This is a genomic window from Billgrantia aerodenitrificans (assembly GCF_021404405.1).
Lineage (GTDB): Bacteria > Pseudomonadota > Gammaproteobacteria > Pseudomonadales > Halomonadaceae > Halomonas > Halomonas aerodenitrificans.
The window spans coordinates 398,334-454,101 of record NZ_JABFTV010000004.1 but is presented as its reverse complement, the minus strand read 5'-3'; the positions used below and the strand labels follow the sequence as shown (position 1 = coordinate 454,101).

The window sequence follows — 55,768 nt, the reverse complement described above, 5'->3', positions numbered from 1 at the left end:
AATCACCAAATAGCATAACGTCAAAAGCGCCTTCCGACCATGAGAGCGACGCGGCTTGCCACTAGCGTCAGGGGCCGCTGGTCGGCTTTCCGAAATAGTCGCTGACCGGCTTGTCCACCGGCTTGTCGAGTCGCTCGGCGAACGCCTTGAGGCCATCCACCAGCGGCGCCACCGCACGCCACAGCTCATCGTCGTTGAGCATGCGGTAAACGCCACTGACACCGGGAGCATCGCCCCCCTCCTGCACCGGTCGATGCTGGCCGATACATTCGAGCGCCTCCTTGACGGCGAAGGTCACCCGATAGAAACGCTCCGGTGGAACCTCCGACAGCATCATGCCGAGAATCGCCAGGTTCTGAATGGCGTTGAGAGTGGACTCCTTACCCAGCCCATCCACCACCACGCTGGCGATGCTGGTGTTGGCACCGACCACGTCATTGGCCAGGCGCAACACGCCATGCTCGTGGAGCGTCTGCAGCAGCTGTGCCAGCTCTTCATGGGCATCGGGGCCGATTTTGGGCGGCGTCACGTCGTGCGAAATTCGTTCGGCCATCACATTTTCCTCGGGTTGGACTGCTGGGCGGGCGGCGGCGTGTAGTCTCCCCGCATCCACTTCACTTCGACCTCGACGCCCTGCTTCGGCGTAGGCCGGCCATAGCGGTAGTTGTGAGCAGGCAAAGGCGGAGCGCCGCGCTTGTCGAGCACCTCGAGCTTCACTGCGGTTTCCTTGTAGGCCGGGGTCTGCACGTCTGGGTCATTGTGCTCACCGGTGAGCAGATTGACCCCCGTCTTGCCGAAATGAATCGGCATGAACAACGTTTTGCCGCGCACCCGGTCGGTGATGACCGCGGGGAACTCGATGCTGTCGCGGCGCGAAGTTATCCGTACCCAGGTGCCCTCCTCGATGCCGCGCTCGGCGGCAAGCTCCGGGCTGACCTCGACGAAACCGTGCGGAAGCTGCTGCCGGATCCCTTCGCTGCGCCCCGTCTGATTGGTGCCCTGGAACTGCTCGCGCAGCCGGCCGTTGTCCAGCAGCAGGTCGTACTCGTCGTCGGGCGCCTCTTCGGGCGGCTGCCACTCCAGCGGGTGCAGATTGGCCTTGCCGTCCTCGTTGGCGAAGCCGTCGGTGTAGAGCAGCGGCGAGTCGGTGCCGTCCGCCGCAACCGGCCATAGCTGGGACTTCCAGCCCTCGAGCCGCGCATAGCTGACCCCGGCGAACATCGGCGCGATGCGGGCGCACTCCGCCATGATCTCGGAGGGATGGGTGTAGCCCCAGTCGTGTCCCATGCGAGCAGCGAGATCGGTCAGGATACGCCAGTCGGGACGGCTGTCGCCCAGCGGTTCCAGCACCTGGTAGGAGCGCTGGATGCGACGCTCGGTGTTGACGTAGGTGCCCTCCTGCTCGACGCTGGGACAGGCAGGCAGCACCACATCGGCGTACTCAGCGGTACGGCTGAGAAATACGTCCTGCACCACCATGAACTCGAGCTTCTCGAAGCCGGAGAGCACGTTGTGGGTATTGGAGTCGGAAAAGGCCGTCTCCTCGCCGACGATATACATCGCCTTGATCTCGCCCTCGTCGGCTGCCTGTACCATCAGGAAATTGCCATAGCCGGCTTCAGCTGAAAGCTCTTCCGGCGAGATGCCCCACCCTTCGGCCCAGCGCTTTCTCGCTTCTTCGTCCTCTACGTGCTCGTAGCCAGGATAGCGGTCACGCAGGCAGCCGAAGTCGCTCGCCCCCTGCACGTTGTTGTGGCCGCGCATGGGGTAGCCGCCGGTACCCGGCTTGCCGTAGTTGCCGGTGACCAGCAGCAGGTTGGAGAGTGCCGTGCTGGCGTCCGATCCACGGCTGTGCTGGGTGATGCCCATGGCCCACAGCAGACAGACGCTCTGCGCCCGGCCGATGGTCTCGGCGGCCTCGGCCAGATCCTGACGCGCGATGCCCGTCTCGGCCTCGGCGAACTCCAGGGTGAAAGGCGCGAGGGACTGGCGATACTCCTCTACGCCGTTGACCCAGCGTGCGAGGAACTCGCGATCGGCCAGATCGTGATCGAACATGTAGCGCGACAGCGCCGAGGCCCAGATCAGATCGGTGCCGGAGTTCGGCCGCAGGAACAGGTCCGCCCGTTCGGCCATCTCGTGCTTGCGCGGGTCGATCACGATCAGCTTCTGCCCGCGCAGCTTCTGTGCCGCCTTGATGCGGGCGGCGATCACCGGATGGTTCTCGGCGGTATTGCTGCCGACGATCACCACCACCTCGGCCTGCTCAATGTCCTCGATGGTGCCGGCATCACCGCCGTAGCCGACGGTACGGAACAGCCCCTTGGTGGCCGGGTTCTGGCAGTAGCGCGAGGAGTTGTCGACGTTGTTGGTGCCGATGATGCGACGGGCGATCTTCTGCACCAGGTAGGCCTGCTCGTTGGTGCCCTTGCTCGAGCCGATGAAGCCCAGGCTGTCCGGGCCGTGGGCCTCGCGCACCTCGAGCAGACGGCGCGCCACCAGGTCCAGAGCCTCGTCCCAGCTCGCTTCGCGAAAGCGGCCGTTGTCGCGTATCAGCGGCATGGTCAGGCGCTGCTCGCTGTTGACGAAGTCCCAGGCGAACTTGCCCTTGATGCAGGTGGAGATGCCGTTGGCCGGCGCCTCGGCTACCGGTTGCACCTTGAGGATGTGGCGGTCGCGGGTCCACATCTCGAAGGAGCAGCCGACGCCGCAATAGGTGCACACCGTCTTGGTGCGCTTGATCTCGGGCTGGCGCATGTGCATGTCGATTTCCGAAAGCCCCGAGACCGGCACTGCCCCCGTTGTCGTCTCGAGCTTCTTGATGATCTCGATCATCGGCCGCTTGAGCGACCAAGGCATGGCAGTGAACGGACCCGCCTTGCCGTCCATGCTGTTCTCCATCAGCGCATTGCACGGACAGACGGTGACGCAGTGGCCGCAGTGCACGCAGCTGGAGTCGTTGATCTGCTCGCCGCCATCCCACAGCACACGCGGGTTCTCGCTGGAAAAGTCGATGGAGAGCGTCTCGTTTACCTCGACGTTCTGGCACGCCTCCACGCAGCGGCCGCAGAGGATGCACTGGTCGGGATCGTAGGTATAGAAAGGGCTCGAGGTGTCCTTCTCGTGAGGTTTGCGCTGAAACTCGTAGCGCTGAATGGGGATCTGCATATCCACCATGGTGTTGTGCAGCGTGCAGTCGCCGTTGTTGTTCTCGCACACGGTGCAGTAGAGCTCGTGCTTGGCCAGCAGGCGATCCATGCCCTCTTCCCGGGCGGCCCGGGCCCGCTGGCTGCCGAGGCTCAGCGACAGGCCCTCAGTGCTCTTCAGCGTGCAACCGCGCTTGAGCTCGCCGTCGACCTCGACCCAGCAGGCATCACAGGTTTCCAGAGCACCCAGCGAAGGGTGGTAGCAGACGTGCGGAAGATCGACGCCTCGCTCCTTAAGAAAATCGATAAGCGGCTGATCGGCCCGACCGCTGAGTAACTGCCCATCCAACACGACCGTACAGCGTGTCGTCATGTCCCGGCATCTCCCTGTCGAGGCCCGGCGACGAGCTGCCATTGCTTCACGATGCGACGAGATCGGCCATCCACATGGCGCTCGGAGCCAAGCCATGTCCATATACCTTCTGCTCCGTGCTATGCACGTTAGTCAATGGCACTTGGCTTGTCTAAACTGTCGAAAGATGGCTCAACGAAAAACCGCTTCCCGATCAGATAGCTATCGAACAGGCAGACAACAATCGGCACACAGCGGCAACGAGAGCTCACCAAAACGAGATGTCCCGCAACAACGACCCGCCAGGCTGTGAAGCTGGGTGAGTCAGCGTCAGCGATGGGAGCTCAGGAAGAGCGCTTGCATGGGCATTTGCCAGAGACACGACTGCCCGCTACCATCTGCCGACCGGACGTGCCCAATGCATGTCACCCGATTCGCTCGATGTAGCGCAACGTAACTGGAGAATCACATGGCCAATAACGTCGATGTCACCAATGCCAACTTCGAGCAGGAAGTCCTGAAGGCTGAGCAAACCGTACTGCTGAAGTTCTGGGCCCCCTGGTGCGGCCCGTGCAAGGTCATGGCTCCGGTGATCGACGAGGTTGCCGAAGAGCGAGTCGACAACCTCAAGGTTGTCAGCATCAACGTCGACGACGCCCCGGAGATCGCCGCCGAGCAGGGCGTGCGCGGCGTTCCTACCGTGATGCTGTTCAAGTCGGGCTCCAAGGTCGCCTCGCTGGTCGGCGCTCAGTCCAAGTCTCAGCTGGTGCAGTTCATCGACCAGAACGCCTGATCCCTGTAGGTCTCACCGCTCATCTCGCCCCGGCTCATGCCGGGGCGATTTCGTCATGAGAGAGGGCTGATTCGCCTCGTCCTCGACTCCGGCCCCGCTCAACGCCTCCTCCGATGCGATACGGTCCGTCATGGGCCGCTTGCCTGGACCCAGCATGTAGGCCATCCAGCGGGTCTGGGGATGACTGTCCAGGGCGATCTTGAGCGTCATGGTCAGCACCACCGAGAGCAGCATGCCGACCACCCCCAACATCCAGCCCCACACTACCAGCGAGAGAAAGGCCACGAATGTCGACAGACCCAAGGCACGCCCCATCAACCGCGGCTCGACCAGGTTGCCCAGCACGAAGTTGATGCCCAGGTAGGCCATGGCCAGGCCGAAGGCCTCGGCCAGGCCGCCATCCTGAGACAGCAGCAACAGCAGAACCGGTGGGACCGCGGCTATGGCAGAGCCGATATTGGGGATGTAGTTGAGAGCAAAGGCCAGCACGCCCCACAACAGCGGGAAGTCCACACCGGCCAGCAGGCAGGCCAACCAGGCCATCACTCCCGTGAGCAGACTGACGAAGGTCTTGACCGCCAGATAGCGCTTGAGGGTTTCGCTGAACTCCTGAAAGCGGCGCAAGCTGGCTTCCGGGTCGTCAAGGGCGAAAGCCACCTTGCGGCGAAAATTGAGGGTCTCGAACATCATGAAGACCACCAACAGCGCCACCACCATGCTCTGCATCAGCAGGTTACCGAGCCCACCCAGCAGGAACGACAGCCAGCCCCCCTCATCTTCTCCTTCGACCAGGCCGGCAAGCGTATCCGGATTGATCGCCAGCCCCATGGCCGCGAGGCTGTCGAGCACGTTGAGGTAGTGTTCGTAAAGCCGCCTCTCGATGCCCGGCAGGGCTTCGATGAAAGTGCCGAAAGCGTTGACCACCAGCAGCCCCACCAGCGACAGGAAGCCGCCGATCACCAGCAGCGTGACCAGCACCGCCAGACGCGGACTCAGACCCAGCCGCTGCAGCCAGTTCACCGGCGACGTACAGATCACGGCGATGAACAGACCCAGCAGGATCGGAATGATCAGGTCGGCACCGGCGCGAATGCCGGCAACGATGATCACCAGCGCTGCCAGCGCCAGCGTGAGATTGAGCGGAAGCCCGTAGCGCACATTGTCGTCGCGGTGAAGCATGCCATCTATCCATGTGTGGCGTGTCCTGCTTATCATGACCCGTACCGGTCGGGTGCACAAACTTGCCGGCCTCGGCTCGGCCAACTACTCAACCTGCCCCCCTGATTAGTCATCATTGCCGTATGGAGGCTACTGATGTTCACGATGCGTTTACACTGTCTATTGCTGGGCAGCCTGTTGATGACAGCTCCGCTGATGACCACCGCTGCGCTAGCCGATGAGCCTCGCGGTCGGTTGGTCGCTCAGGCTGAGGCCCAACTCGATGTGGTTCCGGATCGCGCCACGCTCAGCGCCCGGTTGTGGGAGCGCACCCCGGCGGTGGCGCAACATGAGGAAGAGACCGACAGCCATGCACTGCGCGAGGCTCGGGATCGACTGGAGGAGCGAGCAGCAACCTTGATTCGCGCCTTGGAGGAGGCCGGGGTGGAACGTGACGACATCAGCGCCGGCTCGCTTGCGGTGCAACCGGAATATGTTTCTCCCCGACGCAGCGACGGTGATCAGGAGCTGCTGGTACGCACTCGTCTCGAACGCCCTTTCCAGGTTCGGGTCGATGACCTGGAGCGACTGCCGCGACTGCTTGATGCGCTGACCGAGGCTGGCGTCAATGCCATGGATGGCATCACCTATGACCTCACCGATCGCGACGCCGCGACCGATGAAGCGCTGGTGATGGCGCTGGAAAAGGCAAGTCGCAAGGCCGAGCTGATGGCTCGCACCATGAACGTGACGCTAGGCTCGGTGGTAAATATCAGCGAGACGCGCTCACCGATCTATGTGCCACGCATGATGGCAATGAGCGCCGACGCCCGTGAGAGCGCCGGACAGGTCGACTACAGCCCGGGGACTATCGTCATCGAGGCGGGTGTCAGCGTCAGCTGGGAGATCGAGAATTGAGGGTGGCAAGTCCGTCCAGATAGGGGCGCAGCGCCTCGGGCACGGTGATGGAGCCATCGGCGTTCTGATGGTTCTCCATCACCGCAATGAGGCAGCGTCCCACCGCCAGGCCCGAGCCGTTGAGGGTGTGCAGCAACTGCGGCTTCTTCTGCTCGGGATGACGGAAACGCGCCTGCATGCGCCGCGCCTGGAAATCCTCGCAGTTGGAGACCGAAGATATCTCGCGGTAGGTCTGCTGGCTCGGCAGCCACACTTCCAGGTCGTAGGTCTTGGCCGCACCGAAGCCCATGTCACCTGTACACAGCGTGACGACCCGGTAGGGCAGCTCGAGCGCCTGCAGGATCGCCTCGGCGTGACCGCGCATCTCTTCGAGCGCCGCGTAGCTCGTCTCCGGTTCCACCAGCTGCACCATCTCGACCTTGTCGAACTGATGCTGGCGAATCATGCCGCGGGTGTCGCGGCCATGGGAGCCCGCCTCGCTGCGAAAGCACGGCGTATGGGCGGTGAGCTTGAGCGGCAGCACCTTGTGGTCGAGGATCTCGTCGCGCGCGAAGTTGGTCAGCGGCACCTCGGCAGTGGGAATCAGGTGATAGCTGCGCTCGTCGTCCAGCCGGAACAGATCCTCGCCGAACTTCGGCAGCTGCCCGGTGCCGAACAGCGAGGCTTCGTTGACCATGTAGGGAACGTAGCACTCCTCGTAGCCGTGCTCGAGGGTCTGCTTGTCGAGCATGAACTGGGTCAGCGCGCGGTGCAGGCGAGCGATCTGCCCACGCATCACGGCGAAGCGTGAGCCGGTCAGCTTGACCGCCAGCTCGAAGTCCAGCTCGCCCTTGAGCCCGCCCAGGTCGACGTGATCGCGGACTTCGAAGTCGAACTCACGCGGCGTGCCCCAGCGGTGCAGCTCCACGTTGTCTTCCTCGCTCTCGCCTGCCGGCACGCTTTCGTGGGGCAGGTTGGGAATGCCGCTGACCAGGGCATCCCACTCCTCCTGAACTTCCGCCAGCTGTCGCTTGGCGGCATCGAGGCGGTCGCCGAGATCGCTCACCTCGTCGAGCAGCGGCTGGATGTCCTCGCCGGATGCCTTGGCCTTGCCGATCGCCTTGGAGCGGGTGTTGCGCTCGTTCTGCAGGGACTCGGTCTCGGTCTGCAAATCGCGACGCCGGGACTCCAGCGCCTCGAGCCGCTCGGTATCGAGGGTAAAGCCACGTTTGGCCAGTCGTTGAGCAACCGTATCGAGGTCGCTGCGCAGCAGTTTGGGATCGAGCATGGAATCCGGTCCGTAACAGTCGGTGAATCGGAAAATCGAGCCGTCCATTGTAGGCAAAAGGCCGGGAGGGCGCCACGCGCCCGCCTTCCCCGTACGTCCGGATGGCCCTATCATCCTCTCCATGTCGCTTATCCATTCCCTTCGCCTAGCCGTCGCGCCTTACCCCCTGCCACTGCCGGGGTGGTCGGCGTGACCCCGCGCACCTGGCGCCTCGCCCTGCTGATGGGCTGCGGGCTGCTGGTGGCCGCCGGGCTCTGGGCGATATGGCAGTGGCAATATGCCCAGGCGGCGCGTGAGGCCGAGCGCCACGCCCAGACACGCCTGGCGCTCTATACCACCACCCTGCAAGGGGCTCTGGAGAGCTTCGCCTACCTGCCGGGACTGTTGGTTCGCCAGCCCCAGGTGCAAGCGGTGCTGCTCGACGAAGCGGGGATTTTCGATGCGCAGGTCAACGCTCACCTGGCCGAGGTGGCCGAGCGCTCCGGCGCCGAGGCGATCTTCCTGATGGATGCCGAGGGAGTGACCGTGGCGGCCAGCAACCACGCCAGCGCGGACAGCTTCCTCGGCCACCGCTACCCGTTCCGCCCCTACTTCCGCGACGCCATGGCAGCGGGCCAGGGCGAATTCTTCGCGATCGGCAGCACCACCAGCCGGCCGGGCTACTTCGTCTCCGCCGCCGTGACAGGAGGGACCGAGGGCGCCCCTTTGGGTGTGCTCGCCCTCAAGGTCTCTCTGGAGTCGCTGCAGGAGAGTTGGCGGCGCGCCGGCGAGAAGGTGTTGCTCTCCGACGCCAACGGCGTGGTGATCCTCTCCAGCCGCCCGGAGTGGCGCTACCGCCGCCTCGGCGAACTCTCGCCCGATGCATTGACGGAAATCCGCGACCAGCGCCAGTTCCTCGACGAGCCGCTGCTTCCCCTGGGCGAGCGACTGGCCGACGGCTCCCTGCGTATCGGCGGCGACGACCTGGGTGAGCGCTTCCTCGATCTGAGCCTGCCCCAGGCCACTCTGGGCTGGACCATGCACTATCTGGCGCCGGTGCGCCCTCTCTACGCCAGTGCCCGCAACGCCCTGCTGGCCGCCGCCGGCGCCACTTTCGCCCTGCTGCTGCTAGGGCTCTGGCTGCGAGAACGGCAGAGGCGTCAACGCCTGCGCGACCGTGAGGCCAACATCATCCGCGAGGCCAACGAGCGCCTGGAGATCCGTGTGGCCGAGCGCACCCGGGAACTGGAAGCGACCCAGGCCGAACTGGTGCAGGCCGGCAAGCTGGCCGCCCTGGGCACCATGGCCGCCGGCATCGCCCACGAACTCAACCAGCCGCTGTCGGGCATCCGCACCTTCGCCGCCAACGGCGAGCGGCTACTCGCCCGTGGCCGCCCGGAGGCCGCCGAATCCAACTTCCTGCGCATTCAGGCGCTGTGCGAACGCCAGGACGCGCTGATTCGCCAGCTCAAACTGTTCGCGCGTCGCGGCGACCGCCAGGAGCCGGTGGATCTGGCCGAGCGGCTCGACTTCGTGCTGGAGCTGCTCGACGAACGCCTCACCGAGCAGGAAGTGAGCCTGGCACGCCCCGAGCCTCTGCGGCCACCGCTGCGGATAATGGGCGACCCGCTGCGCCTCGAGCAGTTGCTCACCAACCTGCTGCGCAATGCTCTCGACGCCCTGCGCGGCGTCACCGCACCGCGCCTGGAAATCAGCCTGCAGCGTGAAGGCGGGCAGGTGGTGCTCGGCGTGGCCGACAACGGACCGGGAATCGAGGAGGACGCCCTGTCGCGCCTCTTCGATCCCTTCTTCACCACCAAGGCGGTGGGCGACGGCCTGGGTCTGGGGCTGTTCATCTGCTTCGGCATCGTCCAGGACCTGGGCGGGAGCATCGCCGCCGCCAACCGACCCGAAGGCGGCGCCCTTTTCCGGGTGGCCCTGCCTGCCGCCCCCGCTGTCTCAGGAGAGCCCCATGGCGAGCGTTGACGAACTGCCGATCTGGCTGGTGGATGACGACCCCGATGTACGCGAGTCGCTCGGCCAGTGGCTCGAAGTATCGGACCTGGCGGTGCGCCCCTTCGCCGAAGCCACAGCAGCCCTGGCGGCGCTGGCCGCCGGCGACGCCTGTGGCGTGCTGGTCAGCGACGTGAAGATGCCTGGCATGGATGGCCTGGCACTGCTGGATGCAGTGCAGGGCCTCGAAGAACCGCCACCAGTCGTGCTGATCACCGGCCATGGCGATGTGCCCATGGCGGTAACTGCTATGCAGGCCGGCGCCTGGGACTTCGTCGAGAAGCCCTACTCCCCGGAGCGCCTCGAGGAGTGCGTGCGCCGCGCGCTCGAACGGCGCCGTCTGGCCCTGGAGAATCGTCGTCTGCGCCATGCCCTGCGAGAGGGCGATCTGGCCGGCCGCCTGCTGGGGCGGGCGCCGGCCATGCTGCGCCTGCGCGACCAGCTCGCCAACCTGGCCCCGGTGCGTGCCAACGTGCTGGTGCACGGCGAGACCGGCAGCGGCAAGGAGGTGGTGGCGCGCTGCCTTCACGACCTCGGTCCCGGCCCCGATGCCCCTTTCGTGGCCCTCAACTGCGGCGCCCTGGCCCCGGAGCTGATCGAGTCGGAGCTCTTCGGCCATGAGAAAGGCGCTTTCACCGGCGCCCAGGAACGGCGCATCGGCAAACTGGAGCATGCCAGCGGTGGTACGCTGTTCCTCGACGAGGTGGAATCGCTGCCGCTAGCGGCCCAGGTCAAGCTGCTGCGCGCCCTGCAGGAGGGCGAGATCACCCGCCTGGGTAGCAACGCCGTGCAGCGGATCGACCTGCGGGTGGTGGCGGCCAGCAAAGTGGACCTGCTGGCTCTGGCCGCCGAGGGCGGCTTTCGCGAGGACCTCTACTACCGGCTTGCCATCGCCGAGCTGGCTCTGCCGCCGCTGCGCGAGCGCCGCGAGGACATCGCCCTGCTCTTCCGCCACTTCTGCCATCAGGCCGCCGAGGTCCACGACCGCCCACTGCGCGAGCCCGACGCCGCTCTGTTCCAGGCCCTCGAACATCATACCTGGCCGGGCAATCTACGCGAGCTGCGCAACGCCGCCACCCGTTTCATTCTCGGCCTGGAGATCCCCTGCCTGGGCACGGCCGCTGCCGCGGACGAGGACTCCCTGGCCGCCCAGGTGGCCGCCTTCGAAGCAGCCCTGCTGCGTGCCGCCCTGGGCCGCCATGGCGGCAACATCCAGGCGGTGATGGAGGAGCTGGAGCTGCCGCGCCGCACCCTCAACCAGAAGATGCAGAAGCACGGCTTGCGCCGCGAGGCCTTCCTCGACGGCGGCGACGACAGCTGAGCCTGCCCCGCCCTGTCGGCAATATCTTGCCGACAGGGCGCTACCACGTCGGCAAATAATTGCCGACAGCACCCGCCCAGGCCCACTCCGCGTTACGGCTTCTCATCTCAACACATTGAAATACATAGGGTGTCATCGAAGCTGGCAGGCTTGTCGCTATGTCAAGGCGTCTCATAACCACAACGCTCGATATACGGAGACCCGCCATGCACAAGCGCCAGTTCCTCAAGTCCGCCCTCTGTCTTGCCACCGCCACCGCTCTTGGCCTCGGTGCCGCAACCGCGACCGCCAGCCCCGACAACGGCAGCGAAGGGGGTCAGTACATCATGGGCACCGCCACCACCGGCGGCACCTTCTACCCGGTGGGCGTCGCCCTCTCCACCCTGGTCCGCGTCAAGCTGGAGCCGACCCATGACATCTCAGTATCGGCCATCAGCTCCGCCGGCTCCGCCGAGAACCTGCGTCTGATGGACGACAATGAGGCCCAGTTCGGCATCCTCCAGGCCCTCTACGGCGCCTGGGCCTGGCACGGCGAGGGCCCGGTACCCAAGGCCTACGACAACGTGCGCTCCATCTCCATGCTGTGGCAGAACGTCGAGCACTTCGTGATGCGCAGTAACCGGGTGGAGAGCGGTACCATCGACGACCTGTCCAACCTCTACGGCCGCGGCTTCTCCATCGGCGCCCGCAACTCGGGCACCGAAGGCTCCGGTCGGCAGATTCTTGCCGGTCTCGAGATCGACCCCGAGCAGATGAACCTCGCCTACCTGGGCTACGGCCCCAGCGCCGACTCCATGCAGAACGGCAACATCGACGGCATGAACATTCCCGCCGGGGTGCCCGCCTCCGCGGTGACCAGCGCCTTCGCCAACATGGACAGCAACATCTCCATCCTGAATGTGACGGAAGAACAGCTCGAGCGCATCAACGCCGACTACCCGGTGTGGACGCCCTACGAGATTCCCGCCGGCACCTACCCGAGCCAGGACGAACCGGTTCACACCATCGCCCAGCCCAACATTCTGGTGGTCAACGCCGACGTCCCGGAAGAGCACGTCTACCAGATCACCAAGGCGATGTTCGAGAACCTGCCCTTCCTCAACAACATCCACCCGGCGACCCGCGACATGGCCCTCGAGAAGGCCCTGGACGGCCTGCCCATGCCGCTGCACCCCGGCGCCGCCCGCTACTTCCAGGAGCAGGGGCTGGTCATCCCCGCGCATCTGCTGGAGGGCTAAGGAAACCCTGATTTACTGCTGCGCTCGATAGCCTGGCCGCCGGCGGTGCTCACAATCCTCATTGAGCAGCCAGTCAACTCCGGTTGCTGCGCGCCGGCGGCGACCAGCCTCTCTTCGCTCGCGACGTAAATCAGCGCTCCCTTGTGATTTTTTGCTCCAGATGGACTGAGCCTGCGAAGGGGCGCCGGGGACAGGCCAAAGAGGAGGTCTTTTTCCAGGGAAGGAAAAAGTGCGCCCAGGGACGGGGTCACAGCGCCTCCTCGCCGGCCCGTCGCCGAAAAGCCCCGAGCCTGACCACCGATAACGCCTTCTCATCCACGCCAGCTCCGCGAGAACGCCCATGAACGCAACGCCCACTCCCGAGGTGCGCGACGAAACCGCCAGCGAAGCCCCCGAGCGCCTCGAGCATCCCTGGCTCGGCCGGGTGCTGTTCGCCCTGGCCATCGTCGTGGCCCTGTCACATCTCTACTTCAACACCCTCGGCACCCTCTCCGAAGTGTGGGTCAGCGCCCTGCACTTCGGTATGTTCGGCCTGCTCTGTGCCCTCTCGGTGCCCATGCTCAAGGCCCGCTCCGTCGGCGGTGCCCGCCTGGTGCTGGCGGTGGACATCCTGCTCGGCCTGGCGGCGCTGGGCTGCGCCTTCTACCTGATCGGCTTCGAAGACGCCCTCTACGCCCGCGGGGTACGCTTCTCCACCGCCGACTGGGTCGTCTCCATCGTCGCCCTCGGCCTGGTGCTGGAGTTCGCTCGCCGCACCACCGGCTGGTTCATCCCCCTGCTCTGCCTGGTGGCACTCACCTACGTAGCCTGGTGGGGACGCCATGTAGGCGGGGTGTTCGGCTTTCCCGGCCTCTCCTGGGAGACGGTGCTGTTCCGCAGCTACCTGGGCGGTGACGGCATGCTGGGCTCCATCGCCCGCATCTCCTGGTCCTACGTCTTCATGTTCATTTTGTTCGGCGCCTTCCTGGTACGCTCCGGCGCCGGCGACTTCATCATCGAGCTGGCCCGCTGTGCCGCCGGGCGCTTCATTGGCGGCCCCGGCTTCGTCGCGGTCTTCTCCTCCGGGCTGATGGGCTCGGTGTCCGGCTCCAGCGTCGCCAACACCGTCTCTACCGGGGTGATCACCATCCCGCTGATGCGCAAGGCCGGTTTTCCGCCGCGCTTCGCCGCCGGGGTCGAGGCAGCGGCCTCCACCGGCGGCCAGCTGATGCCTCCGGTGATGGGCGCCGGCGCCTTCATCATGGCCTCCTATACCCAGGTTTCCTACCTCACCATCATCGGCGTGGCGGCCCTGCCGGCGCTGCTCTACTTCCTCTCGGTGGCGATGTTCGTGCGTATCGAGGCCAAGCGTAGCGGCGCCCAGCACGTCGAGACCGAAGAGGCGCCGCGCTTCCTCGAGGTGCTCAAGGGCGGCTGGCACTTCCTGCTGCCGCTGGTAGTGCTGGTGGCCGCATTGATCTACGGCTTCACCCCCACCTATGCCGCCGGCATCGCCATCCTCTCGGTGGTGGTGGCCTCCTGGCTGTCGCGCAACCCCATGACCCCGACGGTGGTGATGGAAGCCCTGGTGCTCGGCACCCGCAACATGATCACCACGGCGATCCTGCTGCTCACAGTGGGGCTGATCGTCAACGTGGTCTCCACTACCGGCATCGGCAACACCTTCTCGCTGATGATCACCGACTGGGCCGGTGGCAGCCTGCTGATCACCATCGTGCTGATCGCCATCGCCTCCCTGGTACTGGGCATGGGCCTGCCGGTCACCGCCGCCTACATCGTGTTGGGCACCCTCTCGGCGCCGGCCCTCTACGGCCTGATGGCCCATGGCCAACTGATGGAGCTGCTGATGGCCGGCCAGTTGCCCGAGCAGGCCAAGGCGATCTTCATGCTCACCGCCCCGGAGAGCCTGGTGGCCCTGAGCGCCCCCATGGACGCGGCCAGCGCCCGCGAGCTGCTCGCCCTGGTGCCCGACGACTTCCGCCGCCAGCTCTACGAGCAGGCGCTCTCGCCCCACACCCTGACCCTGCTGCTGGTGGCGGCCCACATGGTGATCTTCTGGCTCTCCCAGGACTCCAACGTCACCCCGCCGGTGTGCCTCACGGCGTTTGCCGCCGCGGCCATCGCCAGGACACCGCCGATGCGCACCGGCTTCACCGCCTGGAAGATCGCCAAGGGGCTCTACATCATCCCGCTGCTGTTCGTCTGGTCGCCGCTGATCACCGGCTCCCCCGCCGAGATGCTCACGGTGTTCGCCTTCGCCCTGTTCGGCATTTATGCCATCATCGCCGGCCTCGAGGGCTTCCTGGAGCATGAACTGCCCTGGTGGCTGCGCCTGGCGATGTTCCCCATGGGTGCCCTGATGCTCTGGCCCCACGGCCAGCTGGCACTGGACTTCCTGGGTCTGGTGCTGTTCCTCGCCACCCTGGCGTGGAGCGCCCGGGCCGGCCGCACCTCGGCCACTGCCCTGCCCGCTCCCGGCCACGCCTGAGTCCACGCCTGTCGGCATTCCGCCGCGGCTCCTGGCCGTGGCGGGATGCGCCCCTCGCCCTCTCGCGGTAAAGTAGCGTCATTCCCTGCCGGCCCGCCCCCGGGTGGCATCAAACGACCGAATACGACTAGCCATGATTGCCAGACTGGATACTGCCGACGCTCCCGTCATCAAGGGCCTGAGCGCGCATTACCTGCGTTTTCTCGAGGCGCTGAAGGCCTCCGGCTTCGAGGGCGAGATCGCCCCGGACTACGCCAGCCGCACCGTGCTGGCTACCGACAACTCGATCTACCAGCGCCTGCCCCAGGCGGCACTGTTCCCGCGCCACACCGAGGACCTCGAACGCATCGCCCGGCTCGCCGCCGAGCCTGAATATCGCCAGGTGGTGCTCACGCCCCGCGGCGGCGGCACCGGCACCAACGGCCAGTCGCTCACCGATGGGCTGGTGGTGGACGTGTCCCGTCATATGAACCGGATACTCGAGATCGACGTGGAGAACCGCCGCGTGCGGGTGCAGGCCGGGGTGGTCAAGGATCAGCTCAACGCGGCGCTGAAGCCTCATGGGCTGTTCTTCGCCCCGGACCTCTCCACCTCCAACCGCGCCACCATCGGCGGCATGATCTCCACCGACGCCAGCGGTCAGGGCAGCTGCGAATACGGCAAGACCCGCGATCACGTGCTCGAACTCGACAGCGTACTGCTCGGCGGCGAGCGGCTGGTCAGCCGCCCGGTGGACGATAGCGAGCTGGAGACGCTGTGCCATCACAGCGGCGCGATCGGCAACGCCTACCGCACCGCGCGGGAAATCATCGACACTCAGCGCGAGCTGATCGCAGCCAAGTTCCCGCCGCTCAACCGCTGCCTGACCGGCTACGACCTGGCGCATCTCAGGGACGCGCAAGGCCGCCTCGACATGAACAGCCTGCTGTGCGGCTCCGAGGGCTCGCTGGGGTTCCTCAACGAGGCGGTGCTCAACGTATTGCCGATTCCCAGGCACTCGACCCTGGTCAACGTGCGCTATGCCGGCTTCATGGATGCCCTGCGCGACGCCAAGGCCTTGATGGGTTCTTCACAAGACCAGCCGCAGGCGCTTGCCGCCAAACCCACTTCCATCGAGACGGTGGACGACAAGGTGCTGCTGCTGGCCATGGAGGACTTCGTCTGGGACAGCGTGGCGGAGTTCTTTCCCAGCGAGGCACCCCAGGGATCTGCCGAGGGCAAAACCGGCGCAGCCGAGGGCGATACCGTCACGGCCGAACGCCAGGCGGCGGCCATTCGCGGCATCAACATGATCGAGTTCAACGACGACGATCCCGAGCGGCTCGCCGAGCGGGTGGCTGCCTTCTGTCGTCACCTGGAAGCGGATGAGAGCGTGCCCCGCCTCGGTTTCACCCTGGCCCAGGGTCGCGCCCAGATTCAGCAGGTCTACGGCATGCGCAAACGCGCCGTGGGTCTGCTGGGCAATGCCAGAGTCGACGAGAAGGGCGAGAAGCGGCCGATCCCCTTCGTCGAGGACACCGCGGTACCGCCGGAGCATCTGGCCGACTTCATCGCCGAGTTCCGCGCCGCGCTGGACGCCCGTGGGCTCAGCTACGGCATGTTCGGCCACGTCGATGCCGGTGTACTCCACGTGCGCCCCGCCATCGACATGAAGGATCCCGAGCAGGAGCGGCTGATCCGCGAAGTCTCCGACGAGGTGGCTGAGCTGACCCACAAGTACGGCGGCCTGCTGTGGGGCGAGCACGGCAAGGGCGTGCGCTCCGAGTACGCGCCCAAGTTCTTCGGCGAGCTCTACCCCAGCCTGCAGCGGGTCAAGGCTGCCTTCGACCCCCACAATCAGTTGAACCCGGGGAAAATTGCCACGCCTGCCGACACCAATGCAGAAGCTCCCGTCAAGCTGGTCGACCCGGGCCTGCTGACCATCGACGGCGTGCCCACCCGCGGCCAGCTCGACCGCCAGATCGACGAGCGCGTGTGGCAGGCCCACGCCGCCACGGTGTACTGCAACGGCAACGGCGCCTGCTACAACTACGACCCCGACGACGCCATGTGCCCCTCGTGGAAGGCGACCCGCGACCGCATCCACTCGCCCAAGGGACGCGCCAGCCTCGTCCGCGAATGGCTGCGCCTGCAGGGCAATGCCGGGATCGACCTGGTCGAAGAAGCTAAAGAGAAGCGCCGCGAGGGGGTATGGGGTTTCATTACCTCCTTTCCGACGCGGGTGCGCAACACCTGGCGTCGCCGCGACGAGGCCGACTTCTCCCATGAGGTCTACGACGCCATGGCGGGCTGCCTGGCCTGCAAGTCCTGCGCCGGTCAGTGCCCAATCAAGGTCAACGTGCCGGACTCGCGCTCGCAGTTCCTCGAGGTCTACCACGGCCGCTACCTGCGCCCGCTGCGGGATTACCTGATCGGCGGCATGGAGTTCTTCGTGCCCTATCTCGCCCATGCCGCGCCGCTGTACAACACCGCGCTGAATCAGCGCCTGGTGGACCGCCTGCTGTCCCAGCACGTCGGCCTGGTCGACAGCCCGCGCCTCTCTCGCGCACGACTGACCAAGCAGCTGCGTGCCTGGGGTGTCGCCGAGGCCACGCCGATCTCGCTGGGCCTGCTCAGCGAGGCGCAGAAGGCCAGAAGCGTGGTGCTCGTGCAGGACGCCTTCACCAGCCACTTCGAGGCAGAATTGGTGATGGACATCGTCGAGCTGCTCTCGCGTCTGGACATCAAGGTGTTCGTCGCCCCCTATACGGCCAACGGCAAGCCGCTGCACGTGCAGGGCTTCCTTGGCGCCTTCGAGCGCACCGCGGAGAAGCAGGCGCGACGGCTGCGCGCCCTGGCCGAGTTCGGCGTACCGCTGGTGGGCATCGACCCGGCCATGACCCTGACCTACCGCCAGGAGTACGTGAAGGCGCTGGGCCCCGCTGCCGTGCCCGAGGTGCTGATGCTGCAGGAGTGGCTGGTAGCTCAGGGCAAGCGCCTGGTACCGCCGGCCCTGGCCCGGGAACTCGAGAAACTCGACGCCCCGAGCTTCCGGCTGCTTTCCCACTGCACCGAGAAAACCAACGCTCCGGGCAGCCCCAAGGCGTGGCAGCAGGTGTTTGCCGCCTTCGGCTTCGAGCTCGAGCTCATCGCCACCGGCTGCTGCGGTATGTCCGGCACCTACGGCCACGAAGCGCGCAACCTGGAAACCTCGAAGACCATCTATTCTCAGTCGTGGCAGCCGGTGGTCGAGGACGCAACCAGCCAGGGCCGCCTGCTGGCCACCGGCTACTCTTGCCGCAGCCAGGCCAGCCGCCTCTCCGGCCAGGCCCTGCCGCACCCGCTGCAGGGAATTCTGACCCACCTGCGCCAGTTGAACTGGTAAGCTTGCAGGCTTGATCACTAGACCTTACATGGACTTATCGACAGGAGATGGATGATGAAGATCAAGCCACTGGTGACTGCCACGGCTCTTGGGCTCGGACTCGGCCTCGGTACTGCAGGCTTGGCAAGTGCCACGCAGGTCACTCACCTGAGTGGTGACATCACCGAAGAACAGGTGCTGGCAGCACAGCAAGCCTGGGGCGACGCCCTGGTTGCCATTTCCAATACCTATGAGGCTGAAGGCATCGACGCCGCCCGCGAACTGGCACAGGAAGTGATAGACAGCGCCTACGGCTACGACATGGGTGCCGTGCTCTTCAAACCCACCCTGGCCGCCGCGCCGCAAACCTTCCGTACGACGCCCGAAGGCGCACTGGCCTACTTCGTCGGCCACAGCGATGAGTACAGTGACGACAGCGGCTTTGCCCTGAAGGGCTGGCAGGAAGTCACCATCGAAAATGCCGCCATCCTGATCAGCGGCGACGTCGCCCTGACCATGGGCAACGTCTCCATCCTCGATGCCGAAGGCAACACCACCACCGTGGACAAGACCTGGGGTTATCACCTGGACGATGAAGGTGAGCTGCGCATCGTGCTGCACCACTCATCTCTGCCCTTCAGCCCAGAGGAGTAAGAAGAGTAAGCGCAAGCCAACCTCAACCGTACCGGCAGCCGCCGGTACGGTTCGTCCTAGGCAAGCGCAAACGGAACGGGAGGCAGGATGTCCCGCACTCTGATCGTCATCGGCCTGTGTATCGTCCTCATCGGCCTGTTCTGGCCATGGCTCTCCAAGCTACCCCTTGGCCAGCTGCCGGGAGATATCGTCATACGACGCGAGAACTTCTCGTTCTACTTTCCTGTGACCACCATGGTCCTGTTGAGTCTGCTCATCAGCGGGTTATTGTGGCTGTTCAACCGCTGAAGCGCTTTCGTCCGGTATGCGCCGAATTGGCAGCCAGAGGGTGAAGGTCGTGCCCTCTCCGGGGCGGCTATCCAGCTCGATGCGCCCCCCGTGTTTCTGCACGATGCCATAGGAGAGCGACAAGCCGAGGCCGGTGCCCTGGCCGACCGGCTTGGTGGTGAAAAAGGGGTCGAAGATACGCGACTGCAGCTCGGCAGGTATCCCCGCCCCGTCATCGGCAAAAGCGAGCCACACCTGATCGCCTTCGCAGCCGGTGCGCAGCGTGATGGTGCCGTGCTCCTCGATTGCCTGAGCCGCATTGACCAGCAGATTGAGGAAGACCTGGTTGAGCTGAGCCGGCACGCACTCGACCGCCGGCAGTTGGCCATACTCCCTTACTATCGTGGCCTTGTACTTGATCTCATTGGTCGCCACGTTGAGCGTGCTCTCCAGGCCCTGATGAAGATCGGCAAGCTGCCAGTCGGTAGCACCGGTACGGGAGAAATCGCGCAGATCCTGAACGATACGCCGTACCCGGGCCGTACCGTCGATCGACTCGGCAATCAGCGCACCGACATCCTCGCGCAGATAGTCCAGTTCGAGCTCCGTCTTGAGCTGGGCGATCCGCTCGGCCGCCTCGCTCGTCAATGACGGCTCGACCGTCTCGTAGAGGTCGACCAGGCGCAGCAGATCGTCGATGTACTGACGCAGAGTGTTGAGGTTGGAGCTGACGAAGCCGATGGGATTGTTGATCTCATGGGCGACACCCGCGGCAAGCTGGCCGATCGAAGCGAGCTTCTCCGACTGAAGCAGCTGATTGTGGGCCTCTTCCAATTTACCGATGAGGACTTGCTGCTCCTCCCTCTCACGCTCCAGCGCCACGAGAGCCTCGCGCCGCTCACGGATCTCCCGTTCCATATCCTCCTGCACCTGCTGCAGGGCACGATTGATCTGCTCGTTCTCGCGCAGCGCCGCTTCCAACTCCTTGGTTCGCGCCCGCACCTGATCCTCCAGCATCACCGCGGTCTGGAAGAGACTGAAACCGGAGCCGCGCACGCTGGTGCTGCGCTCGGCTCGATCCATCAAGGCCTGCACCATCTTCTGCAGCTGCTCGGCTCCAAGCTGTCGCCGCGGCATCGGCTGAGCGGCATCGGATTGCATCACCCGTTCCGTACGGCTGCCTGACAGGCTCCACCCACTCGACGAGCCGCTCGTTTCGCTATGGTCACAAGCGCCAATGGCGATGCCCGTCAGCGTCTGGTTCATGTGCACGCCGCCGTATTGCTCGCCATAGGTGCTGAAGCCGACCGTATTGTGGCGGTCGAAAACCGCCTCCACCGCCATCTTGGTATTCTTCTGCGTGACCTCCAGGTTGCGCAGAATGCAGTCGCAGGCAAGCACCAGCTGCGGCGGGCCCAGTTCCTCGCTCAACTGCCCCATGGTCGCCTCCAGGTCGGAGACCAGATCCATACCTTCGGCCACGCGCAGGACCAGGCCTTCGTCAATGGCGCTGTAGAAGGTCAGGCTGCCATCCGGACCGGCCTTCTGTATCGAGCGTACGTAATCGGTGCCATCGATCAGTACGACCACCGGCGCAGCAGCGAAATGATGAGGCTCGAGCGCCGCCACCGAGACGTCGATCAGCTCGGCATAAGCCTGAGCGGCGGGTATGCCATTGATCTCATAGACGACCCTCTGCTCCGCATCGGCTCGGGTGACGACCAGGCGCTCCTCCAGCGAGAGGAAATGCTGGGCCTTGAACAGACGGAACGGGTAGTCGGTCTGCAATACGGTCAGCACGGCGCTGTCACTGTGGAAAGCCCCGTCATGGAACACCTGGGTTTGGCTGAAACACAGGTCGTCGCCCGCCGAGCCGCCCACCAGTACGATATCGCCTAACGCCGTTTGCAGCGTTCGCGCCACCTGCTCTTCTCGGACGGAGAGGCCATCAATGAGCAGAAACCCGAAGCTGTTTCCGCCGCTCGGTCTTGTCGCCCGCTCACCGAGCTGCTGCAGCAGCGCATCGGTGAACGCCTGGCCACGAGCGATGCTGAACTGCTGAAGGGCATCCAGCCGCCCGGTTACCGCCGTACAGCTGCCGGCCGGGAAACTTACGCCGGTGAGCGTGTGGTCGAGATAGCCCAGAGGGCCGATCTCCCCCGCTGTGGTGCACCCCACCACGGGGATGTCGCCGAACAGACGGTTCATCTCGTCCGCCAGCGCCGCCAGATCGTAGTGGCTGGAACAGAAGAACAGCACCAGCTCGGTATCGGGCTGCACCACCCCCTGATGAAACTCGCAAACGGCAGTGCGAGCATCCTCAGCACGGCTCTGCATGCTACGAATCCGGCTCATGGCGGCTCTCCCCTCGTGGGCCTTTCCTATTGTTATCGGCTGAGGTCGCTGAAGGTTGAGGTTTAGCCATGCTCCTCTCTGCTGACCCCATAGGCACGAAGCGCAGAGCGGATCTGAGATTCTTCGGTGGTCTCTGCGGGATAGAACCTGTAGCTGGGAGCGAGGATAGGCTCAACGGCCGTGGGGCTCACCACGAGAACGCTGTGAATCGGAAAGCGCTCCCCGGACATTTCGAGAAGCGGCTCAGCCAACGAGAGAAGTCCGCAGCTCGTGCTTTCACTTCACGTGCAACACCCGTCACCTTGAACCCTTTTTGCACGAAAATATCGATGAAGCTCAAGCATACCTTCTCATTGACTCGGATATTCCTGGAAGAGGTCGGAGAAGCGATGTTCGCCACCACTACTGTCGTGTCATCCAGGACCGCGAATATCTCCTTGGGGGAAACGTTGGGCTGTCCAGCTTCATCGGAGGTCGCCAGCCAGCAGAGAACGCTGCGCTCTGCCACCTCTCGCACCTCTGTCGTTATCAAATCCGTCACGGCTATTCCTTTTTTATTGAACGGTGCAGCTACAGTCTGGAGTGAGATCTCCCGCTCCTTTTTTTGAATCTCGATAATTGTCACGCCGGCTTGGTAGCAATGATATCGAACCTGTGCCAACGCTTCGGCCCTCGCAGGCTCTTCCCATCCTCATCCAGCTCACGCATAAAGCGTATATCAAGACCATCAAGAAGATCGGCTACTGCTGCCCCCGAATGAAAAGTCATGGCTGGGTTGCTGGACCAATCATCTCTATCGCCAAACAATTGACCAACAAAGACACCTCCCGGTGTCAGGGAAGAGAGAATCATTGTCCAGAGAGATGCAAAGCTCTTCGGATGGCAGAATGGCAAGCTCAGTCCTGCGTGGATCAGCGTCGCATCAGGCAGCTCGGCAAGCTCTTCAAATGCGATCGCTCTCACATCGAGGCGCGAGTGATAATCTTGATCGATAAGTCGATGAACTCGCTCAATGGCTTGTGGCTCCTTGTCCACGGCCAGGACCTGCCAACCGGTTTCGATCAGAAAGCAGGTTTCATGACCGGCCCCACATCCAAGATCGACGGCTTGACGATACATCACCCCTTCGTCGACACAGGTAAGAGCCCGCTTGAGAAGCGGTGATACCGGACGTCCCTCGTGAGACTGATAATACGCAGCCCACATAGGGTTTCTAATTGGCTCAGGCTTGGACATGGCACGCCTCCTCTCGAATGCTTTCCGTTACTCGCTACACTCCTGCTGAACCTGCGCCAGTTCAATAGCCCCTTGGATGGCGGCTCGAGCTTGGGGGCTGTTCTTCCAGCAGGTGGAGCCTGAGATGGCTGCGCCCGCTGAAACGATCTCGTCAAGACTCGCTTCACTTAGCTGTACCAGTGACTGAAAACCCATCTGCTCAAGCCTGGCGACGACGGTCGGCCCAACCCCACGTACCGACAGCAAAGCCGTTCTTTCAGCCTCCGAAAATGGCATCGCCACGTCCCCCTTCAATCATCGACTTTCTTCAGGTTTTCTAGCGGCACCCAGCCCGGTTCCGTATCGTCAGCTTTCTCACACCATAGCCAGCCATTCAGCTCCCTCTTGCCGACCAGCAACTCTCCTTGCTCTACATTGAGCTCTCTCGCCGTATAGTCATCGAGCGCACGCCCGGTCGAGCCATCCAGAAATTCAATGATCTGGCCAGGCACCCAGCCTGGCTCCTGCCCTGGTGCGCTGCAAAAAAACCAGTTCTCCCAGTCCGCCTTTCCCTCGTATTTTTCGCCAACGGTGAGAAAGGCCCCCTTTTTGAAAATAATGGGGGCGGGAAATTCGCTCACATGAGGAGTGACGACAAGATATTTAGAAGTGCTCATATCACCTCCTTGACCCATGGATGGCACTACTATCGGTGCGCTTCGACAGCCAGGCGTGAATCAGGCCGGCCTGGAAGAACTGCACGGGCGGCTCGAAGCCTCCGGCTTCGATGATGGCGGCCACCTTGCTTGGCGGAAGGACGCCGACGTCGTTGGCATAGGCCTTGCGCATGCGCGCTATCCCCTCGGGGGTAATATCCGCCTGCGCCATCATGTTCATCCAGGCGCGCAGCAACACCTCATACTCGGGTGATGCCACATCCGAGGCCAAATCAGAGCTGGCGAGAAGACCACCCGGCTTGAGTCTGCGGGCTATTTGGTGGAAGAAGTCGGAACGCGCCTGCTGGTCGAGAATGAACTGCGACACCAGCAAGCAGGTCGCAGCATCGAATACCTGGGCGCCAGGAAGCGATTCCAGATAGCCCTCGTGAAATTGACAGCGCCCCGAGAAGCCCTCCGTTTCTGCCTGTTCCCGGCAGATATCCAGCATCGCACCAGAGGGCTCTACGGCAGTGAACTTCCAAGTGGGATGGTTATGAGCAAGGTGAGACAGCTCCGCTCCCGTTCCTACCCCGACACAAAGCAAGTGAGCACTTTCGGGTAGCTCGGCAAAGGCCGCATTCAGCAACATGTGCAGGCAACTCCGTATCGGCAACGTCTTCGCCCACTGCGCGTCGTAGCTGGAAGCCTGCTGATCGAACAATGCCTTGATTTCGTCTTGGTTCATCGCTTTCCCTGCTTTTTTCCTTTCTTAAGGAGGCCACACACTGCTACCCAGCGTCAGTTGGCCACTGCGATATACCACTTGGGCTTCATGCGTCCGAAGTCTCTTCGAACATTGGATTTCAAGCTTTTCTTTGAATCAAGCACGATCGCATTGCCCCCAGCCCTGAAAAAAACGACCCAGTGCCAGAATGGCTTTCCCTTCTCCATCCGCCACTTGATCGCCAGAAGCGCCTTGTCTGGAAGCTGCTCCCATGCCTCAAAAGGTATTGTCTTTGGGCCGACTGAAACATTGAGTTCGCGCAGAAGCCTGCGAACATGCTCGGTACTCGACCATAGTGTCGGGTCCTCGGCATATATACCCAGAGAGTTAGCCTTCCTCTTGGCCTCGGCGTATGTGATGCCGGCGATGGCAGCGCTCGCGGCAATACCGCAGCCGGATATCTCTTCTTGTATGATCGGTTTCATGCACTTTTCCATCGCGCTTAGGCTATCTTCCACTGCTGCTATTGCATTCACCTAACATGGGAAGAACAAAAGGAAGGAGACACGGGCTCATGGCACACCGCTTCGATGTTGTGCCCATCCGGACCGATGACGAAGGCAGCATAGTAATTCGCATGATAGTTCGGACGCAGACCAGGAGCACCGTTGTCCTTGCCTCCGGCCTTCAAGGCCGCATGATAGAAGTCATCGACCTGCTGTCGAGTGTCAGCATGGAACGCGATATGAAGAGGGGCAGGCTTCTGTCTTGCCTGGTACAGGCACAGCGAGGCGTCTCCCTTACCGCAGAGTTCGATGCCGTATGACGGCTCACCTTCCGCACCCCCTATTACCCCGAGCGGCTCGAGAGCTTTAAGGAAGAAAGCCTTGCTTGCTACATAGTCGCTGACACCAAACTTGACGTGGTCAAACATGAGGGCTCCTGATGTGCCTGACTGCACATAAACACATTAGAACACTCGTTATTATTCTGCCGACGAAAAAAGGCAGCCAACGCGGCTGCCCTTCTGGTCCCTGATTTCAACCCGCTCAGTAGAACAGTCGCCGCAGCGCTTCACCCGGCTCCTGCTCGCGCATGAAAGCCTCGCCGACCAGGAAACCATGTACGTCGTGCTCGCGCATGCGCAGCACGTCGGCCTGGGTGTGAATGCCGGACTCCGTGACCACCGTGACCCCGGCGGGAATACGCGGCAGCAGCTCCAGGGTGGTTTCCAGGCGGGTCTCGAAGGTGTGCAGGTTGCGGTTGTTGATGCCCACCAGGCCGATGCCCAGTTTGAGCGCGCGCTCGAGCTCCAGGGCGTCGTGCACCTCGACCAGCACGTCCATGCCCAGCGCCGTTGCCTGCTGGTAGAGATCGGCCATTTGGGCATCTTCCAGCGCGGCAACGATCAGCAGGATGCAGTCGGCTCCGATGGCGCGCGCCTCGCTGACCTGATAGCCATGCACGATGAAGTCCTTGCGGATTACTGGCAGCTCGCACGCCTCACGCGCAGCGATGAGGAAGTCCTCATGGCCCTGGAAGAAGTCGGCGTCGGTCAGCACCGAGAGACAGGCAGCACCGCCGGCAGCATAGCTCGCCGCAATCTCGGCCGGCTGGAAGTTCTCACGGATCACGCCCTTGGAGGGCGAGGCCTTCTTGATCTCTGCGATCACTGCCGGATCACCCTCGGCGATGTTCTGATCGAGAGCCGCGATGAAACCGCGGGGAGCGCTCTGCCGCTCGGCCAAGGTCAGCAGCTCGGCTTCGGACACGGCGCGGCTGCGCTCTGCCACTTCCTCGTCCTTGCGGGCCAGGATGCGGGTGAGAATGGTCGGGGCGTCCTTGGTTGGGCTCATGGTGCTGTCTCGGTACGGGCGGCGCTGGCCGCGGTTGAAGCCGGTGAGCGACCCATATTACCTACCTGCGGTTCGACATGGAACGCGAGGCTACCCAAAGTCGGCGTATCGCCCGCCTCTCTCCGGCTCGAAGCGTCAGGATACATGACGCCAGCCAGTGGCCCATGCAAGAATTCGCCCATGGACAGCTCCTCTTCTTTGATCGACCCTTTTGTCGGCCCTTTCACCAGCGACTGGCCCTGGGCCTCGTCCCTTCCGGGTGCTCGCCTGGTGGCGGCACGTTTCGATCCAGACCGCTTCGATGAGCCGAACGTTGGGCCCCTTCCCTTTGAACGGGGTAGCATCGCGCTCCCGCCCCGCTTGCATGGCGCCATTGCCAAACGGCGGGCGGAATACGTTGCCGGGCGGCTGTGCGCACGCCGTGCCCTGCGCCTGCTGGATGGCAGGGACGCAACCCCAAGCATGAACGAGGATCGCTCACCATGCTGGCCCGCAGGCTGTGTGGGCGCCATCACTCACAGCGACGGCTGGGCAGCGGCACTGGTCGCCCATCGCCAGACCTATCAGGGTGTCGGTCTCGATGCCGAGCGGTTGCTGAACGAGGAGCAGGCCCGCCGGCTCGCAACAAGGGTACTGACCGCCGAAGAGATCGTCCGCATGCGAGCGCTGCCGCCGTCGAGCGTGGGGCTGATGGTCAGCACCACCTTCTCCCTCAAGGAGAGCCTGTTCAAGGCGCTCTACCCACTGGTGGGCCGCATGTTCCACTTTCCCGCCGCTGAACTCATGGCCTGGCATGGCATCGGCCCCGTTCGCCTGCGTCTGCTGGAAGACCTGGGCAACGGCTGGACAGTCGGCCGCGAGGTCACCGGCATGGTCTGCCTGCTTGAAGACAGAGTCCTGAGTCTGGTGGCTCTACCAGCTTCAGCGGCTGACAGAGACTGACCCCTTATTGCCGCCAATATGAGACATATTGTCATTTGCACTTTCACGGCATACGATAACGATTATCGTATACACATGGAGTGTAGGGCCAATGGCCTCAGCCGCACCACGCCGGCCGCATATCCTGGTGGTCGAGGACGACCAAACGCTCAACGGGCAGATCGCCAGCCTCCTGGAGAGCAAGGGATACCGGACCTGCCAATGCTATGAGGGTGAAGTCGCACTGCTCTCCGCCCTTGGCCAACACTTCGACCTGATACTGCTGGACGTCTTGCTGCCAAAGCTGAATGGCTTTGACGTGCTCGACAGGCTGCGCAAGACGCGCCAGACGCCCGTCATGATGCTCACCGCCTGCGGCGCAGAAGAAGAACGCATCCTTGGCTACCGTCGTGGCGCCGACGATTACGTGCCCAAGCCATTTGGCTTCACCGAACTCATGTTGCGTATCGACGCCCTGCTCCGACGTACCCTGGGCAATACCGATCAGCGTGGCGACCCCAACGAGCTAACGCTGGGCTCGCTCAAGCTCGACCGAGGCAACCTGGACGTTCGTCACAATGGTGTTCCCATCGCTCTGACTCCCATCCAGTTCCGTCTACTCTGGTCACTGGCGCTCCACCAGGGCGAGGTGCTGAGCAAACCCTATCTGTACCAGTTGGTGCTGGAGCGCGAGTTTAGCCGCTACGACCGCAGTCTCGACATGCATCTGAGCCGGGTACGTCGCAAACTGACCATGGCGGGAATGGCCGCCGACCGCCTGCAGACGGTGCACGGCAAGGGATACTGCTTCCTGTGACTAGGCGCCTGTTCTGGAAGCTGTGCGGGCCCCTGGCGCTTGGTACTCTGGTTCTGGTCTGGGTGGTCACTTTCCTGGGCGACGAAACCGAGCAGAAGATGAGTTTCATCGCCGCGCAGCATCAGCAAACCTTGAAACATTGGGGCACCACAGCCGAGCAGCTCTACTATGCCGGCGACGAGCAGGCTCTGGCCGACTGGCTCGCGGAGCTACAGGCTCGCGAGAACACCTGGGCCGCCGTGGTGCGCTCCGATGTCCAGCCTTTGGCGGGAAGTACTCTGTCGGCACAGTTCCAGGAGGGGTTTCGATTGGGGCGCAACGTGGAGTGGAAGATTCACCTCTACTTCACAGAGAACCCGATCATGGATCTCACGTTCGCCGATGGCCACACTCATTTTCTGGTGACCCTGCCTCAGCGCATGCGCCCCGGCACCTACCTGCCCGAGGTCAAGCTGCTACTCAAGGTAGCCTTGCCGCTCGCCGTGCTGATGCTGCTCGCATCGGTGATCTATCACTACTTGATGGGGCCATTACGTCAGTTGGAGTTGGCCACTCGGGCCTTCAGCGAAGGCAACCTGGGAGTTCGGGTACGCCCTCTGCTCGGTAACCGCAGCGACGAACTCACCGCTCTGGCCGAAACCTTCGACCGCATGGCCGAGCGTACCGGCGACCTCATCCTCACCCAGCGCCAGCTGATCGCCGACCTCTCCCATGAACTGCGCACTCCGCTGACCCGAATCGACATGGCGGTAAGCTGCGCGGAGGAGGGCATCGACACGCAAGACTTCCTGCCTCGCATCCGCCGTGAATGTCGTGTGATGCGCAGCTTGGTGGAAGATGCCCTTACGCTGGCTTGGCTGGAAAACGAGCAGCCAAGTCTCGATCACGACAACCTGGACCTCACCGACCTACTCGACAGCATCAGCGAAGATGCCCGGTATGAATATCCGGCGCACGTCATCGAAAGCTCGCTGCCCGACCAGGCGGAGATCAGCGGCAGCAGCCAGCGGGCCCTGGCACAGGCAATCGAGAACGTGATCCGCAATGCCTGCCTCTATACCCCAGGTGGCGGTCACGTCCGGGTGACGCTGCAGCCAGACGGCGACGGCTACCGGCTCACTATCGACGATGAGGGACCTGGCGTGGCCGACGACCAATTGGAGCTGATTTTCACGCCCTTCTACCGCACCGTTCAGGCCCGTGACGACCGGCCGGATGGCCACGGCCTGGGCTTGGCCCTGGCGCGCCGACAGATCGAAGCGGCGGGCGGTTGGATTCGCGCCGCGAACCGCAGCGGGGGTGGTCTGAGAATGACGCTCTGGTTTCCTGAAGCCCGCTCGAGGCGGGCATGAGGTACAGGAGGTAACAATTGTAAAAGCAATTCACTTTTCATAGCGGCTAACAAAGAATGCGCTCCAAATAAGAATACTTATCACTCAAAGGAGCTCGGATCATTCTATGATATCTCTATCTACCCGCGGCAACGCCTGGCCGCTCAATCCCTTGTGGCTGGCTATTGCTCTTGTCAGCGCCAGTCCCGCCGTACTGGCCCAAAACGGTCCTCAACAGCTCGACACTCTGCAGATCACCGGGGAACGTGTCAGCGAGAGCGGCCAGAGCGTCAGCGCAGAGGCGCTCGAGCGTCGCCAAGCTTCCGAGCTGCAGGATATCTTTGCCGACATGCCCGACGTCGCCGTAGGGGGCGGGGCGCCGGCCGCTCAAAAGGTCTACGTGCGTGGGCTGGAAGACACCATGCTCAACGTTACCGTGGACGGAGCCACTCAGTCCGGGTATCTGTTCCATCACCAGGGCCGCCTGGTGGTCGAGCCGGAGCTGCTCAAGCAGGTCGATATCGTCGCCGGCGCCGGGGAGGCGACCAACGGTCCCGGCGCGCTGGGTGGCGCCATTCGCTTCGTGACCAAGGACCCTGAGGATCTGCTGCGTCCAGGCCAGAGCTTCGGCGCACTGCTGAAAGGTGGCTATTTCAGCAACACCGATGGCTACCGGGCCTCCGCTTCGCTCTACGGCAGACTCACCGATAACTGGAGCGGCCTGGCCATGCTGACCCAGACCGATCACGGCGACTACAAGGATGCCGACGGCAACACTCAGCCCTACACGGGCAGCGAGAGGTTCACCGGCTTCGCCAAGCTGGTGGGGCAGCTCACCGATGAGCAGCGGCTCCGGTTGAGCTACGAGCGCAGCGAGGACGAAGCCTATCGCCTGCATCGCCCCCACTGGATTCCCAGCGCACGCAACGCCCCCATCGACCAGGAAGTGGTGCGCGAGACGGTGACCGGGAACTACGGCTTCACCTCGAGCAAAAATGACTGGCTCGATCTGGACCTGACGCTATATCACACCGAGGCATCTCTGGAGCACATTAATGGCCCCTTCGGCGACTATATCGGCGCCATGCAGAGCCACGGCGGCGACCTGCGCAACCACAGCCAGGTCGGCGACCTCACCCTGACTTACGGTGTCGACTACCGCAAGGACGAGGCCCGCCTGCGCAGTCCTCTGTACGGTACCGACCGCGAAGAAGGTAGCGTGGTAGGCCTTTACCTGCAGAACCACTATCAGTTGACCGAGCGCCTGCGGCTCAGTGCCGGTGCGCGTCATGATTGGTTCGAGCTGGACGAGCACCTGACCGGCAACTCCTTCAGCGAATCCGGCTGGAGCCCCAACCTGGGCCTGCGCTTCGACGCCACCGAACAGCTGACCTTGCATGGCGGCTGGGCGCGCGCCATTCGTGGCACCCAGGTCAAGGAGCTGTTCGTGCTCGACTATTATCGCAATGCGGAGGATCGCAAGGAAGAAGTCGCCGAGAACGTCGAGCTGGGCGCCACCTATCGCTACGGCAACCTCTATCTGGCGGCGGAAGTGTTCGAGACGCGCATCGACGACGTGGTGGGTCAGGTCACGCCTGCCGTACTTGGCAATCTGGGCGAGCTCAAGACCCGTGGCTTCAACGCCCGGATCGGCTACGACTGGGATCGCCTGGAGGCCTCGCTCGCCTACAGCCGTGCCAGGCCCGAGCTCGAAGGTGTACCGCTCAGCGACGATGATATGGCCATTGGCACCAGCATCGGCGATACCTGGGTGGCCAACGTGAACTTCCAGGCCACTGACGATATCGATCTCGGCTGGACGGGACGCTTTGCGGAGCGACTGACCAAGGTGGCCGATGGTTACCCAGAGAAGGCCGGCTATGGCGTCAACGACATCTATGCCAGCTGGCATCCGCTGGTCGGTGATCAGTTGACGCTGTCGCTGCGAGTCAACAACGTCTTCGACAAACAGTACTTCGATCACGCCAGCTACGGCGATGCCGGCGACGTTGCTCACGGCCTGCCCGACCCCGGCCGTGATTTCCGCCTCAGCGCCACCTATCGCTTTTGACCCGAATAACGGTGAAGCCATAGCCAGAAACGCATAGCCAAAAACGAGAAGGCCAAAAACGAGAGGGGACGCCGTATGGCGACCCCTCTGGTGTTTGCTGCGCTTGGCTGGCCGTGGCTGCGCTGCAGGTCACGGCTCAGGAAACCAGCACGCGGGTGAAGTCGGCAAGCTCCTTCATCTTTTCCAGCGGCAGCTTGGAGGCCTGGGCGTCCTGGGCCATCATCACGCCTTCCTTCAACGTATCGGCGATACCGGCACAGTAGAGGGCCGCTCCGGCGTTGAGGGAGACGATGTCGGCCGCCGGCCCCTCGCCCACCAGCGCCTCACGCACAAGCCGCAAGCTGTCTTCGGCGCTGACCACCTTCAAGGGGCTCAGTGCCTGCCGCTCGATGCCGAAGTCCTCGGGCGTGACGGTGTAACGACGAATCTCGCCGTCCTTGAGCTCGGCGACCTGGGTCGGCGCAGCCAGGGAGATCTCGTCGAGTCCGTCCTCGGCGTGAACCACCATGACGTGGCGGCTGCCGAGCTGACGCAGCACTTCGGCCATCAGCGGCACCAGCTCGGCGGAATAGACCCCCAGCACCTGGTTCGGCGCACCGGCGGGGTTGGTCAACGGCCCGAGAATGTTGAACAGGGTACGCACTCCCATCTCGCGCCGCGGGCCAATGGCAAAGCGCATGGCGGGATGATGGTTGGGGGCGAACATGAAGCCTACACCGACGTGCTCGATGCAGCGCGCCACCTGCTCCGGCCGGAGGTCGAGATGAATGCCCGCCATGTCGAACAGATCGGCGCTGCCCGAAGAGGATGAAACGCTGCGATTGCCGTGCTTGGCCACCTGGGCGCCGGCAGCCGCAGCAACGAAGCTGGAAGCGGTCGAGACGTTGAACAGGTTGGCGCCGTCGCCGCCGGTACCGACGATGTCCACCACGTTCTCGCTGCGCTGAAGGTGGACACGCTTCATCAGCTCGCGCATCACCTGGGCGGCGGCACCGATCTCCTCGGCCGTCTCCCCCTTCATCGCCAGACCGACCAGAAAACCGCCGATCTGCGCATCGCTGGCCTCGCCGGTCATGATCTGCTGCATGACGGCATGGGTCTGGTCGAAACTAAGGTTTTCACGGCGCATCACCGCGGCAATGGCGTCTCGCATCTGCATGGGCAGGCACTCCTCTATACGGGCGGCTCAGCGGCGCTTGAGAAAATTGGCCAGCAGCTCATGCCCCTGACGCGTCAGAATCGACTCCGGGTGGAACTGCACGCCTTCGATATCCAGCTCACGGTGACGCAGCCCCATGATCAGACCGGGGGTCACGTCGTCATCGTCGGTCCAGGAGGTCACCTCGAGGCACTCGGGCAGCGTGTCGGCTTCCACGACCAGTGAATGGTAGCGCGTGACCTCCAGCGGATCCTCGAGGCCGGTGAAGACACCAAGACCATTATGGCGGATGCGTGAGGTCTTGCCGTGCATCACCTGCGGGGCGCGTACCACCTTGCCACCGTAGACCTGACCGATCGCCTGATGGCCGAGGCAGATGCCGAGGATCGGCAAACGACCGGCGAAGTGTTGAATGGCAGCCAGCGAGATGCCCGCCTCGTTGGGGGTGCAAGGACCGGGCGAGATCACCAGATGGCTCGGCGCCAGCGCTTCCATCTGCTCCAGGGTGATGGCGTCGTTGCGATAGGTGGCCACCTCGGCACCAAGTTCGCCAAGATACTGCACCACGTTGAAGGTGAAGCTGTCATAGTTGTCTATCATCAGCACGGACATGGCGAGAAGGTCCTGTTCCAGCGAATCTTTTCAATGTTTCGTCGTGCGCGGCCGGCCATGCAGTTCTGCTGCGGACACAAAAAAGCCGCCCGACGGCGGCATTTCGTTCAGTCGTCAGCGCGCCGCCCCTCGCTCAGGAGCGCCACCACTGGATCGAATTCGGCATATAGGCGTTTGCGTTCATGACGCAATAGTGCCGCCCAGGCAGCCGAGCTGTCAACGCAAGATGCCCCCGGCCGGCGCGTTCATCAGCGGCCAGGACAGTCGCGGCTGGCCAGCGTACCTCCCAGTCTCTATCATCGGGCAGTGCGCTACCGCGAAAAGGAGATTGACGATGCGCTTTACCCGCCGTGCCTGTATCTGGCTGACCCTGCCTCTAGCCGCCATGGTCGGCAGCGTTACGGCAGCGGCAGCCAATCCCAAAGTGGTCGCCAGCTTCTCGATTCTTGGCGACCTGGTCAACAAAGTCGGCGGTAACGATATCGAACTGGTGGTGCTAACCCCGGTAGGGGCCGAAGTCCATGAGTGGGAGCTGACACCCAACAATTTCATTGCCCTGGAGGATGCCGACCTCGTCTTCTACAACGGCTACCAGCTCGAGCAGTGGATGCGCCAGGTTTACGCCACGGTGGGCAACCGGGCACCGCTGGTGCCGGTGGCGGAAGCCACGGAATACCCGACTCAACCCATCGTCACGGGTGAATACACCGGCGAGCCCGACCCGCACCTGTGGATGGACCCGCGCGCCGTGGCAGCCTACATGAAGGTGATTGCCGACCAGCTCAGCGAGCTCCACCCCGAGGCCGCCGACAACTTCCAGGCGCGCGCCGCCGCTGCCAGGGAAACCCTCGCTCGACTACACGAAGAGATCGGCGAGATACTCGCGCCGATTCCCGAGGAGCAACGCTTGCTGATCACCACGGAAGCGGCTTTCGTCTATTTCGCCGATGCCTACGGCTTTCGTCATGACGGCGTGTGGGGCAGCAATGCCGAAACCGAGGGCTCGCCCCAGCAGGTCATGCGCATCGTCGACTTGATCGAGCAGGCCCAGCCAGGCGCCCTGTTCTGGGAAAGCACACTCTCGGACCGCTACATTCGCAGCATCGCCGCCGACACGGAGCTGCCGATTGCCGGCCCGCTGTATGTCGACTCCCTCAGCGAACCCGATGGCGATGCCACCAACTACGTTGCCATGATGCGTCACAACGCCAAGCTGATCCGCACCGCTCTGACGCTGGGCGAAGCCGAAGAGAGCAACGCCGAAGCCGACGCGGTAGAGGGTGAGGAGTCGGCAGAAGGTGAAGATGTGGAAAAGAACGAAGAGGTAGAGCGGGACGACACCGAGGACGCATAAGGCATCTCTCGTCTCAGTTCGCAAACGGCGCCCCTGCTACGAAGGGGCGCCGTTTGCCGTATGGCCAAGCGTAGAGAATTCAAGAAAGTTCTAGCCTAGAGGTTATCCAAGCCCTTCTCGGCCATGGCCACGGCACGGAAGATGGCGCGCCCCTTGTTGAGCGTCTCCTGCCACTCCAGCTCGGGCACGGAATCGGCCACCACGCCGGCCCCGGCCTGCACGTGTAGCTCACCATCCTTGATCACCGCGGTACGAATGGCGATGGCGGTGTCCATGTTGCCGTGCCAGGAAAGATACCCTACCGCGCCGGAATAGATGCCGCGCTTGACCGGCTCCAGCTCGTCGATGATTTCCATGGCGCGGATCTTGGGTGCCCCCGAAAGCGTGCCCGCCGGGAAGGTGGCGCGCAGCACGTCCATGGCGCTGAGGCCCGGCTTCAGGCGTCCGGTGACGTTGGAAACGATGTGCATCACGTGAGAGTAGCGCTCCACTGCCATCTGATCGGTCACCTGTACCGACCCCGTCTCGCTGATGCGCCCCACGTCGTTGCGCCCCAGGTCGATCAGCATGAGGTGTTCGGCGATCTCCTTGGGATCGGCCAGCAGCTCGGCCTCGAGTGCCCGGTCCTCCTCCTCGGTCTTGCCGCGCACCCGGGTGCCGGCGATGGGCCGTACCGTGACCTCGCCCTCCTCCAGCCGGGTGAGAATCTCCGGAGAGGAGCCCACCACATGGTGGTCGTCCAGGTTGAAGAAGAACATGTAGGGCGAGGGGTTGAGGCTGCGCAGCGCGCGGTACAGGTCCAGCGGCGAGGCACGATAGGGAATCGACATGCGCTGCGAAGGGACGCACTGCATGACGTCGCCGGCCAGCACGTACTCCTTGATCTTCTCCACCGCCGCCTTGAAACCGGCCTCGGTGAAGCCCGAGGTGAAGTGTCCCTCTTCCACCGCGCTGCGTCCGGTGCCGGGACTGGCGGCTTGGACACCTGCGCTGCGCAGGCGCCGCTCCAGGCCCTCGAGGCGCGCCACCGCCGTGGCAAAGGCATCCGCAGCGGCGGGGTCGGCATGGGTCCACAGCGTCAGCCGGCCCGAGAGGTTATCGAACACCACCAGCTCGTCGCACACCATCAGCAGAATGTCGGGCACGCCCAGCGGATCGGGTTTCTCCACGCCTCTGAGACGCGGTTCGATGTAGCGAATGGTGTCGTAGCCGAAGTAACCCACCAGACCGCCGTCGAAGCGCGGCTGGTCATCGAGGTTGGGCACCCGGAAACGCCCCTGGAACTCCTCGATCCAGGCCAGCGGATCCTCCACCTCCACACGCTCGATGCATTCGCCCTGGCGTACGTGGCTGACAGTGAAGCCGCGCACTTCGATGCGCTCGTGAGAAGGCAGGCCGATGATCGAGTAGCGTCCCCACTTTTCGCCGCCCTGCACCGATTCCAGCAGGAAGGTCCAGGGCTCGTCGGCCAGCTTGAGATAGGTCGACAGCGGCGTATCGAGATCGGCCAGCACCTCGCGGGTGACCGGAATGCGGTTGTAACCGGCCTCGGCCAGCGCAAGGAAACGTTCGGGAGTCATCATGACGGAGCCCTCGAGATATGACGGTGACGGATGGTGAATCAGGGTGATGCTTCAGCGAGCTTCACCATCGCCAAGCGGCGGGCTGGGCAGAAAATAGCACCGTCGTGTCAGCTGCCCGACGCAGGCAACCACGGGTTAAGGAGTCGTCATGCAGCATCATGCTGTCCATCGAAGCGTTTCCCGCAGGAATAGGCAAACGGAAGGATTCCGAGGTCATTGATAAGGATCGAAAATCACCCTAAACGAGTTCCGCCAGTGAATCAACCAGCGCATCCGGGCGGCTATCGTGCACCGGTTCGCCATGGTTGTAACCATAGGGCACGGCCAGGGTGCGGAAGCCGGCGGCCTGACCGGCGGCAACGTCGTGACGGGAGTCGCCCACCATCAGACAGGCCGAGGGCGGCAGGCCGAATTGCGCCGCCACGTGCAGCAGCGGTGCCGGGTAGGGCTTCTTCTGCGGCAGGCTGTCGCCACCCAGGCATAGCGCGAAGTGAGCTTCGAGCCCGAACTGCGCCAGGATCGGGAGGATGAACGCGAACGGCTTGTTGGTGACCAGCGTCAGGATCCTGTCGCCGTCCCGCAAAGCATCCAGCGCTTCGCGCACGCCGGGATAGAGCCGCGTGCGTGAGCCGGGGTCGCGCCCGTAGTGTGCGAGAAAGGCCTCGTGAGCCCGCGCCAGCAGCACCTCGTCGGGGGACGCGTGCCGGGCGAAGGTCAGTGCCCGCTCCATCAACTTCAGCGAGCCGTTGCCCACCCAGTCGCGCACCCGCGCCTCGCCGGCGACGGGCAGCCCCAGCTCGGCCAGGCTGGCATCCACGGCCACCGCCAGGTCGGGCACGGAGTCCACCAGGGTGCCGTCCAGGTCGAAGCTGATCAGGCGTATGTCGTTCAGGATGGGGTGCATGGCAACTCCTCTTGGCCCTGCCGGTCTTGCAACCAGCTTCTCTTGCGCGCTGCCGAGAGACGCTTGATCTCGGCCTCGAGGCGTAGCGCTTCGCCGCGGCTGCCCACCGGTTCATGATGCACCAGTGCCAGCGGCCCGCGCCCGCGCAGGGCCTTGGCGCCCCGCCCGGCCTCATGCTGCGCCAGGCGCCGCTCGACGTCGGTGGTGATGCCGGTATAAAGCACCCCTTGTCGGGTTTCGACCATGTAGAGGTACCACGTAACAGGCGACGGATCGTTCATCACGCGCTGGCTATACCGTCGCCAACTGCTCGCGGAAGGCGCGGATGACGCTGTCGTAATGGTTGGGGTCGCCATCGCGGCCGGCACCGAAGACCGCCGAACCGGCAACGAAGGTATCGGCACCGGCCCGGGCGATTTCGGCGATATTGTCGACCTTCACCCCGCCGTCGATCTCGAGGCGAATGTCACGGCCCGAGGCGTCGATACGACGGCGCGCCTCGCGCAGCTTGTCCAGCGTGCCCGGGATGAAGGCCTGCCCGCCGAAGCCGGGGTTGACGCTCATCAGCAGGATCATGTCGACCTTGTCCATCACGTAATCGAGGTAGGACAGAGGCGTTGCCGGGTTGAACACCAGGCCGGCCTTGCAGCCGCCGCTGCGGATCAGCTGCAGCGAGCGATCGATATGCTCGGATGCCTCCGGGTGGAAGGTAATGTAGCTTGCCCCGGCATCGATGAAGTCGCCGATCAGACGATCCACCGGCTTGACCATCAGGTGGGCGTCGATGGGGGCGGTGACGCCGTGCTTGCGCAGCGCCTCGCACACCATGGGGCCGATGGTCAGATTGGGCACGTAATGGTTGTCCATCACATCGAAGTGGACGATGTCCGCCCCAGCGGCCAGGACCCGGTCGACTTCCTCGCCCAGCCGGGCGAAATCGGCGGAGAGGATGGAGGGGGCAATCAGGAAGTCGCGGTTCATGTCGCTCATGGGAATAACAGCCATCGCACGGGAAAGAGGCGTCATATTAACAGACTGCCCCGACCGCCGGGCACCCGACAGGCACCCGACAGGCACCGCCAATGAAGCTTATAGAAAAATAGAATAAAAACACGGATTGTAATTCCACTTAGTCGGCCATACTCTTGCTACCAAGTTCCCTTTGCCGGAGACGTCCCATGCGACTTCCCTCTCTTCGCCGCACCCTGATCGCCGCTGCCCTGGGTCTTGGCCTGGCAGCGCCAGCGGTGGCTGCCGAGCGCGAGATCCTCAACTCCTCCTACGACATCGCCCGCGAGCTGTTCGCCGCGATCAACCCTGAGTTCCGCAACCACTGGCAGGCGGAGCACGGTGAAGAGATCGGCATTCAGCAGTCCCATGGCGGCTCCTCGGCTCAGGCCCGTGCCATTCTGCAGGGTCTGCGTGCCGACGTGGTGACCTACAACCAGGTGACCGACGTGCAGGTGCTGGCCGATGCCGGCCTGGTGGCCGAGGACTGGCAGGAGCAGTTGCCCAACAACGCCTCGCCCTACTACTCCACCACCGCCTTCCTGGTGCGCAAGGACAACCCCAAGGGCATCGAGAGCTGGGACGATCTGGTGCGTGAAGACGTGCGCATGGTCTTCCCCAATCCCAAGACCTCGGGTAACGGCCGCTACACCTACCTGGCCGCCTGGGGCTTCGCTCAGCAGCAGTTCGACGGCGATGAAGAGCAGATCCACGACTTCATGCGCACCTTCCTGCGCAACGTGGCAGTGTTCGACACCGGCGGTCGCGGCGCCACCACCAGCTTCATCGAGCGTGGTCTGGGCGACGTGCTGATCAGCTTCGAGTCCGAGGTCAACAACATTCGCCAGGAGTACGGCGAGGAAGACTACGAAGTGATCGTGCCGCCGGTCAGCATCCTGGCCGAGTTCCCGGTGGCGGTGGTCGAGCCCAACGCCGAGCGTAACGGCAATCTCGACCTGGCCAAAGCCTATGTGGAGTACCTCTACAGCGAAGAGGCCCAGCGTCAGTTGGCCGGCTTCAACTATCGCGTGCATCACGAGACGGTCGTCGAAGAGTTCGCCGATCACTTCCCCGAGACCGAGTTGCTGCTGGTAGAAGACATTGCCGGCAGCTGGGAAGAAGCGATGGAAACCCATTTCGGTAGCGGCGGGTTGCTCGACCAGCTGCAACGCCGCCGCTGATAGCGACGGCGCCTGACATGCCCGACGCAAGCGAGACACGATGAGTAGTCGTTCCTTCGCCATCGGCCTCGGCAGCACCCCCAAGCGGGTGCTGCCGGGCTTCGGTTTGTCGCTCGGCATCAGCCTGACCTTCGTCTCGCTGATGCTGTTGCTGCCCATGACCGGCCTGTTCGGCCAGTTGGCGGGGCTCAGCCTGGCCGAGTACTGGGCCATCATCACCAACGAGCGGGTGGTGGCAAGCTACGTGGTGACCATTGGAGCCGCCGCCGTGGCAGCCATCGTCAACGCCGCCTTCGGCCTGCTGCTGGCCTGGGTACTGGTGCGCTACACCTTCCCCGGCAAGCGCCTGCTCGATGCGCTGATGGACCTGCCCTTCGCCCTGCCCACCGCCGTGGCCGGCATCACGCTGGCCACGCTCTACTCCAGCAACGGCTGGATGGGGCAACTGCTCGAACCGCTCGGGCTGCAGGTGGCCTACACCTGGGTGGGCATCGCCCTGGCCATGTCCTTCACCAGCATTCCCTTCGTGGTGCGCACGGTGCAGCCGGTGCTGGAGGACATGCCCAATGAAATGGACGAGGCCGCGCTGACCCTCGGCGCCTCGGACTTCACCGGCTTTCGCCGCGTGATCCTGCCGCACCTGTGGCCGGCCCTGGTGACCGGCACCGGGCTTGCCTTCGTGCGCTCGCTGGGTGAATTCGGCGCGATCATCTTCATCGCCGGCAACATGCCCTACGAGACCGAGATCACCGCACTGATGATCTTCGTGCGCCTGCAGGAGTACGACTACGCCGGCGCCTCGGCCATCGCCTCGGTGGTGCTGTTCGTCTCGCTGGCCCTGCTGCTCGCCATCAACATCTGGCAGGGCCGCTTCATCAAGCGCCTGCATGGAGGACACGGCTGATGCAACGAATCGGAGATGGCGTCGCCGTTAGGCGCCTGCTGATCGGCGCCGCCGTGGTACTGGCGGCCCTGTTCCTACTGCTGCCGCTGGTGGCGATCTTCGCCCAGGCCTTCGCCCGGGGCATCGACGTGTTCTGGGCCAACGTCACCAACCACTACACCCTGGCGGCAATTCAGCTGACCCTGTTCATCGCCGTGCTGACGATTCCGGTGTGCCTGGTGTTCGGCGTGGCGCTGGCCTGGCTGGTGACCCGCTTCCGCTTCCCGGGGCGGCGCATCCTGCAGACCCTGATCGACATCCCCTTCGCCGTCTCTCCGGTGGTGGCGGGGCTGGTCTACCTGCTGCTCTATGGCCGCACCGGCTGGCTGGGCAGTTGGCTCGACGGCCACGACATCCAGTTGATGTTCGCCTGGCCCGGCATCCTGCTGGTGACCATCTTCGTCACCTGCCCGTTCGTTGCCCGCGAGCTGATCCCGCTGATGCAGGCCCAGGGCTCCCGCGAGGAAGAGGCCGCCGTGACCTTGGGCGCCCCGGGCTGGACGATCTTCCGCCGGGTCACGCTGCCCAACATCCGCTGGGCGCTGCTCTACGGCGTGATCCTGACCAACGCCCGGGCGGTCGGCGAGTTCGGCGCCGTCTCCGTGGTTTCCGGCGCCATCCGCGGCCAGACCAACACCCTGCCGCTGCACCTGGAGCAGCTCTATCAGGACTACAATACCGTGGGCGCCTTCGCCAGCGCATCGCTGCTGGCGTTGATCGCCCTGCTCACGCTGGTCGCCAAGGCCGGCCTGGAATGGCGCGCTGCGCGCCGGGAGGTTCACCCATGAGCATCCGCCTTCACGAGATCGGCAAGCACTTCGGCAGGACCCAGGCGCTGGAGCCGATCGATCTGGACATCGCCGAAGGCGAGCTGGTCGGCCTGCTGGGTCCGTCCGGTTCCGGCAAGACCACGCTGTTGCGCATCATTGCCGGACTGGAGACGGCGGATAACGTCGCCGGCGCCCGCATTCTGTTCGGCGAGCGCGACGTGACCCATCTGCACGTGCGCGACCGGCGTATCGGCTTCGTCTTTCAGCACTACGCGCTGTTCCGACACATGACGGTGTTCGACAACGTGGCCTTCGGTCTCACGGTGATGCCGCGCAAGAGCCGCCCTTCGAGCGGCGAGATCCGCAGCCGGGTGCATCGCCTGCTGGAGATGGTCAAGCTCGAGCACATGGCCCACCGCTACCCCGCCCAGCTCTCCGGCGGTCAGCAGCAGCGGGTCTCGCTGGCGCGTGCCCTGGCCCTGCGCCCCGACGTGCTGCTGCTCGACGAACCCTTCGGCGCGCTGGATGCCAAGGTGCGCCAGGAGCTGCGCCGCTGGCTGCGCCACCTGCACGACGAGCTCAACTTCACCAGCCTGTTCGTCACCCACGACCAGGAAGAGGCGCTGGAGCTCTCCGACCGCGTGGTGGTGATGAGCAACGGTCGCATCGAGCAGATCGACACCCCCGACGAACTCTATCGTCATCCGGCCAACCGCTTCGTGTTCGAGTTCCTGGGCGACGTCAATCACCTCGAAGGCACGGTGCGCGACGGTGTGCTGACCTGCGGTGACGCCAGTCTGGCCGTGGACCTCGAGGATGGTCCCGAAGAGCTGCTGCTGCGCCCCCACGAGCTGGAACTCGCACCCAGCGCTACGCAGCACGCCCACCTGCCGGTGTGCGTGACCGCTATCTCGCCGGTGGGAGCCGAAGTGCGTGTGGAGCTGGAGGCGGACTGGCTGGGCGAACCCTGGCTGGCCACGGTGAGCCACGCCGATTACGAAAGGCTCCATCTCACCCGCGGCACGCGTCTGTACGCCATTCCCCGGCGCTGGCATCGATTTCCCGATGAGCGCACCCAGCAGACCGCCCCCACCCCCGAAACGGTGAGCTGAGGGGCATCAGTCGGCCTCGCTTGGCGTCCGCGACCAGACCATGAGCGTCTCCTTCTCACCGCTGAGCGGCTCCGTGCGCTCCTCGAGAATCTTGAAGCCCAGGCGGTGATAGAAGGAGACGGCACGCACGTTACGTGAATAGACGCACAGGGTAATCCGCTCCCGCTTGCTCATGGCATGGGCCATCAGGTGGGTGCCGTGACCGAAGCTCTGCAGCTCAGGATCGATGAACAGCGCCTCGAGGTGTTCGTCGTTGAGTGCGGCAAATCCCACGGCGCGCCCGGCGGCCTCGAGCACGTAGGTCTCCGCACCGGGCAGGTAGAGGTTCGCCATGTCTTCGGCGCGTTCGCGCCAGAACCCGGCGGGGATGAAGTCATGGGCCAGCAGCGAGGCACGCAGCCAGATGTCGACGAGCTGCGGAATGTCCTCGGTCGTGGCAGGGCGTATCATGCAGTATCTTCCTCTCCTGAGAGGCGAAAAGCTCGATCATCGTCGAGTGAAAAACAGAGTGTAACCGTAATGCCTACGCCTGGCGCAACGCTGTTGCCCGCAACGCGCTGGCGATATACTGCGCAAGTGACTGAAGCGAGCACTCTTATACGCTTCACGCACGGCCAAGCTCGGGCCACCCCCTGGCCCCGCAAGACGAATCCGGGAGCGAGAATGAATCGACGTAATGCCTTGTGTGCCGCAGCCGTTCTGTTGGCCACCGCCCTGCTGACCGGCTGCGCCAGCCCCCATTACCTCCAGTTGAACCCACAGCGCAGCACCGCCGTTCCCCAGACAGGCAGCGGCCAGGCCGTAACGGTAGCCGCCGTGGACGAGCGCGACAGCGATGTGATCGGCACTCGCACCGGCAGCGCCATGTCTACGGCAGTGATTACCGTCAGCGCCCACGAGCTGATACCGAACCTGCAGCGCGAGGCAGAGCGGGCCGTTCGCGACATGGGCTTTTCACCGACCAGCGAGCCGGGTAGCGGTCGCCCGGGCCTGACGGTCACGATGCTGCACCTCGGCTACGAGCGTGGCGAGAACCGCCCGGTCATCGATGAAGCACGGATGGAAGCGGTACTCGAGGTCAAAGTGACCAACCAGGGCACCACCTACACCGGCACCTACACCGCTCGCCGCACCCAGAGCTACGCGGTGCGTCCGGGGCGTGACGCCAACCGCCGCATGCTCAACGACCTGATCGGCGACGCTCTGGATCGCGCCTTCAGCGATCCGGAGCTGGCCCAGCTGCTGGCCCGCTGAGCCTCTTGGCCTCAGGCCACATCATGCCCAGCCGCACCATGCGAAAGGGCCGCCCACCGGACGGCCCTTTGACGTTTGATACCACCCACGATTGCCACTCAAGTCAAAGGCCCGCGCCGGGTGAGCGCCCACACGCTCTCGCGAAACCCACTGCCCGCTTCCGGCTCGCCATCTTCCAGGTGAGCGACCTGAAAATTGGGCTCGAACAGTTCGCGAACCTCATCGGCCGGCACGTGATAGGGCGGACCGGCGCTTTCGTCTCCCGGTGCGCGCGACAGCGAGATCAGCAGCCCGCGCATGCCGGGCGGAATCAGCTGCGCGAGATGAAAAGCGTAGCGTTGGCGGGTAGCGGGCGGCAGAGCGATCAGCGCGGCACGATCATAGAAGGCACCGATCTCGGCCGCCTGATCGATATGAAAATGGAAGAAGTCGCCGCACCACAGCTCCACGCTGCCCTGACGGCAAATCGCAAACGGCCCCTGCTGGTAACGAGACACCTCGCCGGTACCCTCGTCGACGAACTGCTCGATCGCCTCCCGGGACAGCTCGATGCCCAGCACGGGGTGGTCGCGATTGGCCAGCCAGCGCATGTCCAGGCTCTTGCCACACAGCGGTACCAGCACCTTGGTGCCCGCGCGTATCTTCAGCCTTGGCCAGTGGCGCAACAGCGCCGGATGCGTGTCGTGGCGATGAAAGCCGATACGACCCTCGCGCCAGCGGTCGAGCCATTCACGCGTCATCGTCCATGCCTCGTCATCAGAACCAGCGGTCGCGCTTGCGCCGCTTGCGCGGCAGGTGGGGAACGATCAACCCGACCAGCAGACCAGCCCCGGCCACACCACCGCCGTACATGAAGTAGCGCATCAGCAGGTCCTCTTCCTGGGTGTCCAGACGTGCCTGGAGCTGGCGGATGGTACTACGCGAGCGGTCAGCCTCGCTGTCGAGCTCGCGGTTACGCGCTTCCAGCTCGGCGATGCGCTGCTCGCGCACGTCGAGGGTTTCGGTCATGGCCGAGACCCGGTTCTCCCAGGTCTCGTTGATGCCGCCCAGCTCAGCCTCGAGCTCTGCCACCTGCGCTTCCAGGCGCGGCAACTGGTAGCTCGCACTCGGCGACGACTGCAGCTCGTTGCTCAGTATCCATACACGACTGCCGTCACCGTTTTCGACTCGGCTGTAGTTGCCGCTGGTTTCGAGCAAAGTAACTGGCTCGCCGGCCGTCAGGGTACCGACGATGCGATAGCCGTCGGTCGGGCCGCTGCGCACGTAGGTAGTCAACTCATCGGAAACCCAACGCGCGTTGTCTTCCGCCTGCTGGGCATGCAGCGGCAGCGCCGACACGCTAAGCGCGACGCCTGCGAGAAAAAATCTGAATCGATGCTTCATGCCGGTGTCCTGGCTATCAAAGCCGCGGGCCTGCCATCGACAAACCCTTGGCAAAATCTCTCTTTCACTGGCCTATCCACAGGATCTGTGGATAAACCCCGGGAAAACCGCTGGAAAGGCGGCTGTCTGGCACCCCGGCACTGGCCTGCGAGAGGATGGTCATTTCCTGAGCAGACCGCGGGCATGCCGTTCCCTGCGTTCATTGTTGTCAGCGCTCGCTCTTCGGCGGCAGCATCGGACCACGCGGAAACTCCGCAATGCGCCCCTCGCTCTTGACGGCCCTGGCCGGTCCCTCACGCTCGACCTCGTCGATACGCACGATGGCGTTCAGCGGCAGATAGCTGCGCTTGACGCCATCGAAGGTGTGACGCAGGCGATCGGCCGAGGGATCGACTACCAGCTTCGAACCGTCCTCGAAGACAAATTCCTCGACCTCGATGAAACCCCAAAGTTCGCTCTGGTAGATCTCCCTGGCATAGAGCTCCCAGACTTCACCCTGCTGGTGGAAAACCACCCGATAGATCGGCTTGGCCGCCATAAGGCCGTCTGTCCTCAACGTTCGGTTGCGCGAATTAGATGTCCCGCTACGGGACCGCCAAGGGGCTAGCGTACCACAGGCGTCCCGGGCCGCGGTGCCCTACTGGCCCCATCAGGCTGGCTTCCGTATAATACCGCCACCTTCGAGGACGGCCACAAGGCCTATTCCCGCGACACTCCACTCACCGGTGACGCACGCGTCGGACGACCGACCCTCTATCCTATGGCGAAGAAACTCTTCATCAAGACCCACGGCTGCCAGATGAACGAGTACGACTCCGCACGCATGGCGGATCTACTCGGCGAATCTCATCAGCTCGAATTGACCGACGACGAAGGCGAGGCCGACGTCATCCTGCTCAATACCTGCTCGATTCGCGAGAAGGCCCAGGAGAAGGTCTTCCACCAGCTCGGCCGCTGGAAGAAACTCAAGGAGGCCAACCCCGATCTGGTGATCGGCGTAGGCGGCTGCGTGGCCAGCCAGGAAGGCGAGGCATTGCGCAAGCGCGCGCCTTACGTCGACATGGTGTTCGGCCCCCAGACCCTGCACCGGGTGCCGGCGATGCTCGATGCCCGCCGCGACAATCAGATTTCGGTGGTCGACGTCACCTTTCCCGAGATCGAGAAGTTCGACCACCTGCCCAAGCCCAGCTCCGACGGTGCGACCGCCTTCGTCTCGGTGATGGAAGGCTGCTCCAAGTACTGCACCTTCTGCGTGGTGCCCTATACCCGCGGCGAAGAGGTATCGCGCCCGTTCGAGGCGGTGATGGACGAGGTGATCCACCTGGCCGATCAGGGCGTGCGCGAGATCAACCTGCTGGGCCAGAACGTCAACGCCTACCGCGGCGAGAACCGGCTCGGCGACGAGATCGATCTGGCCGAGCTGATCGCCTGCGTGGCGGCGGTGGAGGGCATCGACCGTATTCGCTTCACCACCTCGCACCCGGTGGAGTTCAGCGACAGCCTGATCGAGGCCTACGGCGAGATTCCCGAGCTGGTCAGCCACCTGCACCTGCCGGTTCAGGCCGGCTCCGACCGTATCCTCGCCGCCATGAAGCGCGGCCACACGGTCGAGGAGTACGTGGAGAAAATGGAGCGCATTCGTGCGCTGCGCCCCGACATCAGCTTCTCTTCCGACTTCATCATCGGCTTTCCCGGTGAGACCGAGGAAGACTTCGAGGCCACCATGGACCTGATCCATCGCATCGGCTTTGACCACTCCTTCAGCTTCGTCTATTCGGCGCGGCCCGGCACACCGGCCGCGGCACTGCCCGACGACACCCCGGAGAGCGTCAAGAAGCAGCGTCTGGCGATCCTGCAGGATCGCATCAACCAGCAGGCGATGCAGATTTCGCGGCGCATGGTGGGCACCACGCAGCGCATCCTGGTCAGCGGTTTCTCACCCAGGGACCCCGGGCAGCTGTCGGGGCGTACCGAGAACAACCGCGTGGTCAACTTCAGCGCCGCCAACCCCACCGAGCTGATCGGCCACTTCGTCGAGGTTACCATCACCGAGGCACTGCCCAATTCACTGCGCGGCGAACTGGCTTCCCCGACGCTACAATGAGGGCAGGCAGGCATGTTATCCGTCCGCAGACGGGCAACGTGAGTCGAAAGCATTGCCCTGCCGAAAGGCAGGGCATTAAGCTGGGAGCCAATACACGCAACGCATGGATTCCGACACCTTGAGTCAACACGCCGCACAGGCCAACCGCATCATCACATTGAGCCTCGAGCCCAACGATCCACAGCGTCTCGCCAACCTTTGCGGCCAAAGGGACGAGCATCTCAAACTGGTCGAATCACGCCTCGGCGTCACCCTGCGCAACCGCGGCAACGTCTTTCAACTGGCTGGTCCCGGCCATCGGGTCAAGGCCGCCGCCAACGTGCTGGAGCACCTCTATCGCGAGGCCGAAGCCAGCCCGCTGTCACCGGATACCGTGCACCTGTTCCTGCAGGAGTCAGGGCGTGAAGCGCTGGACGAAGAGGAAGGTCCCGCCGACGGCGAGGTGCTACTGCGTACGCCCAAGGTCCTGATCAAGCCCCGCGGGCAGAACCAGCAGAACTACGTCGCGAGCATTCGCCAGCACGACATCAACTTCGGCATCGGCCCGGCCGGCACCGGCAAGACCTACTTGGCCGTCGCCGCAGCGGTGGAAGCGCTCAACCAGCAGGAGGTGCGTCGCATCCTGCTGGTGCGTCCGGCCGTGGAGGCGGGAGAGAAGCTCGGTTTCCTGCCGGGCGATCTGGCCCAGAAGATCGACCCCTACCTGCGCCCGCTCTACGATGCGCTCTACGAGATGCTCGGCTTCGAGCAGGTGGGCAAGCTGATCGAGCGCCAGGTGATCGAGATCGCTCCGCTGGCCTACATGCGCGGACGCACCCTGAACAACGCCTTCATCATTCTCGACGAGAGCCAGAACACCACCCGCGAGCAGATGAAGATGTTCCTCACCCGCATCGGTTTCGGCTCCACCGCGGTAATCACCGGCGACGTGACCCAGGTCGACCTGCCCCGCGGCCAGAGCTCCGGGCTGATCCAGGTGCTCGAGGTGCTCAGGGGCACCGCCGGCATCGGGGTGACGCATTTCGCCGCCAAGGACGTCGTGCGTCATCCGCTGGTGCAGCGCATCATCGAGGCCTACGAGAGCTTCGAGGCCGAGCAGGAAGTGCAGGAGCGCGCCCGCCGCGAAGCCCGCGAACGCGAGCGCGAGGCCCTGCGTCAGGAGCGTGAACGCAACAGGGATGACGGCATAAGATGATGACCCCGGCGCCCATCGTCGACCGCCAGGCTGCGCTATCCGACCGGGAACTGCCGGCACAGGCAGCGCTGGAGAACTGGGTCGCCGCCGTGCTGGCACGCTTTCCGGGGGAGACGCGCCACGAGGTAACCGTGCGCTTCGTCGATGCCGACGAAGGCCAGGCGCTGAATCGCGACTATCGCGGTCGCGACAAGCCGACCAACGTGCTCTCCTTTCCCTTCGATGGCCCGCCCGGCATCGCGCTGCCGCTGCTCGGCGATCTGGTGCTGTGCCATCCGGTGGTGGAACGCGAAGCCGCCGAGCAGTCCAAGCGACTCGAACATCACTATGCCCATCTGGTGGTGCACGGCATGCTGCACCTGCTCGGTCACGATCACCTCGAGGATGAGGAAGCCGAGGCGATGGAGCAGCTCGAGCGCGACATCCTGGCGGACCTCGGCATTGCCGACCCCTATGCAGCGGATCACCCCGAACAACAAGACGACAGCATGGACGAGAGACTCTAGCGATGAGTGAAGACCGAACGAGCAGCCAAAGCGGAAGGTCATGGCTCGACAAACTGCTCGGCGCCCTCTCGGGGGACAGCGAAGGCCCCAGTTCGAGGGAGGAGCTGATGGAGTTCCTGCGCGAAGCGGCCACCCGCCTCAAGCTGGACCAGGACGCCATGATGATCATCGAAGGCGCACTGCAGATCAGCGACCAGCAGGTTCGTGAGGTGCTGATCCCGCGCTCCCAGGTGGCCGCCATCGCCGTGGACCAGCCTGCCGAGGAGTACCTGGCGCTGATCAACGAGACCGGTCATTCACGCTATCCGGTCATCGGCGAGAACCTCGACGAGGTCAAGGGTCTGCTGCTGGTCAAGGATCTGCTCAAGCTGCTCAACCGTCCCGCCGAGGAGCGTGAGCGCTTCTCCCTCGAGGACGTGCTGCGCCCCGCCATGTTCGTGCCGGAATCGAAGCGGCTCAACAGCCTGCTCAAGGAGTTTCGCGACACTCACAACCACATGGCGGTGGTGGTCGACGAGTACGGCGGCACCGCCGGGATCGTCACCATCGAGGACATCCTCGAACAGATCGTCGGCGACATTGAGGACGAGCACGACACCGACGAGGACGACGACATCCGCACCCTCGGCGAGGGGCGCTACGCCATTCGCGCACTGACCCCGATCGAGGACTTCAACGAGCGCTTCGGCACGCGCTTCTCCGACGATGAGTTCGATACCGTCGGCGGGCTGGTGATGCAGCGCTTCGGCCACCTGCCCGGGCGCGGCGAGCATACCGAGCTCGGCGGCTGGCGCTTCACCGTGCTCAATGCAGACAACCGGCGCATACGCCTGCTGGAAGCCGTTCTGCAGGACGAAGCAACTCCACCCCAGGATTGATCCGGCTGCCTCAGGATGCCAACTCCCATGACAAACAAACGTCCGACGCCTGTATTCGGCTATCTGGCCGCGCTCGTTGCTGGCGTTCTGACCACGCTGACTGCCTCGCCCTACGAACTGTGGTGGCTGGGGCCGCTGGCCGCAGGGCTCGTCTACTGGGCAATTCGGCCCCTGGGGGCGCGCCAGGCCGCCTTCCTCGGCTGGTGCTACGGGGTCGGCCTGTTCGGCTCCGGTGCCTCCTGGGTCTACGTGTCGATCCACGACTACGGCTACACCGGGATGCCGCTGGCGCTCTTCCTCACCGTGCTGTTCGTTTGCGCCATGGCGCTGTTCGTTGCCGCGGCGCTATGGCTCTACCGCCTGCTGTGCGGTCAGCGCCTGGCTTTTCTTACCTTCGCCGGCGCCTGGGTACTGGGCGAATGGCTGCGCACCTGGCTGTTCACCGGCTTCCCGTGGCTGCTGCTGGGCAGCTCCCACGTCGATTCGCCGCTGGCGCCCTGGGCGCCCATTGGCGGGGTCTATCTGCTCTCGCTGATCGTTGCGCTCAGCGGCACCCTAGGCGCGGAATTCCTGCGTCGCCGCTGGTGGGCGGCCGCGCCCATCGCCGCCATGTGGCTGGTCCCGCTGACGTTGCCGACCCAGTGGACCGAGCCGGCAGGCGAGCCGCTGCGGGTCGCTCTGCTGCAGGGCAACCTCGACCAACTGATCAAGTGGACCCCCGAGGGTCAGCGCATCGCCGCCAATACCTATCTGGAGATGACCCGGGCCTACGCCGACGACGCCGACCTGATCGTCTGGCCCGAGGCGGCGCTGCCGATGTTCGAAGACGAGGCCGAACCGCTGCTGGCCCGGGCCCAGGCCCATCTGGTGCCGGGCAGCGCCCTGCTGACCGGCATTCTCCAGCGCGAGGGCCGCGGACTCTACTACAACAGCGTGATCGGACTGGGCAACGCCGAAGGCGAATACCGCAAGGAGCGCCTGGTACCCTTCGGTGAGTACCTGCCGCTGGAGCGCTGGCTGCGCGGCACCATCGCCTTCTTCGACCTGCCGATGCCGGCAATGACCCCCGGCCCCTCGGGGCAGCGGCCAATCCGTGCCGCCGGCACGGTGATCGGCAACGCCATCTGCTACGAGATCATCTACGCCGATCTGGTGGCCCAGCAGGCCCGCGATAGCGAACTGCTTCTGACGGTGTCCAACGACACCTGGTTCGGCGAGTCGATCGGTCCACTGCAGCACTTGCAGATGGCCCGCCTGCGGGCGCTGGAGAACGGCCGCTACGTGGTGCGCGCCACCAGCAACGGGGTGACCGCCGTCATCGACCAGTATGGTCAGGTGGTGGCCAGAGCGCCTCAGTTCGAGACCGTGGCACTGCTCGCCGAGGCCGTACCGATGCAGGGCTTGACGCCCTTCACTCGCACCGGCAGCTGGCCGGTGTGGCTACTCAGCGCGCTGCTGGTGCTGCCGGGACTGCGGTTGCCGCAGCGCCGCCGACGGCGATTCTAGGCTATATCTCCAGACCCAGAAAACGACGAGGCCCGCATCAGCGGGCCTCGTTGCGTTGGGCATTGGTAGCTCACTCCGGGTGGATCACTCCGGCTTGGCCGGCACCTCGCCCAGCACTTCAGGAATGGTCATGCGCACGTAGCGACCCGGCGCCTCTTCCAGCAGCTTGAGTTCGCCCTCGCCCGGCTGGCGTGCCGGCACCATCTTGTCGGCATCGGCGTAGCCGCCTGCGGTCATCCACTGCTGCCAGTGAGGCCACCAGGAGCCCTCGTAGAACTCGGCGCCGGCAAGCCAGGATTCGTGATCGTCAGGCAGCTCGCCGTTGGTCCAGTAGCCGTACTTGTTGCGCGCAGGCGGGTTGACGATGCCTGCGATGTGGCCCGAACCGCCCAGCACGAAGGTGACCGGCCCCTTGGGCAGCAGCGCACCGTAATAGGTGCTGTTCCACTTGGCGATGTGGTCCTCGCTGGTGGAAACGAAATAGCTCGGCGTGGAGATCTTGCGCAGGTCGACCTTGACCCCGTCCAGCTCGACGCCGCCGGGTTCCACCAGTCGGTTCTCCAGGTACATGTGGCGCAGGTACCAGCCGTGGGTGCCGGCCGGCAGGTTGGTGCCGTCGGTGTTCCAGTAGAGCAGGTCGAACGGCGCCGGATTCTCGCCCTTCAGGTAGTTGCTGACATAGAAGGACCAGAACAGGTCGTTTTCGCGCAGCAGGTTGAAGGTATAGGCCATGGAGCGGCCATCGAGATAGCCGTCCTGATCCATGCGCGCCTCGATCCCCTGCAGGATCGGCTCGCTGAGCAGTACGCCGAGTTCGCCGGGATCGCGGAAGTCCTGCAACGTGGCCATGTAGGTGACCGACTTGACCTTGCGCCCGCGCCGGGTACTGGTGAGGTAGGCCACGGTGGACGCGGTCAGAGTGCCGCCGATGCAGTAGCTGAGCAGGTTGACCGACTTCTCGCCGCAGGCCTGCTCGATGGCCTCCATGGCGGCGACCGGTCCCATCTGCATGTAGTCGGCCCAGGTCAGGTCGCGCTGCGCGGGGCCCGGGTTGCGCCAGGAGATCAGGAACACGGTGTGGCCTTGGTCCACCAGCCACTTGACCAGCGAGTTGTCCTGACGCAGGTCGAGGATGTAGTACTTGTTGATCCAGGGCGGCACGACGAGCAGCGGCGTCTTGAACACCGTGTCGGTGGTCGGCGTGTACTGGATCAGTTGGATCAGCTCGTTCTCGTAAACCACGTAGCCGGGCGTCACGGCGATGTTGCGTCCGATCTCGAAGGCGCTGCGGTCGGTCATGGCCACGTTGAGCCCGTCGGCGGAGTTGGCCAGGTCGCGGCGCAGCTGAGCCAGCCCCTCGACCAGATTCTGGCCCTTGGTCTCCAGGGTACGGCGCATCACCTCGGGGTTGGTGGTGACGAAGTTGGTCGGCGCCATGGCATTGACCATCTGGCGGGCATAGAACGCCAGATTGCGCTTCTGCTTCTCGGGCAGGCCGTCGAGCTGCTCGACCAGTTCTTCCACGGCACCGGAGAACAGCAGGTATTGCTGCAGGATGGCCCGATAGAACGGCTCCTGCTGCCAGGCGTCGTCCTTGAAGCGCCGGTCGTTCTTGGGTGGTACCACCAGCGGCTCACCCAAGTTCCCGTTCAGCGCCTGCAGACCCTGCTGCCACAGCTGATACTGATCCTGGATGAGGCGCGCCTGGGTCTGCCACAGCAGTTGAGGATTGCGCATCAGCGACTCGGCGCCGGCCTGGAAGGCCTCGCGCATGTCGGCCTGAATGGAGTCGGCGGCCGCATCGGGCGCCATGCGCTCGAGCAGTTCCTGCATCAGGGCCTGATAGTGCTGCCCCATCTCCTTGAGCTGCTCGTTCCACTCTTCCAGTTCGGCCTGGGAGAACACCTCGTCCCCTGACTGCATCGCCCTCTCCTATATGAGAACCTTCTTCTTCGATTCGATGCGTGCGCCCGACCGGGCGCCTCCACGGAGCGAGACATCCGCCCCGTGGAGAGGTCGGCGACTACCGACCCCGAAGCGGTCGAATGGCCTTCAGCTCTTGCGCGACGTGGCCTTGGCCGGAGCGTCGGTCTTGGCCGGAGCGTCGGTCTTGGCCGGAGCGTCGGTCTTGGCCGATGCGGCCGGCTTGGCACTCGCTTCCGCCTGCTTGGCCGTATCGCTCAGTTCCTGACTGACCTCGCCGAACAGCTGCTCCAGCTCGGCACGGAACTGCTGGCTCATTTCGCCCAGCGCCTGGGCATCTTCCATCATCTGCCGCGATAGCTCGTTCATCATCTCGGCCTGCTGGGCACCGAATGCCTGCAGGTCCTGGGCATCGCGAATCTCGGAAGCGCTGCGCATGCGCTCGGTGCCCATCTGGCTGTAGCGTTTCATCGCCTCGAGCTGGTACTCGGTCATCTTCTCCATATTGCCGAGCATCAGCGAGTTGAGCTTGCGCATGGGTTCGAAGAACCGCCGCGTCTGCTGATTGAAGTCATCAAGCATCTTGTCCTGCATGGGGGCAACCTCCTGTGGACCGTGAACATGCGGGGAGCAGCGTGCACCGGTATCGGCCAGTCTTCAGCCGCCTCCGATACCAGCGCAAAACGCCGGGCGCGATCTGACGCGGCACTCATGCTGCACCGCACAAATCGTAGCCTGACCAGGCTCTCGCTGCAATACCCTTGCACTTTCCGCAGAACGATGAGCGTCTACTACTCCGAACGCCGAGAACGCGAGCGCGCCTTGGCCGTACCCGTATTGCTGGCCGGCCTCTCCGCGCGCTTTGATTCACCGTCCGCCGCAGGCTCCTGTGCCGCCTTGCCCATCGAACTGCCGGCCTGGCGCAGCATGTCGAGCATCATCTGCTGATAGGTGCCGAAGCTGGCCAGCCCCTGGGAGAGCCCCTGGCTCATGTCCTGGGTAAACCCCTGCTGCAGAAAAGGCTTCATCAGACTCATGGGGTCGTAACCCTCGACGCCGGACTCCATCTGCTTCTGGATCCGGTTGAGCAGCTCCTGCTGAAAGGCTTCCACATCGGGCAGGCCCAGGGCACGACGGAACTCCTCGGGCGTCAGGTCGAACTCGACGTTTATCTTCATGGCTCATCTCTGCTTCAGTGTGCTCTCAGTGTAGCAACTCGGCTCCAGACGCAACGCACCCGCTGCCGACGCTCCTCAACGCAAGACCGGCGTCCCGACCCTCACGTCACCATTCTGCGCCCGGTGACGCAACAGATGATCCATTAGCGTCAGCGCCATCATCGCCTCGGCGATTGGCGTGGCGCGGATGCCCACGCAGGGATCGTGGCGACCCTTGGTCACCACCTCGACCGGGTTGCCGCTCACGTCGATGCTACGCCCGGGCAGGGTGATGCTGGAGGTGGGCTTGAGCGCCAGATGCGCAATCAACGGTTGCCCCGAGGAGATACCGCCGAGCACGCCTCCGGCATGGTTGGAGAGAAACCCCTCGGGCGTCATCTCGTCGCGATGCTCGCTGCCGCGCTGTGCCACCGCGGCGAAGCCATCGCCGATCTCCACCCCCTTCACCGCATTGATGCTCATCAGGGCATGGGCCAGGTCGGCATCCAGGCGGTCGAACACCGGCTCGCCCAGCCCCGGCGGCAGCCCTTCGGCCACCACGGTGATCTTGGCACCTACCGAGTCCTGATTGCGCCGCAACTGGTCCATGAAGGCCTCGAGTTCGGGTACGCGCTCGGGGTCGGGACAGAAGAAGGGATTGTCGTTGACCGACTCCCACTGCTTGAAGGCGATCTCCAGCGGGCCGAGCTGGCTCATGTAGCCGCGCACGCTGATGCCCTGGCTGGCCAGGTACTTCTTGGCAATAGCGCCGGCGGCCACGCGCATGGCGGTTTCCCGGGCGCTGGAACGACCGCCGCCGCGATAGTCCCGAACGCCGTACTTGTGGTGATAGGTGTAGTCGGCGTGGGCGGGACGGAACTGGTCCTTGATGTTGCCGTAATCCTTGGAGCGCTGGTCGGTGTTCTCGATCAACAGGCCGATGGCGGTACCGGTGGTCACACCCTCGAACACCCCGGAGAGAATGCGCACCTGATCGGGCTCGCGACGCTGGGTGGTATGCCTTGAAGTGCCGGGACGACGGCGGTCGAGGTCGTGCTGCAGATCGGCTTCGCTGAGCGGCAGCCCCGGCGGGCAGCCGTCGACGATGGCGCCTAGCGCCGGGCCGTGGCTCTCGCCGAAGGTGGTGACGGTGAACAGCTTGCCGAAGGTATTGCCGGACATGGGCGTGCCTCCCGATATCGTAGGGTTGGATCAGGCGAAGGACGCCGCATGGGCGTCGAGTTCCGCGGCGGTGAGGGCGAACACGCCCTGCCCGCCGCGCTCGAAGTCGAGCCACAGGAAAGGCACCTCGGGGAAGGCTGCTTCCAGATGACGGTCGGAGTTGCCGACCTCGACGATCAACACGCCGTGATCGGTCAGGTAGCGCCGCGCTTCGCGCAGAATACGGCGCACGATGTCGAGGCCGTCGGCCCCGGCGCCAAGCGCCAGCGCCGGCTCGTGACGATACTCGGCGGGCATGGTGGCAAGATCGCGGGCATCCACGTAAGGCGGGTTGGAGACGATCAGCTCATAGCGCTGGCCGGCCAGCCCCTCGAACAGGTCGGAGAGCACCGCCCGCGCCCGCGCGCCCAGGTCGTGGCGCTGGATGTTCTGCCTGGCCACGGCCAGGGCGTCGGTGCTGATGTCGGAAAGGTCCACCTCGCAGGTGGGCAGGTGCAGCGCCGCGGCGATGCCGATGCAGCCCGAACCGGTGCACAGATCCAGCACCCGCGCCGGTGGCTCCTCGGGGAACCAGGCGGCGAAGCCACTCTCGATCAGCTCGGCGATGGGCGAACGCGGTATCAGCACCCGCTCGTCGACGTCGAAGGCAAAACCGGCGAAGAACGCCTCGCCCAGCAGATAGGGCAGCGGCCGGCGCGTGGTGATGCGCTCACGCACCAGCGCGACGATACGCGCCCGCTCCACGGGCAGCAGGCGTGCGTCGAGCACCGCGGGATCGACGTTCCAGGGCAGGTGCAAGGCACCCAGCGTCAGCGCCACGGCTTCGTCCCAGGGGGAGTCGGTGCCGTGGCCGTGGTGCAGGCCGGCCAGGTGGAATTCGCTGGCGGCCCAGCGCAGGTAGTCGCGCAGCGTGAGGAGGTCGCGACACAGCGCCTCGTCGTCCAGGGTCAGGGTCGAGCGGGAATCGGTGGAGTTGGCCACGTAAGGTCCTGCACAGTCGGTTGGGTTCGATGACCCGATTGTACCCGCGGCGACTGGCGGTTCACAGCCGCGCTCAGGCCGTTATACTGGCCGCTCGACGACACCACCCGAGCCCCGCATGAGCCAACGCCGCCCGCCCGACGACGATGACGACGACAGCAACGCCTTTCGCCAGGCGCTGCGCGAG

The 55,768-nt window shown here is 64.2% G+C and carries 53 protein-coding genes (1 of these 53 running past the window's edge); 25 read left to right on the top strand and 28 right to left on the bottom strand.

The window, feature by feature from the left end; translation table 11 throughout:
- Positions 1-67 precede the first annotated feature (67 nt).
- Positions 68-553, bottom strand: coding sequence for a helical membrane plugin domain-containing protein (locus tag HOP59_RS10425; RefSeq protein WP_010627410.1), 486 nt, complete (start codon positions 551-553; stop codon positions 68-70).
- Positions 553-3,519: a formate dehydrogenase subunit alpha gene (gene fdhF / locus HOP59_RS10420; RefSeq protein WP_010627409.1), complete on the bottom strand. Its 2,967-nt coding sequence runs from the start codon at positions 3,517-3,519 to the stop codon at positions 553-555. Before fdhF ends, HOP59_RS10425 begins: the two co-directional genes overlap by 1 nt.
- Before the next feature lie 448 nt (positions 3,520-3,967).
- Between fdhF and trxA the strand changes: the two genes are divergently transcribed.
- Positions 3,968-4,291 carry a thioredoxin gene (gene trxA / locus HOP59_RS10415; protein ID WP_010627408.1) on the top strand — a complete coding sequence of 108 codons (324 nt, stop codon included), beginning with the start codon at positions 3,968-3,970 and terminating at the stop codon, positions 4,289-4,291.
- Positions 4,292-4,303: 12 nt separating this feature from the next.
- On the opposite strand, the gene HOP59_RS10410 is transcribed toward trxA, so the two are convergent.
- Positions 4,304-5,470 (bottom strand): AI-2E family transporter, encoded by a 1,167-nt coding sequence (locus HOP59_RS10410; protein ID WP_234253923.1) that lies wholly within the window; start codon positions 5,468-5,470, stop codon positions 4,304-4,306.
- Positions 5,471-5,605: 135 nt separating this feature from the next.
- Between HOP59_RS10410 and HOP59_RS10405 the strand changes: the two genes are divergently transcribed.
- Positions 5,606-6,367 (top strand): SIMPL domain-containing protein, encoded by a 762-nt coding sequence (locus HOP59_RS10405; protein ID WP_010627406.1) that lies wholly within the window; start codon positions 5,606-5,608, stop codon positions 6,365-6,367.
- Here the strand turns inward: HOP59_RS10405 and serS are convergent.
- Complete coding sequence (gene serS, locus HOP59_RS10400) at positions 6,345-7,634, bottom strand: serine--tRNA ligase (protein ID WP_234253922.1); 1,290 nt, start codon at positions 7,632-7,634, stop codon at positions 6,345-6,347. The two genes, HOP59_RS10405 and serS, sit on opposite strands and share 23 nt — an antisense overlap.
- A 189-nt stretch (positions 7,635-7,823) precedes the next feature.
- On the opposite strand from serS, the gene HOP59_RS10395 reads away from it, so the two are divergent.
- The 3 genes from HOP59_RS10395 (at position 7,824) to HOP59_RS10385 (ending at position 12,185) form a co-directional block, all read left to right on the top strand.
- Entirely contained in the window at positions 7,824-9,599 is a 1,776-nt protein-coding gene (locus HOP59_RS10395; protein WP_234253921.1) for a sensor histidine kinase, read from the top strand.
- Positions 9,586-10,947, top strand: a complete 1,362-nt coding sequence (locus tag HOP59_RS10390) for a sigma-54-dependent transcriptional regulator (RefSeq protein WP_234253920.1) — start codon at positions 9,586-9,588, stop codon at positions 10,945-10,947. Before HOP59_RS10395 ends, HOP59_RS10390 begins: the two co-directional genes overlap by 14 nt.
- Before the next feature lie 206 nt (positions 10,948-11,153).
- On the top strand, positions 11,154-12,185 hold the full coding sequence (locus tag HOP59_RS10385; RefSeq protein ID WP_234253919.1) for a TAXI family TRAP transporter solute-binding subunit: 1,032 nt from the start codon (positions 11,154-11,156) through the stop codon (positions 12,183-12,185).
- Here the strand turns inward: HOP59_RS10385 and HOP59_RS10380 are convergent.
- Positions 12,182-12,436: a hypothetical protein gene (locus tag HOP59_RS10380; protein WP_234253918.1), complete on the bottom strand. Its 255-nt coding sequence runs from the start codon at positions 12,434-12,436 to the stop codon at positions 12,182-12,184. The two genes, HOP59_RS10385 and HOP59_RS10380, sit on opposite strands and share 4 nt — an antisense overlap.
- A gap of 89 nt (positions 12,437-12,525) precedes the next feature.
- Here HOP59_RS10380 and HOP59_RS10375 point away from each other — a divergent pair, with 89 nt between their 5' ends.
- The 4 genes from HOP59_RS10375 to HOP59_RS10360 all read left to right on the top strand — a co-directional run bounded on the left by HOP59_RS10375 (position 12,526) and on the right by HOP59_RS10360 (position 18,958).
- Positions 12,526-14,673 carry a TRAP transporter permease gene (locus HOP59_RS10375; protein ID WP_234253917.1) on the top strand — a complete coding sequence of 716 codons (2,148 nt, stop codon included), beginning with the start codon at positions 12,526-12,528 and terminating at the stop codon, positions 14,671-14,673.
- A 133-nt stretch (positions 14,674-14,806) separates the two neighbouring features.
- Positions 14,807-18,037 (top strand): FAD-binding and (Fe-S)-binding domain-containing protein, encoded by a 3,231-nt coding sequence (locus HOP59_RS10370; protein WP_234253916.1) that lies wholly within the window; start codon positions 14,807-14,809, stop codon positions 18,035-18,037.
- Positions 18,038-18,091: 54 nt separating this feature from the next.
- Positions 18,092-18,670, top strand: coding sequence for a phosphoribosyl-AMP cyclohydrolase (locus HOP59_RS10365; RefSeq protein ID WP_234253915.1), 579 nt, complete (start codon positions 18,092-18,094; stop codon positions 18,668-18,670).
- A gap of 87 nt (positions 18,671-18,757) precedes the next feature.
- Positions 18,758-18,958, top strand: a complete 201-nt coding sequence (locus tag HOP59_RS10360) for a DUF2905 domain-containing protein (protein WP_234253914.1) — start codon at positions 18,758-18,760, stop codon at positions 18,956-18,958.
- Here the strand turns inward: HOP59_RS10360 and nosP are convergent.
- From nosP to trpC, 8 genes are all read right to left on the bottom strand, one after another.
- The gene (nosP, locus tag HOP59_RS10355; protein WP_276574324.1) at positions 18,935-21,292 is read right to left on the bottom strand and encodes a nitric oxide-sensing protein NosP; all 2,358 of its coding nucleotides are present in this window, start codon (positions 21,290-21,292) and stop codon (positions 18,935-18,937) included. The genes HOP59_RS10360 and nosP overlap by 24 nt on opposite strands.
- A gap of 187 nt (positions 21,293-21,479) precedes the next feature.
- Complete coding sequence (locus tag HOP59_RS10350) at positions 21,480-21,917, bottom strand: pyridoxamine 5'-phosphate oxidase family protein (protein ID WP_234253913.1); 438 nt, start codon at positions 21,915-21,917, stop codon at positions 21,480-21,482.
- The gene (locus HOP59_RS10345) at positions 21,914-22,528 is read right to left on the bottom strand and encodes a class I SAM-dependent methyltransferase (protein ID WP_234253912.1); all 615 of its coding nucleotides are present in this window, start codon (positions 22,526-22,528) and stop codon (positions 21,914-21,916) included. The genes HOP59_RS10350 and HOP59_RS10345 overlap by 4 nt, the downstream gene beginning before the upstream one ends.
- 290 nt (positions 22,529-22,818) lie before the next feature.
- On the bottom strand, positions 22,819-23,184 hold the full coding sequence (locus tag HOP59_RS10340) for an SH3 domain-containing protein (RefSeq protein ID WP_234253911.1): 366 nt from the start codon (positions 23,182-23,184) through the stop codon (positions 22,819-22,821).
- 1 nt (position 23,185) lies between these two features.
- Positions 23,186-23,911: a class I SAM-dependent methyltransferase gene (locus tag HOP59_RS10335; protein ID WP_234253910.1), complete on the bottom strand. Its 726-nt coding sequence runs from the start codon at positions 23,909-23,911 to the stop codon at positions 23,186-23,188.
- A 53-nt stretch (positions 23,912-23,964) separates the two neighbouring features.
- Positions 23,965-24,375, bottom strand: a complete 411-nt coding sequence (locus HOP59_RS10330; protein ID WP_234253909.1) for a hypothetical protein — start codon at positions 24,373-24,375, stop codon at positions 23,965-23,967.
- A gap of 47 nt (positions 24,376-24,422) precedes the next feature.
- Positions 24,423-24,824: a VOC family protein gene (locus HOP59_RS10325; protein ID WP_234253908.1), complete on the bottom strand. Its 402-nt coding sequence runs from the start codon at positions 24,822-24,824 to the stop codon at positions 24,423-24,425.
- A gap of 115 nt (positions 24,825-24,939) precedes the next feature.
- Positions 24,940-25,746, bottom strand: coding sequence for an indole-3-glycerol phosphate synthase TrpC (gene trpC / locus HOP59_RS10320; RefSeq protein ID WP_234253907.1), 807 nt, complete (start codon positions 25,744-25,746; stop codon positions 24,940-24,942).
- A gap of 144 nt (positions 25,747-25,890) precedes the next feature.
- Between trpC and HOP59_RS10315 the strand changes: the two genes are divergently transcribed.
- The 4 genes from HOP59_RS10315 (at position 25,891) to HOP59_RS10300 (ending at position 30,886) form a co-directional block, all read left to right on the top strand.
- Positions 25,891-26,688 carry a 4'-phosphopantetheinyl transferase family protein gene (locus HOP59_RS10315; protein ID WP_338073328.1) on the top strand — a complete coding sequence of 266 codons (798 nt, stop codon included), beginning with the start codon at positions 25,891-25,893 and terminating at the stop codon, positions 26,686-26,688.
- 91 nt (positions 26,689-26,779) lie between these two features.
- Positions 26,780-27,484 carry a response regulator transcription factor gene (locus tag HOP59_RS10310; protein ID WP_234253906.1) on the top strand — a complete coding sequence of 235 codons (705 nt, stop codon included), beginning with the start codon at positions 26,780-26,782 and terminating at the stop codon, positions 27,482-27,484.
- Positions 27,481-28,836, top strand: a complete 1,356-nt coding sequence (locus tag HOP59_RS10305) for a sensor histidine kinase (protein ID WP_234253905.1) — start codon at positions 27,481-27,483, stop codon at positions 28,834-28,836. The genes HOP59_RS10310 and HOP59_RS10305 overlap by 4 nt, the downstream gene beginning before the upstream one ends.
- A 106-nt stretch (positions 28,837-28,942) precedes the next feature.
- Entirely contained in the window at positions 28,943-30,886 is a 1,944-nt protein-coding gene (locus tag HOP59_RS10300; RefSeq protein WP_234253904.1) for a TonB-dependent receptor domain-containing protein, read from the top strand.
- A gap of 136 nt (positions 30,887-31,022) precedes the next feature.
- Here HOP59_RS10300 and trpD read toward each other — a convergent pair whose 3' ends face one another.
- Together trpD and HOP59_RS10290 are read right to left on the bottom strand one after the other, a co-directional pair.
- Complete coding sequence (gene trpD / locus HOP59_RS10295) at positions 31,023-32,045, bottom strand: anthranilate phosphoribosyltransferase (protein WP_010627385.1); 1,023 nt, start codon at positions 32,043-32,045, stop codon at positions 31,023-31,025.
- Between the two features lie 27 nt (positions 32,046-32,072).
- The gene (locus HOP59_RS10290; protein ID WP_234253903.1) at positions 32,073-32,657 is read right to left on the bottom strand and encodes an anthranilate synthase component II; all 585 of its coding nucleotides are present in this window, start codon (positions 32,655-32,657) and stop codon (positions 32,073-32,075) included.
- 334 nt (positions 32,658-32,991) lie between these two features.
- Between HOP59_RS10290 and HOP59_RS10285 the strand changes: the two genes are divergently transcribed.
- On the top strand, positions 32,992-34,011 hold the full coding sequence (locus HOP59_RS10285; RefSeq protein ID WP_010627383.1) for a metal ABC transporter solute-binding protein, Zn/Mn family: 1,020 nt from the start codon (positions 32,992-32,994) through the stop codon (positions 34,009-34,011).
- A gap of 95 nt (positions 34,012-34,106) precedes the next feature.
- Here the strand turns inward: HOP59_RS10285 and trpE are convergent, their stop codons facing one another.
- The 4 genes from trpE to rpe all read right to left on the bottom strand — a co-directional run bounded on the left by trpE (position 34,107) and on the right by rpe (position 37,488).
- Positions 34,107-35,591 carry an anthranilate synthase component I gene (gene trpE, locus HOP59_RS10280; protein WP_010627382.1) on the bottom strand — a complete coding sequence of 495 codons (1,485 nt, stop codon included), beginning with the start codon at positions 35,589-35,591 and terminating at the stop codon, positions 34,107-34,109.
- A 241-nt stretch (positions 35,592-35,832) separates the two neighbouring features.
- Complete coding sequence (locus HOP59_RS10275; RefSeq protein WP_234253902.1) at positions 35,833-36,498, bottom strand: phosphoglycolate phosphatase; 666 nt, start codon at positions 36,496-36,498, stop codon at positions 35,833-35,835.
- Positions 36,483-36,743: a GIY-YIG nuclease family protein gene (locus HOP59_RS10270; RefSeq protein ID WP_234253901.1), complete on the bottom strand. Its 261-nt coding sequence runs from the start codon at positions 36,741-36,743 to the stop codon at positions 36,483-36,485. The genes HOP59_RS10275 and HOP59_RS10270 overlap by 16 nt, the downstream gene beginning before the upstream one ends.
- 46 nt (positions 36,744-36,789) lie before the next feature.
- Positions 36,790-37,488 carry a ribulose-phosphate 3-epimerase gene (rpe, locus tag HOP59_RS10265; protein ID WP_234253900.1) on the bottom strand — a complete coding sequence of 233 codons (699 nt, stop codon included), beginning with the start codon at positions 37,486-37,488 and terminating at the stop codon, positions 36,790-36,792.
- A gap of 188 nt (positions 37,489-37,676) precedes the next feature.
- Between rpe and cysP the strand changes: the two genes are divergently transcribed.
- Genes cysP through HOP59_RS10245 form a run of 4 tightly spaced genes read left to right on the top strand, consistent with a single transcriptional unit; the run spans position 37,677 to position 41,512 of the window.
- Positions 37,677-38,687, top strand: a complete 1,011-nt coding sequence (gene cysP / locus HOP59_RS10260) for a thiosulfate ABC transporter substrate-binding protein CysP (RefSeq protein ID WP_234253899.1) — start codon at positions 37,677-37,679, stop codon at positions 38,685-38,687.
- Between the two features lie 40 nt (positions 38,688-38,727).
- Positions 38,728-39,591, top strand: a complete 864-nt coding sequence (cysT, locus tag HOP59_RS10255) for a sulfate ABC transporter permease subunit CysT (RefSeq protein WP_234253898.1) — start codon at positions 38,728-38,730, stop codon at positions 39,589-39,591.
- Positions 39,591-40,418 carry a sulfate ABC transporter permease subunit CysW gene (cysW, locus tag HOP59_RS10250; protein WP_234253897.1) on the top strand — a complete coding sequence of 276 codons (828 nt, stop codon included), beginning with the start codon at positions 39,591-39,593 and terminating at the stop codon, positions 40,416-40,418. The genes cysT and cysW overlap by 1 nt, the downstream gene beginning before the upstream one ends.
- Positions 40,415-41,512, top strand: coding sequence for a sulfate/molybdate ABC transporter ATP-binding protein (locus HOP59_RS10245; RefSeq protein ID WP_234253896.1), 1,098 nt, complete (start codon positions 40,415-40,417; stop codon positions 41,510-41,512). Before cysW ends, HOP59_RS10245 begins: the two co-directional genes overlap by 4 nt.
- A gap of 6 nt (positions 41,513-41,518) precedes the next feature.
- Here HOP59_RS10245 and HOP59_RS10240 read toward each other — a convergent pair whose 3' ends face one another.
- Positions 41,519-41,962 carry a GNAT family N-acetyltransferase gene (locus HOP59_RS10240; protein ID WP_010627372.1) on the bottom strand — a complete coding sequence of 148 codons (444 nt, stop codon included), beginning with the start codon at positions 41,960-41,962 and terminating at the stop codon, positions 41,519-41,521.
- A gap of 213 nt (positions 41,963-42,175) precedes the next feature.
- Here HOP59_RS10240 and HOP59_RS10235 point away from each other — a divergent pair, with 213 nt between their 5' ends.
- A complete protein-coding gene (locus HOP59_RS10235; protein WP_010627371.1) occupies positions 42,176-42,766 on the top strand; it encodes a YajG family lipoprotein in 591 nt (196 codons plus the stop codon).
- A gap of 98 nt (positions 42,767-42,864) precedes the next feature.
- Here HOP59_RS10235 and HOP59_RS10230 read toward each other — a convergent pair whose 3' ends face one another.
- From HOP59_RS10230 to HOP59_RS10220, 3 genes are all read right to left on the bottom strand, one after another.
- A complete protein-coding gene (locus HOP59_RS10230; protein WP_010627370.1) occupies positions 42,865-43,506 on the bottom strand; it encodes a thiopurine S-methyltransferase in 642 nt (213 codons plus the stop codon).
- Positions 43,507-43,522: 16 nt separating this feature from the next.
- Positions 43,523-44,149, bottom strand: coding sequence for a TIGR04211 family SH3 domain-containing protein (locus HOP59_RS10225; RefSeq protein ID WP_010627369.1), 627 nt, complete (start codon positions 44,147-44,149; stop codon positions 43,523-43,525).
- Positions 44,150-44,357: 208 nt separating this feature from the next.
- Entirely contained in the window at positions 44,358-44,687 is a 330-nt protein-coding gene (locus HOP59_RS10220) for a DUF1820 family protein (RefSeq protein WP_010627368.1), read from the bottom strand.
- 222 nt (positions 44,688-44,909) lie between these two features.
- On the opposite strand from HOP59_RS10220, the gene miaB reads away from it, so the two are divergent.
- The 5 genes from miaB to lnt all read left to right on the top strand — a co-directional run bounded on the left by miaB (position 44,910) and on the right by lnt (position 50,338).
- On the top strand, positions 44,910-46,253 hold the full coding sequence (gene miaB, locus HOP59_RS10215; protein WP_234253895.1) for a tRNA (N6-isopentenyl adenosine(37)-C2)-methylthiotransferase MiaB: 1,344 nt from the start codon (positions 44,910-44,912) through the stop codon (positions 46,251-46,253).
- A 118-nt stretch (positions 46,254-46,371) separates the two neighbouring features.
- Positions 46,372-47,448, top strand: coding sequence for a PhoH family protein (locus HOP59_RS10210; RefSeq protein ID WP_026037985.1), 1,077 nt, complete (start codon positions 46,372-46,374; stop codon positions 47,446-47,448).
- A complete protein-coding gene (gene ybeY / locus HOP59_RS10205) occupies positions 47,445-47,954 on the top strand; it encodes an rRNA maturation RNase YbeY (RefSeq protein ID WP_010627365.1) in 510 nt (169 codons plus the stop codon). Before HOP59_RS10210 ends, ybeY begins: the two co-directional genes overlap by 4 nt.
- 2 nt (positions 47,955-47,956) lie before the next feature.
- Positions 47,957-48,832 carry an HlyC/CorC family transporter gene (locus HOP59_RS10200; RefSeq protein WP_035590543.1) on the top strand — a complete coding sequence of 292 codons (876 nt, stop codon included), beginning with the start codon at positions 47,957-47,959 and terminating at the stop codon, positions 48,830-48,832.
- A gap of 27 nt (positions 48,833-48,859) precedes the next feature.
- A complete protein-coding gene (gene lnt / locus HOP59_RS10195) occupies positions 48,860-50,338 on the top strand; it encodes an apolipoprotein N-acyltransferase (protein ID WP_234253894.1) in 1,479 nt (492 codons plus the stop codon).
- An 84-nt stretch (positions 50,339-50,422) separates the two neighbouring features.
- Here lnt and phaC read toward each other — a convergent pair whose 3' ends face one another.
- From phaC to prmB, 5 genes are all read right to left on the bottom strand, one after another.
- Entirely contained in the window at positions 50,423-52,261 is a 1,839-nt protein-coding gene (gene phaC, locus HOP59_RS10190; RefSeq protein WP_234253893.1) for a class I poly(R)-hydroxyalkanoic acid synthase, read from the bottom strand.
- A 129-nt stretch (positions 52,262-52,390) separates the two neighbouring features.
- Complete coding sequence (locus HOP59_RS10185; RefSeq protein ID WP_234253892.1) at positions 52,391-52,855, bottom strand: phasin family protein; 465 nt, start codon at positions 52,853-52,855, stop codon at positions 52,391-52,393.
- A gap of 197 nt (positions 52,856-53,052) precedes the next feature.
- Complete coding sequence (locus tag HOP59_RS10180; RefSeq protein WP_010627360.1) at positions 53,053-53,439, bottom strand: DUF6489 family protein; 387 nt, start codon at positions 53,437-53,439, stop codon at positions 53,053-53,055.
- 75 nt (positions 53,440-53,514) lie between these two features.
- A complete protein-coding gene (gene aroC, locus HOP59_RS10175; protein ID WP_234253891.1) occupies positions 53,515-54,600 on the bottom strand; it encodes a chorismate synthase in 1,086 nt (361 codons plus the stop codon).
- A 30-nt stretch (positions 54,601-54,630) separates the two neighbouring features.
- Entirely contained in the window at positions 54,631-55,581 is a 951-nt protein-coding gene (gene prmB / locus HOP59_RS10170) for a 50S ribosomal protein L3 N(5)-glutamine methyltransferase (RefSeq protein ID WP_234253890.1), read from the bottom strand.
- Positions 55,582-55,699: 118 nt separating this feature from the next.
- Here prmB and HOP59_RS10165 point away from each other — a divergent pair, with 118 nt between their 5' ends.
- A protein-coding gene (locus tag HOP59_RS10165) for a Smr/MutS family protein (protein WP_010627357.1) crosses the window boundary here: on the top strand, positions 55,700-55,768 show its beginning. 510 nt of this gene lie beyond the right edge of the window; 69 of the gene's 579 nt are visible here — the first part of the coding sequence; the start codon lies at positions 55,700-55,702; its stop codon lies off the right edge, out of view.

Excerpts from the sequence above, each read along its gene's own strand:
- HOP59_RS10425 (WP_010627410.1), bottom strand. The coding sequence starts at position 553 with ATGGCCGAACGAATTTCGCACGACGTGACGCCGCCCAAAATCGGCCCC.
- fdhF (WP_010627409.1), bottom strand. The coding sequence starts at position 3,519 with ATGACGACACGCTGTACGGTCGTGTTGGATGGGCAGTTACTCAGCGGT.
- trxA (WP_010627408.1), top strand. The coding sequence starts at position 3,968 with ATGGCCAATAACGTCGATGTCACCAATGCCAACTTCGAGCAGGAAGTC.
- HOP59_RS10410 (WP_234253923.1), bottom strand. The coding sequence starts at position 5,470 with ATGCTTCACCGCGACGACAATGTGCGCTACGGGCTTCCGCTCAATCTC.
- HOP59_RS10405 (WP_010627406.1), top strand. The coding sequence starts at position 5,606 with ATGTTCACGATGCGTTTACACTGTCTATTGCTGGGCAGCCTGTTGATG.
- serS (WP_234253922.1), bottom strand. The coding sequence starts at position 7,634 with ATGCTCGATCCCAAACTGCTGCGCAGCGACCTCGATACGGTTGCTCAA.
- HOP59_RS10390 (WP_234253920.1), top strand. The coding sequence starts at position 9,586 with ATGGCGAGCGTTGACGAACTGCCGATCTGGCTGGTGGATGACGACCCC.
- HOP59_RS10385 (WP_234253919.1), top strand. The coding sequence starts at position 11,154 with ATGCACAAGCGCCAGTTCCTCAAGTCCGCCCTCTGTCTTGCCACCGCC.
- HOP59_RS10375 (WP_234253917.1), top strand. The coding sequence starts at position 12,526 with ATGAACGCAACGCCCACTCCCGAGGTGCGCGACGAAACCGCCAGCGAA.
- HOP59_RS10370 (WP_234253916.1), top strand. The coding sequence starts at position 14,807 with ATGATTGCCAGACTGGATACTGCCGACGCTCCCGTCATCAAGGGCCTG.
- HOP59_RS10365 (WP_234253915.1), top strand. The coding sequence starts at position 18,092 with ATGAAGATCAAGCCACTGGTGACTGCCACGGCTCTTGGGCTCGGACTC.
- HOP59_RS10360 (WP_234253914.1), top strand. The coding sequence starts at position 18,758 with ATGTCCCGCACTCTGATCGTCATCGGCCTGTGTATCGTCCTCATCGGC.
- nosP (WP_276574324.1), bottom strand. The coding sequence starts at position 21,292 with ATGAGCCGGATTCGTAGCATGCAGAGCCGTGCTGAGGATGCTCGCACT.
- HOP59_RS10345 (WP_234253912.1), bottom strand. The coding sequence starts at position 22,528 with ATGTCCAAGCCTGAGCCAATTAGAAACCCTATGTGGGCTGCGTATTAT.
- HOP59_RS10340 (WP_234253911.1), bottom strand. The coding sequence starts at position 23,184 with ATGAGCACTTCTAAATATCTTGTCGTCACTCCTCATGTGAGCGAATTT.
- HOP59_RS10335 (WP_234253910.1), bottom strand. The coding sequence starts at position 23,911 with ATGAACCAAGACGAAATCAAGGCATTGTTCGATCAGCAGGCTTCCAGC.
- HOP59_RS10330 (WP_234253909.1), bottom strand. The coding sequence starts at position 24,375 with ATGAAACCGATCATACAAGAAGAGATATCCGGCTGCGGTATTGCCGCG.
- HOP59_RS10325 (WP_234253908.1), bottom strand. The coding sequence starts at position 24,824 with ATGTTTGACCACGTCAAGTTTGGTGTCAGCGACTATGTAGCAAGCAAG.
- trpC (WP_234253907.1), bottom strand. The coding sequence starts at position 25,746 with ATGAGCCCAACCAAGGACGCCCCGACCATTCTCACCCGCATCCTGGCC.
- HOP59_RS10315 (WP_338073328.1), top strand. The coding sequence starts at position 25,891 with ATGACGCCAGCCAGTGGCCCATGCAAGAATTCGCCCATGGACAGCTCC.
- HOP59_RS10310 (WP_234253906.1), top strand. The coding sequence starts at position 26,780 with ATGGCCTCAGCCGCACCACGCCGGCCGCATATCCTGGTGGTCGAGGAC.
- HOP59_RS10300 (WP_234253904.1), top strand. The coding sequence starts at position 28,943 with ATGATATCTCTATCTACCCGCGGCAACGCCTGGCCGCTCAATCCCTTG.
- trpD (WP_010627385.1), bottom strand. The coding sequence starts at position 32,045 with ATGCAGATGCGAGACGCCATTGCCGCGGTGATGCGCCGTGAAAACCTT.
- HOP59_RS10290 (WP_234253903.1), bottom strand. The coding sequence starts at position 32,657 with ATGTCCGTGCTGATGATAGACAACTATGACAGCTTCACCTTCAACGTG.
- HOP59_RS10285 (WP_010627383.1), top strand. The coding sequence starts at position 32,992 with ATGCGCTTTACCCGCCGTGCCTGTATCTGGCTGACCCTGCCTCTAGCC.
- trpE (WP_010627382.1), bottom strand. The coding sequence starts at position 35,591 with ATGACTCCCGAACGTTTCCTTGCGCTGGCCGAGGCCGGTTACAACCGC.
- HOP59_RS10275 (WP_234253902.1), bottom strand. The coding sequence starts at position 36,498 with ATGCACCCCATCCTGAACGACATACGCCTGATCAGCTTCGACCTGGAC.
- HOP59_RS10270 (WP_234253901.1), bottom strand. The coding sequence starts at position 36,743 with ATGGTCGAAACCCGACAAGGGGTGCTTTATACCGGCATCACCACCGAC.
- rpe (WP_234253900.1), bottom strand. The coding sequence starts at position 37,488 with ATGAGCGACATGAACCGCGACTTCCTGATTGCCCCCTCCATCCTCTCC.
- cysP (WP_234253899.1), top strand. The coding sequence starts at position 37,677 with ATGCGACTTCCCTCTCTTCGCCGCACCCTGATCGCCGCTGCCCTGGGT.
- cysT (WP_234253898.1), top strand. The coding sequence starts at position 38,728 with ATGAGTAGTCGTTCCTTCGCCATCGGCCTCGGCAGCACCCCCAAGCGG.
- cysW (WP_234253897.1), top strand. The coding sequence starts at position 39,591 with ATGCAACGAATCGGAGATGGCGTCGCCGTTAGGCGCCTGCTGATCGGC.
- HOP59_RS10245 (WP_234253896.1), top strand. The coding sequence starts at position 40,415 with ATGAGCATCCGCCTTCACGAGATCGGCAAGCACTTCGGCAGGACCCAG.
- HOP59_RS10240 (WP_010627372.1), bottom strand. The coding sequence starts at position 41,962 with ATGATACGCCCTGCCACGACCGAGGACATTCCGCAGCTCGTCGACATC.
- HOP59_RS10235 (WP_010627371.1), top strand. The coding sequence starts at position 42,176 with ATGAATCGACGTAATGCCTTGTGTGCCGCAGCCGTTCTGTTGGCCACC.
- HOP59_RS10230 (WP_010627370.1), bottom strand. The coding sequence starts at position 43,506 with ATGACGCGTGAATGGCTCGACCGCTGGCGCGAGGGTCGTATCGGCTTT.
- HOP59_RS10225 (WP_010627369.1), bottom strand. The coding sequence starts at position 44,149 with ATGAAGCATCGATTCAGATTTTTTCTCGCAGGCGTCGCGCTTAGCGTG.
- HOP59_RS10220 (WP_010627368.1), bottom strand. The coding sequence starts at position 44,687 with ATGGCGGCCAAGCCGATCTATCGGGTGGTTTTCCACCAGCAGGGTGAA.
- miaB (WP_234253895.1), top strand. The coding sequence starts at position 44,910 with ATGGCGAAGAAACTCTTCATCAAGACCCACGGCTGCCAGATGAACGAG.
- ybeY (WP_010627365.1), top strand. The coding sequence starts at position 47,445 with ATGATGACCCCGGCGCCCATCGTCGACCGCCAGGCTGCGCTATCCGAC.
- HOP59_RS10200 (WP_035590543.1), top strand. The coding sequence starts at position 47,957 with ATGAGTGAAGACCGAACGAGCAGCCAAAGCGGAAGGTCATGGCTCGAC.
- lnt (WP_234253894.1), top strand. The coding sequence starts at position 48,860 with ATGACAAACAAACGTCCGACGCCTGTATTCGGCTATCTGGCCGCGCTC.
- phaC (WP_234253893.1), bottom strand. The coding sequence starts at position 52,261 with ATGCAGTCAGGGGACGAGGTGTTCTCCCAGGCCGAACTGGAAGAGTGG.
- HOP59_RS10185 (WP_234253892.1), bottom strand. The coding sequence starts at position 52,855 with ATGCAGGACAAGATGCTTGATGACTTCAATCAGCAGACGCGGCGGTTC.
- HOP59_RS10180 (WP_010627360.1), bottom strand. The coding sequence starts at position 53,439 with ATGAAGATAAACGTCGAGTTCGACCTGACGCCCGAGGAGTTCCGTCGT.
- aroC (WP_234253891.1), bottom strand. The coding sequence starts at position 54,600 with ATGTCCGGCAATACCTTCGGCAAGCTGTTCACCGTCACCACCTTCGGC.